We start from the raw sequence: 55152 nt of genomic DNA on the forward strand, positions 1-55152 counted from the left end.
GAACAGATGGTCTTCGCCGAGGCCACGACCGTGGTGCCGCTGATCGGGTCGGACGCCTGGCATCGCGGCGCCTGGAAGAGCCGCGAGAAGCGGCGCTGGAACAAGCTGTTCGGCCATCCCTGTTAGGCCGCGATCTGAAGGCTCGGCCCTCTCGACTCGACGCCTCAAGCAGCGCGAAGCGCGTTAGGCGCAAACAAGAAAGGCCGGCGGAGAAGTCCGCCGGCCTTTTCTTTGTTGGAACCCTCCCCCCACGGCTTCGCTTTTCCTCCTCAGCAAGGAGACGATGATGGCCGACCCCAAACTCGACACGCCCGAAGCTCTAGAAGCCGCCGCCATGGGCGAGAAGCCCGACCTGGGTCACACCCGGGATGCGCTCAAGAAGGCGCTGGAAGGCACTGACATGGGGTCGGACACCCGCGCCGGATCGCTGCGCGGCGGCTCGGCCAGCGGTTCGGAAATCGATCCGGACCAGGACACAATCAATGCGGCGCTGGCCGCCGAAGGTCGCCGCCTCAAGGCCGAAGGCGACAAACTGGCGGGTGGTCCGGCGGGCGGCCCGGCCGAGGCCCGCAAATCCACCGGCCAGCCCGGCGACGATGTTGATGCTCCAACCGGTTGAACCGTCTTGCTGCCGCCGCACGGATGGGCCACGGTGATCATCAAGTTGAACAGTCTCAAGGACGTAGGCGGGATGAAGCGTAGCGTGGCAGCCGTCGCCGTGGCCCTTTCGGTCGGTCTCGTCGGATGCGATGAGCGCAGTCAGGCTGCGCCCGAGACCAGCCTGCCCCCGCCCGCAGACGCGCCCGCCGAGATCGCGCCGGTCGCCGCTTCAGCCCCTGCCGCCGATGTCGAACCGGCGCCGGCTTCGATCGACGGCGCCCCGGCCTTCGCCGCCCTCTATCCCGGCGCTCAGACCGACGGCCCGGCCACGGTCGCCAACGGCCCGACCGGACCCGGCGGCCTGATCACCTTCACCACGGACGCCGGCCCCGACGCCGTCGTCGCCTTCTACAAACAGCGCGCCGAGGCCGCCGGCCTGGCCCCCGTCATGGCCATGAACCAGGGCGAGGCCCGCGCCTATGGCGCCGCCGCCCGCACCACCAACGGCGCCACCCTGCAGGTCGTGGCCTCGCCAGGCGAAGGAGGCCTGACCTCGGTGCAACTGACCTGGAGCGCCGGGGCCTGATGAACCGCCGGGGGGCCTTCATCATCACCATCGCCGCCGCCGGGCTCTCGGCCTGCGCGGGCACCCCCGCCGCCCTGCGCCCGCAAGCGGTTCAAGCCGCCGCGCCAGAAGCTAAGGGCTATCTGACCGGGCCTTTGATCCAGGCTCTGGCCGACGCCGTGCCGCCGCCGCCCGCGCCCGGCTCCCCGACCGATCTGGCCGACAAGGCGCGCTCCAACCAGTTCAAGACGCTGGAGGACAGCGACCGCTGGCTGCTGGCCACGGCGCACGCCGAATTGCGCCCGCCGCTGGCCCTGCAGCATTTCGACTGCGCCCTGGGAGCGCGGCTGGGATCGGCGGCGACGCCGAACCTGAACCGTCTGATGCAACGGCTGTTCGACGATTCCGACGCCGCCGCCGAACGGGTCAAGGCGCGCGGCTTCCGCGCCCGCCCGGTCGGCGACGATCCCGAGCGCCGTCCCTGCCAACGCGTCAGCGAAGCGGGGCGCAGAGGCGCCTCCTATCCCTCGGGCAGTTCGACGGTCGCCACCGTCTATGGCGAGGCCTTCGCCGCCCTGGACCCTGAACGCGCGACCGAAGCCCGCCGCATCGCCCACGAAATGGGCCTCAGCCGTTTGATCTGCGGCATGCACTACCCCAGCGACGTCGCCGCCGGCGAAACCCTTGGCAAGGCCGTGTTCGACGCCGCCGCCGCGACGCCCGGTTTCGACGCCGATCTGGCCGCCGCCCGCGCCGAACTGGCCGCCGTGCGCGCCACCGGGCTGACCAGCCCAGGCTGCGCCGCCGAGCGTCTGGCCCTGGCCGCGCCCCTGCCCTGATGTCGTCGCTTCTGGCGCTCCTGCTGCTGGGCGCCGCGCCAGACCCCTGGGCCCTGCCCGCCGCCCGTCCCTGCACGGCGGCCGAACTGGCGGAACTGACCGACGCCGCGACGACGCCCTGGCGTCTGACCTGCCGCGCCGTGCTGGCGCCCGGTCAGACCATCGTCCGTCCCATCCTGATCGAAGGCGCCGAGGCCTCCGGCGCCGGGCTGGACTGCAACGGCGGCGCGATCGGCCGCCCCGGCCTCGCCGTCACGACCCGTCAGCCCACCATCGCCGTCTGGTCGCGCCGCATCACCGCCGAGCACTGGAGCCGCCCCACCGACATCCGCGTCACCAACTGCGTCATCCACGGCGCGGTCCGGGTCTGGGGCATGGGGGCGGACGGGAGTTATGACGACCTGCGCGCCTCGTCGCGCACCGCCGCGCACACCGCGACGACGCAGGGCGCGGCGCCCAGCCATATCGAACTCGACCGCGTGACCATCGTGGGGACCGGCTCCATACCCCTCTATGTCGGGCCGGGCGTGACGCGGCTCAGCCTGACCCGTTCGACCCTGAGCGGCCGCAGCGATGCGACCGCCCTCTATCTGGACGCCGAGAGCGCCGACAACCGGATCGAGAACAACGCCATCGCCGTAGAGACAAGACGCGAGGTCATCGCCATCGACGGCTCGGCGCGCAACCGTATCACCGGCAACCGCATCGACCTGAAGGGGCGTCCCGGCGTCTTCCTGTATCGCAACTGCGGCGAGCGCGGCGTGATCCGGCACCAGACGCCGTCGGACAATCAGATCACGGACAATGTCTTTTCCGGCGCCGCTCGGCTGAGGCCGCAGTTGGTCGTCGTCGGCTCGCGCGAAGGCCGCCGGTCCTACTGCGGCGAGGATCGCGGCTATCCCTGGGGCAGCAGCGCCGATGACGGCGACCGCGCCACGAACAACGTCGTGGCGCGCAACCTTCGTCGTTAGGCCGGGCGGCCCGTCGCCAGGGCGCCGTACAGCTCCGGGCGACGATCGCGGAAGAAGCCCCAGGCGGCGCGGTACTGATCCATGAAGTCCAAGTCGAAGGTGTGGACCAGCACGCCCTCTTCGCCCGTCAGGCTCTCGACCAGATCGCCGCGATGGTCGGCGATGAAGGAGTGGCCGTAGAAGCTCTGACCGGCCTCGGTCAGGGTCTCGTGACCGATGCGGTTCGAGGCGATGACCGGCATGGCGTTGGATACCGCGTGGCCCTGCATGGCGCGCTGCCAGGGGGCGGCGGTGTCCAGGGTGGCGTCATGCGGCTCCGAGCCAATGGCGGTCGGATACATCAGGATGTCGGCGCCCTGCAGGGCCATGGCGCGGGCGGCCTCGGGGTACCACTGGTCCCAGCAGATACCGACGCCGATGCGGCCGAAGCGGGTGCTCCAGACCTTGAAGCCGGTGTCGCCGGGACGGAAATAATACTTCTCCTGATAGCCCGGTCCGTCCGGGATATGGCTCTTGCGATAGACGCCCAGGGCCTCGCCGTCGGCGTCCAGCATGACCATCGAGTTGAAGTAGTGCGGGCCCTCCTTCTCGAAGATCGAGACGGGGATGACCACGCCCAGTTCCCTGGCCACCGGCTGCAGCTGGACCACGGCCGGATGCTCGCGCCACGGATAGGCCGAGGTGAACCAGTGCTCCTCCTGCGTCACGCAGAAGTAGGGCCCTTGGAACAGCTCCGACGGCAGGATGACCTGCGCGCCCTTGGCCGCGGCCTGACGGATCAGGCCGATGGTCTTGTCGATGTTGGCCTGCATGTCCTCGCCGTAGGAGGTCTGCAGCGCGGCGACGGTGACGGTGCGGGTCATCTTTACGCGGGCTCCTGCTGGCTGATGCAGTGGAAGGATCCGCCGCCGGTCAGGACAGCGTTGGACGGCGACAGCACGATCTCGCGGTCGGGGAAGACGGTGGCCAGGGCCTCGCCCGCCAGACGGCTCGCGACCTCGTCGCCGTAGGTCGGCACCACGACGGCGCCGTTGGCGATCAGGAAGTTCATGTGGCTGGCCGGGACCGGGCGCTCGTCGGCGTCCAGCACCAGTCCGGGCGACGGGATGCGCAGCACCTTGAGCTTGCGGCCCATGGCGTCGGTCGTTTCAGACAGCAGGCGGGCGGTGTCGTCATAGACCTCGGCGTTCGGGTCCTTGCGGCCGAAGGCGATGGGGCAGGCGACGACGCCGGGTGCAACGAAGCGGGCCAGATTGTCGACATGGCCATCGGTGTGGTCGTTCAGCAGGCCGTCGCCCAGCCAGACCACCACCTTGGCGCCGACCGAGGCGGCCAGGGCGGCCTCGGCCTCGGCCTCGGTCCAGGTCTTGTTACGGTTCCTGTTCAACAGGCACTGACGCGTGGTCAGGACCGTGCCTTCGCCGTCGTGGTCCAGAGCGCCGCCTTCGAGGATGAAGTCATGACGGGTGGTCGGCACGCCGGAAAACTCGGCGATCTGATCAGCGACCTCGTCGTCGTGGGGATAGTCGTACTTGCCGCCCCAGCCGTTGACGCTGAAGGTCTGGGCCGTCTTCGAGCCCGTGTTGAAGATCGGGCCGGTGTCACGCAGCCAGATGTCGCCGAAGCGGGCGGCCACGACCTCGATCCCATCGACGCCGTCCAGACGGGCGCGGGCGCCGGGCAGAGCCTCGTCATTGCCAACCATCAGCTTGACCTGCTCGCGGCCCGGACCGGCAAGCGCCCTGACCAGGGCCTCGACCTCGTCCTGGGCCTGGGCGAAATACTCGCCCCACAGCTCGGCATGGCTGGGCCAGCCGACCCACATGGCCCGGTGCGGCGTCCATTCGGCGGGGATGGGGTAGGTCATGAGCGAAGTCGATCCGAACGGAAGAAAGGCAGACCGCGCCAGATAGGCCGAGACGCCCCCCGGTTCAATGTTTGCGGGCGATCGGCCGCAGCCGCCGAAATGGGCCCCAAGTAGCGCGAACGCGCGGCAGGCCGGCAAACAAAGAAAAGGGCGGCCCGTCGCCGGACCGCCCTCCTCATTTCTGGATCGAAGCTGAAGCTTAGAAGCTGTAGCGGATCGAAGCCATGATCGTACGCGGAGCGCCGACGCCCGCGAACGGACGGCTGTAGCCCAGCTGGCCCGGGGTCGCCGACGCGCGGGTGCCCAGGGTCGAGTAGTACTGCTCGTCCAGCAGGTTGATGACGTTCAGCTGCAGGTAGGTGCCGTCCAGACCCAGGGTCGAGAAGTCGAAGCGGGCGTCCAGATCGACGACGGTGAAGGCGTCAACCTTCAGGTCGTTGACGTCGGTGACCCAACGCTCGCCGGTGTACTTGCCTTGGACGCCAGCCGAGAAGACGTCGTTGAACTTGTACGAGGCGCGCAGCGAGAACATTTGTTCCGGCGTTTCAACCTGCTTCTTGCCCTTGGTCTGCAGTTCGGCGCCCGCCGCGTTGTAGCGGTAGTTGTCCTGCAGTTCGCTGTTGAGCAGCGAGACCGTGCCGTACAGGTTCAGCTTCTCGGTCGGTTGCCAGCCGAGCGAGGCTTCGAAGCCGAGGCTTTCCACCGAACCGACGTTGCGATCGACGAACTGACCCAGGTCTTCGTCCCAGGTGCTGACGATGCGGTTATCGAACTGGTTCTGGAACACCGAGGCCTGAGCCACGATGGTCGAGGTGGTGTAGCGATAGCCCAGGTCGATGTTCTTCGAGGTTTCCGGCTGAACCGTCGGGTTGCCGATCGAACCATCGGCGAAACGCGTGACGGCGTAGAGGCTGTCCGTACGCGGAGCCGACAGGGACTCGCTGTAGCTACCGAAGACCGAGTGGCCTTCACCGAAGCGGTAGGTGGCGCCGACGTTCGGCAGGATGTCGTCGAACTTCACTTCACGCGAGTACGGCTTGATGTACTGCGTCGTGCCGCGGCCGGCGAAGGTGACGTTGCCGTTGGCCAGGGTCGCGTTCGGCACTTCCGAGGTGCAGAGGACGTTCGACGAACCGTTCTGCGTGTAGCAGTACTGGTTCAGCTCGCGCTTGAAGAAGGGAGCACGGACACCCAGCGTGACCGTCAGGGCTTCCTGGAAGAAGCGACCGCGGTATTCGGCCGAGAACTGGTTCAGCGAGGCGATCGACTTGCGGTCGCGCGACTGCAGGGCGTAGCCGTCCAGGTTGACGACGCGGTTGTCGTGATCGTTACGGCCGCCGAAGACGTCGACGAAGCTCGGGTTCGACGGATCCGAGAAGTCGACGAAGCCGTAGTTGCCGGTCTGACGGTGACGACCCCAGTCCAGCGCATAGGCGGCGCGCAGACGGTGGTTGTCGTTCAGATCCCAGATCAGCGAGCTGTTCAGGCCGTAGCGGTGGGTGTTGGTGTTGGACGGCGACATGACGCGCACGCGGTCCAGGGTGTCGCCGTCGCCGTTCAGGTCAACGCCGCCCGTCGTCTTCGTGCCGCGCAGCAGCAGGTCGGTTTCCGACAGGACCGTTTGCTGGGTGCCGCCGTTGGCCAGGGTGTACTGGAACGAGGGGTCGACCGTCAGGACCAGGCCGTCCATCAGGGTGAAGCGCGAGTTACCGCGGATGTTGCCCGTGTCCGACGGGTTCACGCGCAGACCCCAGTAGTTGGAGCCGTTGGCGTCATTGTCGGCGACGCCGTTGCGGAAGGTCGGGGCGACGTAGGTACGGTCGAAGTCGACGCCCCAGCCGAACGGGTTCGACGGATCATTGACCTGATCGACGCAGACCTGGGTCTTGGCGACGTCGCAGAAGCCGGTGGCGGTGCCGAGGTTCGGCCCCTGGTAGTTGTTGTTGCGGTTCTCGTTGTAGTGACCCGACAGGGCCACGAAGTCGCCGTTGTCGCCGAGCGGCTGATAGATGCGAGCATTGTACTGCACCTTCTCCAGCTCGCCGATGCCCTTGAACTTGTCATAGTTCTGGTACGAGGCGGCGACCCAGGCGGTGGTGCCCCACGGGCCGAACTCGCCCGTGTTGAACAGGCCCATGACGCGGCGATAGTTGAAGTCGCCGAGCGAACCCTGGACCCAGCCGCCCATGTCGGTGGTCGGACGCAGCGTCACATAGTTGATGGTGCCGCCGGTGGCCGAGGCGGTCGGGCTGTCGACGTCGGTCGAACCGGTGTTGACCGAGGCGCGCTCGATCAGTTCCGGGTCCATCTGTTGGTTGGTGTACGACGAGTAGTTGCCGGTGTCGTTCAGCGGAATGCCGTCGAAGGTCAGCGAGACGCGGGCGCCGTCGAAGCCGCGCAGACGGATGTTGCCGCCCGACGAACCATAGGGGTCGGCGTTGGTGAAGCTCAGGCCCGGCGTCAGGTTCAGGGTCTGCAGGATGGTCTGACCAGCGGCCTGGGTGGCGATGAATTCCTGGTTGACGGTGTTGCGGGTCTTGGCGACGGTTTCAGCAACCGCCAGACCTTCCAGGTTGCGCGGGCCGCGCTGGCCGGTCACGACGACGTCGCTGACTTCCGTGGCTTCGGTGCCGGTCGATTGGGCCGAAGCGGCGCCGGCCATGAGAAGGCCGCTCATGAGGGCGGTCGTCGCCCAGAACAGCTGTTTGCGGTTGGTCATCTGTTGGTATCCCCAGTGATGAAGGCGTAGCGCCATGCGCGGCAGGCCGTGACGCCTGTCGAGATGGGCTGGGCCTTAAGGCCGCTGCGGGAAGTTTGGACGACAGTCGTGTGACAGTGATATGACAGCCGCCGGGGGTGGCTATATCGTCACACCTCTGTGGATGGTTTCATCTCCCCATCCGACAGGGCCGTCAGCCGGCGCGCACCGCGAAAGCGTCGGCGATCAGATTAGCCGTCGAGCGCATGGCGCGCGGCTCGTGATAATTGCCGTTGATCTGGCTGCGAGCGATCACGTGTGCGCGGAACGCCGTGAAAAGCTTGGCGTCGGCGGGCTTGGGCGCGCTCCAGAAATCATCCAGAGGCTGCTGGTCGGTCAGGCCTTCAAAATCGAAGAAGGCGTCACCCATCACCTTGACCGGGGTACGGAACCCCAGCGCCGACAGGGCCGCGCTGGAGTTATTGACCACCATGCCCTGTGACGCGCGGCACAGCTGGGCCAGATTGCCGCCGTCGATGAAATCGACCCGGTCATCCAGCCCGCGCTCCACCGCCAGGCAACGGGTCATGTGCTCCAGATCCGACAACCCCGGATCCAGAGGATGGTTCTTGACCACCAGCCGGCAGTCCTTGGGCGCATGGCGAGCGAAGCTGCCCATGACCTCGGCCAGGAAGGCGGTGTTGTCGGCATAGGAGGAATAGCGCAGCAGCTGGGCGTCGCCTTCCCGCTGCAGGCAGGCGATGAAGAAGGGACCGCGCGCGCGGATCACGTCGGCGTCGCAGGACTGCTTGGGACGCGTGGCCAGGCCGAAATAGCGGCGGATATGGCCGAAAAACTGTCGCCAGGGCGAAACCGTATAGGGGTGCCGATAGCGCGGGAAGGCCAGCCGCCCCAGCGGCTGCACCGCATGATAGAAGCTGATGTTGAACACGTGATGCGGCAGGATCTTGCCGACCGGGCGCGTCACCGGCAGCTCGGGGCCGGGTATGGCGTATCCCGCCGCTGAACGCGGCAGGCTGCTGGAGCCGTTGACCCCGTTCTGCTCCAGAGTGATCCAGTCGGGGCGGAAGTAGCCGTTCTCGAGCACCCAGACGCGCGCCTTCAATGCATCAGCCTGAGCCAGGACGCCCTGATTATAGGGACCGCCCTCGCCGAAGACGATGATGTCGGTGAACTGATCGGCCAGTTCCCGGACCCGGGCAGGCCAACGTCGCACATGGTCGCGGAAAGTCACGCCGCCGGAGCGCCGCCAGGTCACAAGGTCGCCGGCGTTGAAAATCATGCGGCCGACTTCGCCGCCCCTTGCGATGACAGCCTGGGCCAGAAGCCGCCCGAACCCGCCGAACGGGGCCGTGACGATCAGAAAGCGGCGGCCGCGCAAATCCGCCTGCACCAGCGGGATTGCATTCGGCTGATCAGGATCAAATGGCGCAAGCAAACGCGGGGTGTCTTTCCAAGAATCGAGCCCCTTCCTAGTGCCAAGGCCACGTCGATGACAAGGCGGTTGGACGGTCGGATCGAGTCTGCATTGTGCTGACAAGAAGGCCGCCGGCTCTGGACGAGACCGACGGCCGGACTTTTTCGACATCCAGGACATGGTTCCCGGAGCAAGACCTTTCGGTCTGCTCCGGGGACTTCATGCCTTAGAAGTTGATGTCGATGGTGGCGCGACGGTTGAGCGGCTCGCGCACGCCGTCAGCGGTGGCCTTGGCCGGGGCGGTTTCACCCTTGCCGTCGACGGCGATGACGCCGCCGTTGACGCCTTGGGCGACCAGGGCGTCGGCGACGGTGCGCGAACGACGGTTGGACAGACCCAGGTTGTAGGCCGCGTTACCCGAGGTGTCGGCGTGACCGACGACCAGGATGCGGGTCGGCGCGCCCGACTTGGCGTAGTTGGCGGCTTGCGTCACCACCGAACGGGCCTCAGCCGTCAGGTCCGAGCGATCCCAGTCGAAGTAGACCACGAACTGACGCGCAGCCGGCTTGGCCGGAGGCGGCGGCGGCGGCGGCGGGGGCGGCGGGGGCGGAGGCGGCGGGGGCGGCGGCGGGGGCGGCGGCGGCGGGGGAGCAGCCGGCTCGGCGCCGAAGGCGTAGCGCAGACCCAGGGTCACGGTGTGCGACTGGTCGTAGTCGCCGGCCATTTCGCCGAAGGCGTTGGACGCGGTGTTCGTGAAGGTCGCGAACTCGGCGTCGCCCGTCAGGTAGCGATAGGTCAGGTCGATGTTGGCGCGGTCCGAAACGGCCCAGGCCAGACCGGCGATCGCCTGAGCGGCGAACTTGGTCGAGCTGTCGTCGGCGGCGAAGGCCACGGTCGGGTTCTGACGCAGGCGGCCGACGACGTCGGTGTTGACGTGGTTGGCGCCGACGCCGAGGCCGACGAACGGACGGATGCTGCCGGCCGAGTAGCCGAAGTCATAGATGACGTTGGCCATCACGGTGGTCGAGGTGATGTCGCCGTCGGGCGAGTAGCACGGACCGGTGGCGGGCGTGATGTTGCACAGGCCTTGCGGGCCCGAGACGGCGCGCACGGTGCCGATGTCGCCCGAGCGGTAGCCGCCTTCCAGTTCAACGCGCCAGTTGGGGTTGAAGCGGTAGCCGAGGCGGGCGAAGGCGGCCCAGCCGTCGTTGACTTCCCAGTTCCAGTTGGAACCGCGGGTCGACGACTCGGTGTTGATGTCGTCGATGATGTGGTAGCCGGCGTCGACGGCGCCGTACCAGCCGTCCGGCTCAGCCGACGCAGCGCCGGCCACGCACAGCCCGGCCGCGGCGACACTGGCGAGAAGTTTGAGCTTCATAGTGTCCTCACACTCAAGTTGATCCGAAAGCCGTCGTCGATGACGTCAGCACTCAGGGGGCTTCAACGGCACGAGACCGCTCAGGTTCCGCCATCTTTCCCCGCATTGTGACAACTGTGGCGCCCTTTCAACACATCGGGCCGTTTTTTCCCTCAATCGAGCCTGCTAGGACCATTTTGAAACACAACGGAGGCAAGGCATGACGATCAGGTTCGACGGCCAGGTGGCGATCGTGACGGGTGCGGGCGGCGGTCTGGGCCGCGAACACGCCCTGGCTCTGGCGGCGCGGGGAGCCAAGGTGGTGGTCAACGACCTGGGCGGCGCCCGCGACGGCTCGGGCGGGTCGGCCACGGCGGCCGAGGCCGTGGTCGCCGAGATCGAGGCCGCAGGCGGCGAGGCCATGGCCAATGCGGCCTCGGTCACCGACGCGGCGGCGGTCGAGGCCATGGTCGCCGAGGTCATGGCCCGCTGGGGCCGCATCGACATTCTGGTGAACAACGCCGGCATCCTGCGCGACAAGAGCTTCGCCAAGATGGAGTTGGCCGATTTTCGCGTGGTGATGGAGGTCCACCTGATGGGCGCGGTCCACTGCACCAAGGCGGTCTGGGACATCATGCGCGCCCAGAACTACGGCCGCATCGTCATGACCACCTCGTCGTCAGGCCTGTTCGGCAACTTCGGCCAGGCCAACTACGGCGCGGCCAAGATGGCCCTGGTCGGCCTGATGCAGACCCTGGCCATCGAGGGGGCCAAGAACGACATCCGCGTCAACGCCCTGGCCCCGACGGCCCACACCCGCATGACCGAGGACTTGCAGGGCCTGCCTCTGGAAGCCCTGGGGCCGGAGCTGGTGACGCCGGGCCTGCTGCATCTGGTCAGCCGCGACGCCCCGACCCGCGCCATCCTGGCCGCCGGCGCCGGCGGCTTCGAGCGGGCCTATGTGACCCTGACGCAAGGCGACTTCGCCGTCGGTTCGGACGCTCCCGAACAAGTCGCCGCCCGCTTCGACGCCATCTCGGATCGCAGCAACGAGATCGTGCCGGACATGGGCGCCGCCCAGGGCATGATCGAGCTGACGAAAGCCCAGACGCATCACTCATCTTAAGAGGCCTATGCTCGCGACGCGGTCGCTCGCGGCTTGAGGCCATTTGGCGCCTCCCTGCCTGAGGCCCGCGTGCATTCTACGAAGGCGCCTTGCGTTGACGTGACGTGAGGCGCCTATCTTCTCTCTGTTAGGCAGGAAACGCGCTTCCCGCAGCGCGCGTCCGCATCGCGGCGACAGCGCCCTCTCACGCGCTCAAGCAGCGAGGCGCCACGCGCCGAGCGATAGCGCCCAAAAAGAGAGAGATCTTCTCTATGCGTGAAGCCGTCATCGTCTCCACCGCCCGCACCCCGATCGGCCGGGCCTATCGCGGGGCCTTCAACGACACCCAGGCGCAGCAACTGGGCGCCCACGCCGTGAAGCACGCGGTCGCCCGCGCCGGCGTCGATCCCGCCGAGATCGAAGACGTCATCATGGGCGCGGCCCTGCAACAGGGCTCGACCGGGACCAACGTGGCGCGCCAGGTGGCGCTGGCGGCGGGCCTTCCCTCCTCCGTGCCCGGCATGAGCCTGGATCGTCAGTGCGCCTCGGGCCTGATGGGGATCGCCACGGCGGCCAAGCAGGTCGTCTTCGACAACCAGAAGATGGCGGTCGGCGGCGGGCTGGAGAGCATCTCTCTGGTCCAGAACCAGCACATGAACCTGTATCGGATGAAGGACGAGGCGCTGCTGACGCTGTCGCCCCACATCTATATGTCGATGCTGGAGACCGCCGAGGTCGTCGCCCGCCGCTACAACATCAGCCGCGACGCCCAGGACGAATACGCCCTGCAGTCGCAGCAACGCACGGCGGCCGCCCAGGCCGAGGGGCGCTTCGACGCCGAGATCGTGCCGATGACCACCTCCATGCTGGTCGTGGACAAGGCCACCGGCGAGACCTCGTCGAAAGAGGTGACCCTGTCGAAGGACGAAGGCAATCGCCCCGACACCACCCTGGAGGGCCTGCAATCGCTGAAGCCCGTCTTCGGCGGGGGCGAGGAAATCCAGCAGGGCGAGTTCATCACCGCCGGCAACGCGTCCCAGCTGTCGGACGGGGCTTCGGCCTGCGTCGTCATGGAGGCCGGCGAAGCGGTGAAGCGCAACCTGCAACCGCTCGGCGCCTATCGCGGCATGGCGGTGGCGGGCTGCGAACCCGACGAGATGGGCATCGGCCCCGTCTTCGCCGTGCCCAGGCTGCTGAAACGCCACGGTCTGACCATGGACGACATCGGTATCTGGGAGCTGAACGAGGCCTTCGCTGTGCAGGTGCTCTATTGCCGCGACAAGCTGGGCATCCCCAACGACCGGCTGAACGTCTCGGGCGGCGCCGTCTCCATCGGCCACCCCTATGGCATGTCGGGCGCCCGGATGACCGGCCACGTCTTAATCGAGGGCAAGCGGCGCGGCGCCAAATACGGCGTCGTCACCATGTGCATCGGCGGCGGCATGGGGGCTGCGGGCCTGTTCGAGATCTATTGAGGCCCGCACTGGGCGGCCCGTCGCGCCTCCATCGCTGCGAACCAGCGTTGGCGCAGGACGGCGGGTCGGCCGGGATAGCGGTCGTCCAGGAACTCGGCGTCGACCACCCGGTCGGCGCGGAAGCTGCGGAAGTCCTCGCGCGTCTCGCACCAGGCCAGAAGCAAACGCGCCCGCTCGTGATAGCCGATCAGGAAGGGCCAGATGACCCGCGTCGTCTCGCGCCCCTGCTCGTCGGCGTAGTGCAGCCGCAGCTTGCGCCCGGCGTGGATCCAGGCCCGCACCTGGGCCAGGTCCACGGTCTCGATCTTCTGCTCCCACGGCGGGGGCGTGGCCACCGACGGCTCCAGCACCACCGGACGCAGACGTTCCGGCACGATGGCGGCGATCTTGGCGGTCAGGTCGCGCGCGGCGCGCGCCAGGGCCGGATCGCCGCGCGCCGCCACCCATTGCGCCCCCAGAACCGCCGCCTCGATCTCGTCCGAGGTCAGCATCAACGGGGGCAGGTCGAAGCCCCCGTCCAGCACATAGCCCAACCCCGCCTCGCCCCGGATCGGCACCCGCTGGCCGAGCAGGGCGGCGATGTCGCGATAGATGGTGCGTTTGGAGGTCTCCAGCTCGGCCGCGATGGCGTCGGCCGTCACCGGGCGCGAGGCCCGGCGCAGCACCTGGATGATCTGGAACAGTCGGTCGGCGCGTCTCATGTCTCCACCCTGGCCGAAGACTGCTGACAGCATGGTGGCAGCAGGGTGGCAGTAGTCAAGACGAACCGCCGCCGACGCCCCGTCGCGGCGCGATATCTGGGAGGATTATCGATGCTGACCCTGTTCCACGCCCCCTGGTCCCGTTCCTCGCGCCTGGTCTGGCTGGTCGAGGAGCTGGGGGCCGACTGCCGCATCGAATATTGCGACATCCGCCGCATGGACGGCGCGGGCGCCGCCGATCCGAAGAACCCGCACCCCGACGGCAAGGTCCCGGCCCTGCTGCACGACGGCGCCCTGATCACAGAGTCCGCGGCGGTGGCCCTCTACCTGACCGGGCTACATCCCCAGGCGGGTCTGGGCTTCCCCCCGAGCTCGCCGCAGCGCGGGCCGCTGCTGACCTGGATGTTCTGGGCCTCGGGCGAGTTCGAACCCTCTTTGTGGAACAAGATCACGGGCGCGGTGGATGCCGATCCCTACGCCCGCGCCCGCTACGACGCCGCCGTGACCCGTTTGCTGGAGGCCCTGTGGGAAGGCCCCTGGCTGATGGGCGACCGCTTCACCGTGGCCGACGTCCTGATCGGCAGCTCCGTGGCCTGGGCGCGCGAGCATCTGCCGGAAAGCCCCCTGCTGGACGCCTATGTCGAACGGCTGGCGGCGCGTCCCGCCCATGCCCGCGCCATCGCCCGCGACGGGGCGCCGCCGCAGTATGCACAAGCGAGCTAGTCGGCTTCAGGCCGCGCCGACGATGCTCTCGTCGTCGGCGCGACGCTCAACCTTCATCAGCGCCTTCACATAGCTGTCGCGCCAAATCCCGACATCCGTGTCGCGCACCACCTGCATCAGGGCCTCCCACTTCCGGATGCGCTCCTTCAGGGGCATGGTCAGGGCCTTCTTGATGGCCTCCGACAGCTCCTCGCGGCTGAAGGGATTGACCAGCAGGGCCTCGCCCATCTGCTCGGCGGCGCCGGCGAAGCGCGACAGGATCAGCACGCCGGGGTCCTCGGGGTTCTGGGCCGCGACATATTCCTTGGCCACCAGGTTCATGCCGTCGCGCAGGGGCGTGACCAGACCCACCTTGGCCGCGCGATAAAGGCCCGCCAGTTGATCCCGGCGGAAGGTGCGGTTCAGATAGCGGATCGGCTGCCAGTCCATGTCGGCATAGGCGCCGTTGATGCGCCCGGCCAGGGCGTCCAGCCGTCCGCGAATATCCTGATAAGTGTCCACGTCATCTCGAGAGATGGGCGTCACCTGCAACAGGAAAACCTCGCCGTGCATGGCGGGATTGTCCTCAAGGAACTGCTCGAAACCCAGCAGACGCTGCTCCAACCCCTTGGAATAATCGAGCCGGTCCACGCCGACGATCATCGAGCGAAAAGCCGCCGACGCCGCCATGCGGTCATAGGTCTTGCCGCCCAGAACCGAGTCGCGGGCGGTCAGGAAGCCGTCGACGTCGATGCCGATGGGAAAGACCCCGCCCTGGACCCGGCGTCCGAAGGCCTCGATCACATGTTCCGGCGACACCCGCCCCCGCGCCTCGACCTCGACGTAGCGCTCGAACAGGCCCAGCCATTCCTGCGTGTGGAAGCCGATCAGGTCGAAGTAGAACATCGACTCCACCAGCCGCCGATGATGCGGCAGGGTCACCAGCAGCTGACGCGCCGGCCACGGCGTGTGCAGGAAGAAGCCGATGCGATTCTTGACCCCCAGGCGGCGCAGGTCCCGCGCCATGGGGATCATGTGATAGTCGTGGATCCAGATGATGTCGTCGGGCTGGATCAGCGGCTGCAGCACCTCGGCGAAGCGGCGGTTGGTGCGCTCATAACCCTCGCCGTAGGACCGCTCATAGGCCGTCAGGTCGACCCGGTGATGAAAGAGCGGCCACAGGGTCTTGTTGGCGTAGCCGTTGTAATATTCGTCGACGTCCTGCGGCTCCAGATCGACGGTGGCGACGGTGACGCCCGCGCGGTCCTCGATGTTCAGTTCACCGGTGAACTGCTCGACCGTCTCGCCGGACCAGCCGAACCACAGGCCGTCGTATTTGCGCAGAGCTGCCGACAGGGCCATGGCCAGGCCGCCGACCGAGCCCGAGGCCGGGTCCTTGGGCGCCGAGACGCGGTTCGAAACGACAATAAGACGGCTCATCGTGCGTCCTGCCACGAACGACTGAGCAGAACCGCGCAGTTGATGATCCCGACCAGGGAATAGGTCTGCGGATAGTTGCCCCACAGTTCGCCGTCCTGAAGCGCGATGTCCTCGCTGAGCAGGCCCGCGTGGGTCCGCCGGCTCAGCATCTCGTCGAAGATCGCCCTCGCCTCCTCGGTCCGGCCGTTCAGGTGCAGGGCCTCGATGAACCAGAAGGTGCAGAAGTTGAAGGCCGTCTCCGGCTCGCCGAAGTCGTCAGGGTGAATGTAGCGGAACAGATAGGGGCCGCGCTTCAGGTCGCGCTCGACCGCCTCGAAGGTCTTCACCTGACGCGGGTCGCGGGCGTCGAGGAAGCCCAGATCGGTCATCTGCAAGAGGGACGCGTCCAGCTCGGTCCCGCCGAAGCTGGCGGCGAAGCGACCCTCGTCGGGCAGATAGGCCTCGGCCTCGATGCGCGCCCGGATCAGACGGGCCCGCTCGTCCCACAGCTCGCCGCGCTCGCTCAGGCCCAGATGCCGCGCCGCCTTGGCCAGCCGGTCGCAGGCGGCCCAGCACATGACCGAGGAATAGGTGTGGACCCGGGCGATGGTGCGGAACTCCCACAGACCGGCGTCCGTCTGGTCGTGCATGGAGAAGGCGCGGTCGCCGACCTTCTCGAGCGCGTGGAAGTCCTCGATCGTGCCGGGCCTCAACATCCGCTCGTCAAAGAAGGCCTGGACCAGGGGCAGGACGATCTGGCCATAGACGTCGTGTTGTAGATGCTCGTGCGCCTGATTGCCGACGCGCACCGGCTTCATGCCGCGATAGCCCGCGACGCTCTCGACTACGCGCTCGCCGATGCCCGCCTCAAGGCCCACGCCATAGACGGGCTGGACATGGCCGCCCTTGGCGTCGTCCACCAGGTTGCGCAGATAGCCGAGGTAGTTCTCGAGGATGTCCACCGCCCCCAGCCGGTTCAGCGCCCGCACCGTGTAGTAGGCGTCGCGCACCCAGCAGAAACGATAGTCCCAGTTGCGCCCGCTCTCGGGGAACTCGGGCACGGAGGTGGTCATGGCCGCGACGATGGCCCCGGTCTCTTCATAGACACAGAGCTTCAGGGTGATGGCGGCGCGGATCACCGCCTCTTGCCAGTCCAGCGGCACATAGAGGGTCCGGGTCCATAGCTTCCAGTGCTGGATGGTCTGATCCAGGGCCGCCGAAACCCCCGCCACGACCGATTGGTCATAGCCCTCGTCCGGGCCAAGGAAGAAGGCCAGCTCGCCCTCGAGACGGAAGGTCCGCTCGTTCTGGACATGGGTCACCGGGCAGTTGGTAGTCAGCCGCAGCGTCAGGTCGGTGCACAGATAGCGGATGTGGTTGGAGCCCGAGGTCTGTTCCGCTCGGCGTGCGCCCCATTCCGCCGAGGGTCGCAGCCGCACGGTGATGCGCGGAGCCCCCGACAGCGGCCGCACCACGCGCGCGAAGGCGATGGGCCGATAGATGCGCGAGTGCTTCAGATGGCGCGGCGCGAAATCGAGAATCTCGACCGAGGCCCCGCGTTCGTCGGTCATCACCGTGCGCAGGACGGCGGTGTTGCGCACATAGGCCTGCTCGATCGAAACCATGTCCGCCAGTTCGATGGCCCAGAAGCCGTGTTCGGGATCATCGCCGTCCATCAAGGCGGAAAAGACCGGGTCACCATCCACGCGCGGAGCGCAGGCCCAGACGAACCGGCCGCTCCGGTCGATCAGGGCGCTGACCGAGCAGTTGCCGATCGGGGCGAGGTCGAGGTTGGGACGACTCATGCGGCGCCTCCTTCAATCTGATCCAGCCAGTCGAGCACGGCGGCGACGTCCTCCAGCCGATAGCGGGCCGCCGTCGGCCGCTCAGGCCCCACCAGAACGCCGAATCCGCCCAGCGCCTCGGCCGCTTCAAAGCCGTGTTCGTCGGTCAGGTCGTCGCCGACCATGATGGGCAGCGCCCCTGTAAACGGCGCCTCGGCCATGAAGGCGGTCAGGGCCGCGCCCTTGTCCGTGCCGGGGGTCTTCAGCTCCAGGACCATGGAGCCGGGCTGCAGCGCCAGGCCGGTCTCCTCAGCTAATGACGCGGCCAGAGCGAGCGCCTCTTCCGAGACGCCCGGCGCCTGGCGGTAATGCAGACCCGCCGCCAAGGTCTTGTCCTCGACGATGACGCCGGGGCGGTCTGCGGCGAAGGCGTCGAAGGCTGCCACCGCCCGGCGCACGGCGGGGTCGGGCGCTCTATTGGCGAAGGATCCGTCGCCGCGACGCCTTTGCAGGCCGTGCACGCCGGACGCCGCCCGCGCCGCGCCGTCGCTGATGCGGTCGATTTCGCCCAGGGTTCGCCCACTGACGATGGCGACCCGGCCCTCCATCCGATCGGTCAGTCGGCTCAGCACCTCGGTGCGCCGGGCGTCCGGCCCCACCGCGTCCGGCGTCGGCGCCAGGGGCGCCAGCACCCCGTCGAGATCCAGAAAGAGCGCGGGCTTCCTCAGTACGAGAGGCGGCTTGGGCAGGCATGAGGCGATCGCCCCGGAGGCAGACGACATAAGGTCCGGACTCGTTTCGATGCTGTTGTCGAGACAGTTGGGAACGCGCCGGGACCGGGAAGGTTGTCCGCCAAGGTGACAATTCCGTCGCAGCCCCGCCATTGTGCGAACAATCCAGATGGGGCAATTCGCGGATGCGCCATGAAGAACCGCCGCAGCGGTCCGGCGTCTCAGGAGCCGATGCCCATGCCCAACACGCTTCACTCGTCGCCCGAGCAGATTGCTGCGATGACGGACCGAGCGCGCGAGGTCGTGCGTCTGAACATCGAGGCCCTGGAGGCGCTGGAGCGCTCTATCGACGTCTCGATCGCTCGCGCCTGCGACATCATCCTGTCGCGTCCCGGCTATCTGGTTGTGACAGGCATGGGCAAGTCGGGCCACATCGGCGGCAAGATCGCCGCCACCCTGGCCTCGACCGGCACCAACTCCTTCTTCGTCCACCCGGCGGAGATGAGCCACGGCGACCTGGGCATGCTGCGCCCCGACACCACGCTGCTTGCCATCTCCAACTCGGGCGAGAGCCGCGAACTGCGTGATCCCCTGCTTTACTGCCAGCGCAACGACATTCCGGTCATCGGCATCACCCAGCGCGCCGGCAGCTTCCTGGGCCGCCACTCAGCGGTCAGCCTGACCATGCCCAAGGTGGCCGAGGCCTGCCCCAACGGCCTGGCGCCGACCACCTCGACCCTGATGACCCTGGCCATCGGCGACGCCCTGGCCATGGTGCTGATGGACCGCCGCGGTTTCACAAGGGAAGACTTCGGCCTGCACCACCCTGGCGGCGCCCTGGGCATGAGCCTGCAGAGCGTGCGTGAATGGATGGGCGACAACGCCGCCACCCCGGCCAGCGTGCCGATGGACGCCGACTTCAGCGCCGTGGTCTCGGCCGTGTCGGCCGGCCGCAAGGGCGCCGTTGCGGTCCTGCATTCCGACGGCAGCCTGGCGGGCATGATCACCGACGGCGACATCCGCCGCGCCTTCACCAGCGACATCTCGGCCCTGCGCGCCGAGGACATCATGAGCCGCACCCCCATCACGGTAGATCCCGACGCCCGCATGAGCGACGTGGTCGACCTGCTGAGCGCCAACAAGATCGCCAACCTGTTCGTGGTCGAGAACGAACGGCCCGTCGCCATCATCCATATCGCCGAGCTGATGCAGGCCGGCTACGTTTCCTGATGACACAGGACATTCTTTTCGACGCCAGCCGCCTGCTGAGCCGCACGGACCGAAGCGCGCCGACAGGCGTGGACCGCGTCTGCCTGGCCTATGCTGAATGGCTGGTCGATCATCCTGACTACCGCATGGTGCCGGTCCGGTCTCGCCACGATCAACTGGCTGCGGTGGACGACGCCTGGTTCCGGGATTGCATGGTCGAACTGCGTCAACGCTGGACCGGCGGCTCCGACGCCCGCGCCCTTAACACCAACGAGCGCCGGTTGTTCGCCGCCCTTGAAGCGGACCGCCCGACCGCCTCGGTGATCGGCGAAGCCCCCGACCCGCACCAGCCCAAGGCGAAAAAGAAGACCCGCGTCTGGAAGCAGTATTTCCGCTCGCGCCGCATCACCGCCCCGCCACCGGCCAAGCTCTATTTCAATGTCGGCCACACCAGTCTGAACACGCCGGACATCCTCGCCAGCCTGGGAAGCCAGGGGATCGATCGCGTCGTCATGCTGCACGACCTGATTCCGATCACCCATCCCGAGTTCTGCCGGCCCGGCGACGGGGCGAAGCATCGCCGCCGGGTCCTGACGGCCCTGCGCCACGCCTCGCGGATCGTGGTCAACTCCCACTATACGGCGCATGAACTGCTGGCCTTCGCCGACCGGGAGAAGCTGGCTGCTCCGCCGATCGACGTCGCGCACCTGGGCCTGGAGCCCGTCTTCATGAAGGCCGAGCCGAGCGGTGCGCGGCGTCCCTACTTCGTCCACGTCGGCACCATCGAAGCGCGCAAGAATCTGGCCTTCCTGCTGACCATCTGGCGACGCCTGCAGGAAAAGATGGGCGATGAGGCCCCCCGCCTGGTGCTGATCGGCCGCTACGGCTGGGAGAATGAAGCCGTGCTGGATCACCTGCAGCGCTCGCCCAATCTGCAGGGTCTGGTGCATCAGGTCGAAAACCTGCCCGACACTGCCCTGGCCGACCTCATGAGCGGCGCCCAAGCCGTGCTGGCTCCCTCGTCCGTCGAGGGCTTCGACCTGCCGGCAGTGGAAGCCTGCGCCCTCGGCGTGCCGCTGATCGCCTCCGACATTCCGGCCCACCGCGAACTGGTGGCCCAGGCGACCCTGATCGACCCGCTGGATGGTTTGGGTTGGCTGGCGGCGCTCGAGACGGCGACGCTGAAACGTCCGATCGCGACCGCCTACGCCCCGCCGACCTGGCCTGGCCACTTCGCGACGGTTGAAGCACGACTGGGCCTGGACCAGAGCATGGATGTTTGTCTCGCCAGTCCGGCATGAGAACGGATCAAGGGTCAGAACGCATCCCTCTGGTCCGCAGCCGCAAAGCCAAGTAATCACGGTGTTGAACCGCCTGATCTTCGGAGCCGCCATGAAGCGATCCCTTCTGCCCCTGATGGCCCTCGCCCTTGTCGGCGGCTGCTCGACCCTGCCCGGCGACGGCCCGTCCGGGCGCACGGTCGCCGACAACGCCGGTCACGACCTGAAAGCCGTCAACTACGCCATGGTCGACGTCGACTTCACGGTCGGCGAGGTCATCAAGGCCGTGCCGCCGCGCTTCGGCGGCAGCCTGGCCGCGGGCGGCGCGGATAGCCCGGTGGACGTCCTCGGCATCGGCGACGCTCTGGCCGTCTCCATCTACGAGCCGAGCGGCGCCCTGTTCGGCACGCGCAACATGTCGCGCGACATTCAGACGGGCACCCAGGCGCTGCCGCCTCTGGTGGTCGACCGCTCCGGTGCGGTCAACGTGCCCTTCGCTGGCCGCGTTCAGGTCAACGGCCTGACGGCCCCCGAGGCCGCCGACGCTATCAAGCATGCCCTGCGCGGCAAGGTCGGCAATCCGCAGGTCGTCGCCTATATCGCCCAGAATCCCTCGAACTCAATCACCGTTCTGGGCGACGTGCGCAACCCCGGTCGCGCCGCCCTGTCGGTCAACACCGACCGAATTCTAGACGTCATCGCCGCCGCCGGGGGGCCGACGCGGCCGGCCGAAGACCTGATCGTCAATGTTCGTCGCGGCAACGAGACCTTTTCGGCTCCGCTGACGCTGGTGTCCACGGAGTTCGGCGAGAACGTCCGTCTGCGCCGCGGCGACCAGGTCAACCTGACCTACAAGCCTCGTCGTTTCACCGCCTTCGGCGCGGTCGGCGCGGTCAGCGAACAGGACATGGGCCAAGGCCCGCTCAGCCTGACCGCCGCCCTGGCGCGGACGCGCGGTCTGGACACCCAGTCCGCCAATCACCGCACCGTCATGGTGTTCCGCTTCGAACGCCCCGAAGTCGCTCAGGCGCTCGGCCTGACCCAGGCCCCCACGCCGCGCGGCGTGCCTGTGGTCTATCGCGTGAACCTGGCTGAAGGTCAGGGCTTCTTCGTCGCCAACAACTTCATGATCCAGCCTGACGACGTGCTCTATGCGCCGCGTTCGGACTCGGCGGAAGCGCGCAAGTTCTTCGAGTTCGTTCAGTCGATCACCCGTGTGATCTACGACGTCTCGGTCACGAGCGCCCTGAACGTCGACTAGGGCCATGTTCGGTCGTCTGGGGCGTCGTCGGTCAGAAACCCTGTCGGCGCGCGCGGACGACCAGACCGAGCGCAAGGCCGCCGAAGACGATGTGCTCTGCTTGCTGCGGGCGATCGAGACGGCGGCGGCCGAGGTCTATGGCCGCCATGGCCTGCCGCAGAGCCCAGGCCACTATCGACGCCCTGCGGACAGCGACGCCTGGGAACCCCTGGGCGACGCACTCTCGCCAGCAGAAAAATGGGCCCTGATCAACGGCGCGCCCGAAGGGGCGCGCTGGCGCTACGCGGCCCATGAAGCCCTGGGCGCCCACTCCGATTTTCCCGCCGTGCGTCAGGCCTCAGCCTTGCTGGCGGCCTGCCGCGGCCTGCGCCAGCGTCTGACCCAAAGAGCCGCCATCACGCCGCAGGATCTGGCTGACTCCATTCGCCTGGGTGAAGCCTGGCGACGCCTGGTCGAGGACGCAATCTATGACCAAGCGACGCTTGAACCGCTTCACTTCCTTCCGCCGGACGAAAGCTGAGCCTCAGACCTGACCGGCCGCCTGGGCGAGGAGTTCGATCGAACGCACCCGCGCCGCAGGATCCCAGATCTGACTGGTGGCCATCAGTTCGTCCGCGCCCGTCCGAGCGATAAAGGCGTCCATGGCCGCCCGCACGGTCTGGGGCGCGCCGACCGCCGAACAGGCCAGGGCGGCGTCGATCATGCCACGCGCGGCGCCATCCAGACGCTCATAATAGCCTTCGGCCGGAGCGGGCAGCTTGCCAGGGCGGCCGGTCCTCAGATTAACGAAGGCCTGCTGGACCGAGGTGAACAGCAGGCGCGCGGCCTCGTCCGTCTCGGCGGCGAAGACATTGAAGCCCAGCATGGCATAGGGCTGGTCCAGGCGCTCGGACGGCCGGAAGGTCTGGCGATAGACGTCCAGCGCCCGCATCATCTCGCCCGGCGCGAAATGGCTGGCGAAGGCGTAGGGCAGGCCCAGATGGGCCGCCAGCTGCGCCCCGTAGGTCGACGACCCCAGAATCCAGATCGGCACGGCCTGCCCCTCGCCGGGATTGGCGATGATGCGCTGGTCGGGCGTGGCGGGGGCGAACCACTGCATCAACTCCATCACGTCCTGCGGGAAGGCGTCCACGTCGCCCTGAAGCGTGCGGCGCAGCGCCCGCGCCGTGGCCTGATCCGAACCTGGCGCGCGGCCCAGGCCCAGATCGATGCGGCCGGGGTGCAGGGCGTTCAGGGTGCCGAACTGCTCGGCGATGACCAAGGGGGCGTGATTGGGCAGCATGACCCCGCCCGCGCCCACGCGGATGGTCTTGGTCGCCGCCGCCACAGCACCGATGACCACGGAGGTCGCGGCGCTGGCGATGCCGGGCATGTTGTGGTGCTCGGCCAGCCAGTAACGCCTGTAGCCCAAACGCTCGGCATGGCGAGCCAGGTCGAGGGTGTTGGCCAGAGACTGCGAGACGTCGGAACCCTCGGGCACCGGCGCGAGATCGAGAATGGAAAGCGGGATCATCCGAGCGATATGGGGCCGCAAGTCAGCGGCGCCATAGGCGGGACGACGATCAGTCCAGCGTCACGCCCGTGGTGCGCATGATCTCGGCGCGCAGTTCGGGGATGCCGAAGCCCTTCTCGGACGACGTCACCAGCACCGCCGGATAGGCGGCCGGACGCTTGGAGATGGCCTTCAGCGTCGCCGCCTGGACCTTCTCGGCCTCGCCCTTCTTCAGCTTGTCGGCCTTGGTCAGGACGATCTGATAGCTGACGGCGGCCAGATCCAGGGCGTCCAGCGCCTCGTCATCGACCTTCTTGAGGCCGTGGCGGGCGTCGATCAGCAGATAGACCCGCTTCAGCGTCACCCGGCCGCGCAGATAGTCGCGGCCCAGGTCCTGGAACTTCTTGACCGTGGTCTTGGACGCCTTGGCCCAGCCGTAGCCGGGCAGGTCGACCAGACGCATCCGGCCGTCCAGATCGAAGAAGTTCACCTCGCGCGTGCGGCCCGGCTCGTTCGAGGCGCGGGCCAGCTTGTGCATGCCGACCAGGGCGTTGATCAGGCTGGACTTGCCGACGTTCGAACGACCGGCGAAGGAGATTTCCGGCAGGTCGGGATCAGGCAGTTGCTCGATCTTGGCGCAACCCAGAACGAAGGTGGCCTGACGCGCAAACAGCACGCGGGCCGCCTCGATCTCGGCGTCCGAATATTCTCCGACCTTGGGCTCGTCCGACGGTTGGTCCAAGGGATCAGGCTTTCTTGAAACGCGCGAGGAAGGTGTCGATCGGGTTCTCGGCCTTGAAGCGGTGCATGATGACGTACTGCTGCGCGATCGAGAGGATGTTGTTCCAGGCCCAGTAGATCAGCAGGCCAGCCGCGAACGGGGCCATGATGAAGGTGAAGATGAAGGGCAGGAAGGCGAAAATCTGACGCTGCATCGGATCCTGGGCCGGCGGGTTCATCGACTGCTGCAGCCACATGGTCAGGCCATAGACGATCGGCAGGACGCCGAGGTGCAGCGGTCCGTTCAGGATGCTGCCCAGCAGCGGCAGGGTAGCCGGGTCCCAGGGAACGGCGCCGAACAGGTTCCAGATCGTCGACGGGTCGCGCGCCGACAGGTCGCGGATCCAGCCGAAGAAGGGCGCGTGGCGCATTTCGATGGTGACGAACAGCACCTTGTACAGGGCGTAGAAGACCGGGATCTGCACCAGAATGGGCAGGCAGCCCGCCAGGGGATTGATCTTCTCCCGCTGATACAGGGCCATCATCTCCTGCTGCTGCTTCTGCGGATCGGAGCCGTGCTTCTTCTTGATCTCCTCCATCTTGGGCTGGAGGGTCCGCATCTTGGACAGGCTCTCGTAGGACTTGTTGGCCAGCGGGAACATGATCAGCTTGACCACGACGGTCAGGGCCAGGATGGCCAGACCGAAGTTGCCCAGCAGGCCGTAGAAGAACTCCACGACCATGAAGATCGGCCGCGTCAGGAACCAGAACATGCCCCAGTCGATGGCGTAGACAAAGCGCGGCAGGTCCTGGCTCTTTTCATAGCCGGCCAGGATCTCGTTGCGCTTGGCGCCGGCGAACAGACGCTGGGTCTCCTCGATCTGGCGGCCCGGCTGGATGGTGCGGGTCGCGCCCAGCATGGCGGCTTCGTGGACGTTCAGGCCGGTGGCGTCGCGGACGGCGAAGCGACCCTCGATGGTTTCCTTCTGGTCCGGGATGAGGGCGGCCATCCAGTATTTGTCGGTGATGCCCAGCCAGCCGCCGGTCGACTGGTTCTCGATGCGCGGCTTCTTGGCCCAATCCTTGTACTTGACCTGTTCGGTGGCGAACTTGCCGTCGGCGCCGAAGACCCCGATGGCGCCTTCATGCAGGATCATCTGCTTGCCCAGATCGGCCGGCACGCCCTGGCGCTCGACGCGGCCATAGGGAGCGATGGTGATGGGCTGGCCGCTCAGGTTGGCGACGGTGTCGGTGACGGTGAAGAGGTACTGGGCGTCGATGGCGATGACGCGCGTGAAGCGCAGGCCGGCCCCGTTGTCCCAGGTCAGCTCGACCGGAGTGGTCGGCGTCAGGGTCGCGCCCTTGGTCAGGGTCCAGGGCGTGTTCGGGCCGGGGACGCCGCCGGGGACATTGGGGCCGCTCCAGCCGAACTGGGCGAAGTAGGCGTGCTCCATGCCCTGCGGGCGGAACAGCTCGACCGGCGGCGAATTCCTGTCCAGCGTTTCCTTGTAGTCCGTCAGGTACAGGTCGTCGATGCGCGCGCCCTGCAGCGACAGCGAGCCCTTGAGCTTGGGCGTCTGGATCGGCACGCGCGCCGCCGTGCCCAGGGCCTGGGCGCGGTCGGCGACGAAGGCGGTCGGAGCGGCCGAGCCCGGCGTCAGACCGGCGTCGGTCGCCGTGGCGGCCTTCTCCTCGGCGGCGGCGACCTGCTGCTGGCGGCGCATCTCGGCCTGCGGGCGCATCACCATGAAGTAGTACACGCCCATGATCAGGGCCGCGCACACGAAGAAGATGATGGTGTTGCGCGAATTCTCGTTCTGCATCGGGGTCAGCGGTCCTGGCCGGAGGGGCGCGAATCGTCAGAGGCGCGGGCGGGCGTTTTCGCCGCATCTCCCATATCGGGAGCCGCACGCGGGGTTGCGAGCCTTGTAAGGGCCGATTTCACATCGTCAAGCAGACGGTCCCAGTCACGGTCCGCCGTGCCCATGCGGGCGATGAACACATAGTCGCAGCCGGGACGCCCGTGCAGGGGCGCCAGAAGGCGCGCAGCCTCGCGCAGGCGGCGTTTGCAGCGGTTGCGCACCACCGCTCCGCCCACCTTGCGAGTGGCGGTGAATCCCAGGCGGATCGTAGCCAGTCCGTCCTGACGGTCCAACTGCTGGACCACCACGGCGCCACGGGCCTGAGAAACACCTTTGGCGGCCGCCAGAAACTGGGGCCGCCGTGTCAGGCGATCGATTTTCATCGGATCGGTCATGCGCCCGCCCAAAGGGTAATGGGCGCGTGACGTTAGGCCGTCAGGCGCTTACGGCCTTTGGCGCGGCGACGCGCAACAATCTTTTGACCGTTCTTGGTGGCCATCCGCGAACGGAAGCCGTGACGGCGCTTGCGCACGAGTCGCGACGGCTGATAGGTCCGCTTCACGTTCGGCTCCAGGGCTACAAGGTTGCACAACGGACAACAGTCATCCGCTGCAGGAGGCGGGCGTATAAGCGGCGACGACGGACGAGTCAACGCCGACAAGCGATCCGACGCGTTGCAAACGGCCTGAAACTGCTAGGGAAGCTGGACAGCGTCGGTTACGGAGCAGGAATGAACCGGGTCAAACGATTTCTGCCCCTCGCCGTCCTGCTGGCGGCGATCGCCCTGATCTTCGGCATGGGCTGGAACCGCTACCTGTCGCTGGACACCCTGCGCGAGCACGGCGCGGCGTTTCAGGCCCTGGCCGACGAGCATTATATCCTTACCCTGCTCGCCCTGATGCTGGTCTTCGCCCTGCTCACGGCCAGCGTGGTGCCGGGCGTGGTCTTCATCACCGTGACGGCCGGCTATCTGTTCGGCCCCTGGGTCGGCGGCCTGGCCACGGCCTTCGCCGCCACCATCGGCGCCCTGGCCGTTTATTATGTGGGCCGCACGGCCCTGGGCGAATCCCTGCGTCGTCGCGCGGCCCAGGACACCGGCCTGCTGAGAAAAGTCTGCGAGGGCGTGGACCGCAACACCTTCTGGTACGTCCTGGTGGCGCGGCTGGTGGTCTCGGTGCCCTTCCACCTCATCAATGTGGCGGCGGGCGTCATGGCGGCCCCCCTGCGGCCCTATATGATCGCCACCTTCATCGGCCTGCTGCCCGCCCACATCATCTATTGCTGGATCGGGGCCGGGCTGAACGACATTCTGGTCGATGATCCCAACCCGAACCTGCAGAGCCTGTTCGCCGAGTTCATGTGGCCGCTGCTGGGCGTCGCCTTCCTGTCGATGCTGCTGCCCCTGGCGCTCAAATTGGTGCAGAAATGGCGGGCTCGGCACGGCATGGACGCCGCATGACGGAACGGAACGCGATCGAGACTCGACTGCCTACGCGCCCCCGCGACGAGACGGGGCTGATGGCGCGCCTGCGGACGGCGCGACTACCGGGACGCCTGCCTGAAGTCTGGCGCGAGCGCCTGACGCCGCGCGCGCCGGACGGCCTGTCCAGCCGCCTGCTGCTGCTGACCGTGGCCTTCACCCTGGCGGTCGCCGCCCTGATCATCGTGCCCAGCGCCGCCTCCTTCCAGGAGCGCTGGCTGATGGACCGGCTGCAGGCCGCCGAACTGGCCTCGGTCGGGGTCGAGGCTCTGCCCTATTCCGCCGTCGAGGATTCCACCGCCGAACAGCTGCTGAGCATCGGCGGCGTCCAGTCCGTAGTCGTCGGCGAACAGGGCGTGCGTCGCCTGCTGCTGCAGGCCCCGAACCTGCCGCGCGCGCCCGACCTGATCGACCTGCGCCAGCGCAATGTCGGCGCCCGGCTTCTGGACCCGTGGAAGACCCTGTTCGGCCACCCCGACCGCTCGCTGCGTGTCCAGGCCAAGCCGCGTTATCGCTCGGGCGACTTCATCGAAATCCTGGCCCCGGCCCAGCCGCTGAAGGTCGAGCTCAAAACCTTCCTGCTGAACAGCCTGACCATGTCGCTGCTGATCGCCGTGGTCGCCGGCGGCCTGCTCTACGCCGCCCTCTCCTTCCTGGTGCTGGCCCCGCTGCGCCGCGTGACGCGCTCTATCGAGCGTTTCGCCGCCGATCCTGAAAGCCCCGCCGAGACGCCCTCGGACCGCAAGGACGAGATCGGCCGGGTCGAGCGCGAACTGGCGCGGATGCAGGAGGAGGTGCGCCAGTCCCTGCGTTCGCGCGCCCGCCTGGTGGCCCTGGGCGAGGCGGTGGCCAAGATCAACCACGATCTGCGCAACATGCTGACCTCGGCCCAGATGGCGTCCGAGCGCCTGTCCAGCTCGTCCGACCCGCTGGTGGCCAAGGCCCTGCCCCGGCTGGAGCGGGCGCTCGGCCGCGCCGCCGCCCTGGCCCGCAACGTGCTGGAATACGGCAAGTCCGAAGAAGCCGCGCCGCAACTGCAGAAGATGCTGCTGGCCCGCGTGGTCGCCGTCGCCGCCGAGGACGCAGGACTGGAAGAAGACAGGGTGCGCCTGATCCGCGATCTGCCCGCCCGCCTGACCGTCAGGGCCGACAGCGACCAGTTGCACCGCATTCTGGTCAACCTGATGCGCAACGCCCGTCAGGCCATCGAAAGCGATCCCGCCCGCGACCGGAAGGGCCGCATCACCGTCCGCGCCGAGACCCGCGACGGCGTCGTCGCCATCCGCATCACCGACGACGGACCGGGCATTCCCGAGCGTCTGGCCGGACGACTGTTCGAGCCCTTTGTCAGCGGTCGCGCCTCTGAGGGCACCGGCCTGGGCCTTACCATCTCGCGCGAGCTGGCGGCCAACCATGGCGGCGAACTGCGCCTGCTGGACACCGGGCCTGACGGCACGACCTTCGAGCTGCGCCTGCCCGCCTGAGCCTTGCCCAATGAAGGTTATGCTACTGGCCGCCCTGCTCGCCCAGACGCGCGCTCCGCCCGCCGACGCATGCGGAGCCGAGCGCGGTCGGACGCGTAGGAGTTGCAACCATAGGCCGTCTGGAAGCCTTGGTGTAATCAACACCCGAAGGTAACGCCTTCATCACGCCTCGAGGACGCCGCCATGAGTCACCGCCTGCTTCGCCCCGCCATCGCGGCCCTGGCCGTCGCCCTGGTCGCGCCCGCCGCCCTGGCCCAAACGCCCGCCAGGCAGCCCGCCAAGCCGGCGGTTTCCGCCTCAGCCGCGCCGAACGACCCCGTCGGCGATCTGCTGCGTCGTCAGGGCGAGCGCTATCATCGCGCGCCGGACGCGGCCCAGAATCCCGAGGAACTGCGCCGCACCCAGGCCTTGAACGACGAAATCGTCGCCCAGAATGATCTGGCGGAAAACGAGGACCGCGCCAACGCCGCCGCCCATGCCAAGGCTCAGGCCCAGTATCAGGCCGAACTGGAGCAGGCCGACGCCGCCGCCCGCGCTGCGCGCGACCGCCATGAAGCCGACCTGCGCGCCGCCGCTGAGGCCCAGGCCGACTATGAGCGGCAGATGGCCGACTGGCGCGCAACAGTCGCCGCCTGCGAGCGCGGCGATCGGGCGCGCTGCAACGCCGGTCGGCAGTCGCCCAACTGACCCCTGAATGCGAAAAGGGCGCCGCCGACCTGTGTCGGGACGCCCTTCCTACGGCCTTCCTGAGGCCGGATCAGTCCTCGGCGGTCTCGCGGCGCTTCATCATGGCGTCGAAGCTGTCCCAGACGCCGTCGGCGCCGTGCCACGAGCCTTGGGTCGCCGCCTTGGAGTATTCGGTGGCGCGGGCCTCGAAGAAGTTGGCGTGCTCGACGCCCGACAGCAGCGACTGCAGCCAGGGCAGCGGGTTTTCCGTCACGCCGTAAACCTCCGGCAGTTGCAGTTGCCGCAGACGCCAATCGGCGATGAAGCGAATGTACTGCTTGATGTCGTCCGGCGTCATGCCGTTCACCGGGCCCATTTCGAAGGCTAGGTCGATGAACTTGTCTTCCATCTCGACCACCGTCCTGCAGCAGTCGACGATGTCGTCGGCGACCGCCTTGGTGACGGCGCCCGTCTCCTTGTTGAAGGCGTGGTAGAGCTTGATGATGCCTTCGCAGTGCAGGCTCTCGTCGCGCACCGACCAGCTGACGATCTGGCCCATGCCCTTCATCTTCGACTGGCGCGGGAAGTTCATCAGCATGGCGAAGCTGGCGAACAGCTGCAGACCCTCGGAGAAGCCGCCGAACATGGCCAGGGTGCGGCAGATGTCGGCGTCGGTCTCGACCCCGAACTGGCCCATGAAGTCATGCTTGTCGCGCATGGCCTCGTATTCCATGAAGGCGCCGAACTCGCTCTCGGGCATGCCGATGGTTTCGAGCAGCAAGGCGTAAGCCGCGATATGGATCGTCTCCATATTGGCGAACGAGGCCAGCATCATCTTCACTTCGGTCGGTTTGAACACCCGGCCGTAGCGCTCCATGTAGTTGTCCTGGACCTCGATGTCGGCCTGGGTGAAGAAGCGGAAGATCTGCGTCAGCAGGTTGCGCTCGCTGTCGGTCAGGCTGGTGGCCCAGTCCTTGACGTCCTCGCCCAGCGGCACCTCCTCGGGCATCCAGTGGACCTGCTGCTGCTTCTTCCACATGTCGAAGGCCCACGGATAGCGGAAGGGCTTGTAGGCGGCCGAGGGCGTCAGCAGTCCGGCCGTTCCGGGACGGATGATCGAGGAGTGGGCGTTCATCAAAATGACCTGAAGCGAATCCGGGAGAAGCGGGTTTCACCATGCGTCCCGATGCGCGCGGCGCCAAGTCGGAATACGCCTATCTTGCGATCACATTTTCACCTGACCGCTAGATATGGTGGTCTGCGGACAATCAGATGGGGAGAAGCCTGGGGATGACGTATACGCTATACGGCGCCGCCGGTTCGGGATCGGTCCCGGTCGAGGCCGCCATGACCCTGATGGGGCTGGACTGTCGCGTGATCGAGGCCGTGACCTGGGAGGGCGAAGCGGAGCGCGACAAGGTCGCCGTCGTAAATCCCATGCGCCAGATCCCGGCCATGATCACGCCCGAAGGCGAGACGATCACCGAAAGCGCGGCCATCCTGATCTGGCTGGCCGACAGCCATCCCGAGGCGCGGCTTGGGCCGGGGCTGGACGATCCGCGACGGGCGCAGTTCCTGCGCTGGATGACCTTCATCTCCGCCGCCGTCTATTCGATGTTCTGGGTGCGGGACGTGCCGTCACGGCTGGTCGGCGACAACGCAGCGGCGCAGGAGGAGGTGCGGCTGCGTACAGCCGAGCGGATAGCCAAGTGCTGGGGTCTCATGGACAGCCAGATCACGCCGGGGCGCTTCCTCCTGGGCGAAGACCTCAGCGTGCTCGACCTCTACGTCGCCGTCGCCAGCCGCTGGACGCCGCGTCGAACCCGTTTTTACGCCGAGGCCCCGCGCATGGCCGAGGTGATGCGCCGGGTCGACGCCTTGCCGGAACTGCAGCCCTTCTGGAGCAAGCGTTTTCCGTTCACCGACGACGCCTAGGCGGCGTGGACCTGCTCGCGATCAGCGGCGGCGCGGAAGGTCTGATCGATGGCGGCGTAGAGCCGCTCATAGGTGACCGGCTTGGCCAGGTGAGCGTCCATCCCCGCCGCCAGGCAACGCGCGGCGTCCTCGGGCATGGCGTCGGCCGTCACCGCCAGGATGGGCGTTTCGCTCGCCGTTGACGTCAGGGCCCGGATGCGCCGCGTGGCCTCCAGCCCGTCCAGCCGCGGCATGCGCACATCCATCAAAACCAGATCAAACGTCTCGGCCTGCACCTTTTCCAGCGCCTCAAGGCCGTCGGTCGCCTCAACCGCCGCACACCCCGCCGCCTCAATCATCAGCCGCAACATCTGCCGATTGACGGCATGGTCGTCGACGATCAGGGCGCGCAGGACTGACGGGTCGGCAGGCACGTCGGCGACCGTCGGCTCCAGCGCCTCCAGGCGCGCCGTCAGAATGAAGACCGAGCCGGCAGACGAGGTCGAACCCAGCACCACGTCGCCGCCCAGGCGGCGCGCATGACGCTTCGCCGCGGGCAGCCCCACCCCTGCTCCGCCGTGACGCCGACGCAGGGAATCGTCGCTCTGGGCGAAGGGTTCGAAAAGACGCGGAATAAAGGCCTCGGCCACGCCGCAGCCCGTATCCGACACTTCGACCTTCAGCGTGTCGCCGACGTGGGTCGCGCGAACCCGCACCTCGCCCTGGTCGGTGAACTTCACGGCGTTGGACGCCAGGTGTCGCAAGGCCCCGCGCAGACGCCGTCCGTCGCCGACCACGCGGCCGCCCGGCTGCAAGTCCAGCTCGACGTGAAAACCCACCCCCTTGGCGCGCGCCGCATCGGCCTCCAGCGCCACCGCGTCATGAATGAGCGCGACCAGATCGAACGGCTCCTGACACAGGGGCTCGTCGCCGCGCGACAGATCCAGAACATCGTCTATGAGGGTCAGCATGGACTCGCCGGAGGACCGTATGGCTGCGACCTGGATCTTCGCCTCAGGCGAAAGGTCGCCCCGACGAGACAGCAGGTCGGCGTAGCCGCTGACCCCGTTCAGCGGGGTGCGCATCTCGTGGCTCATCAGGGCGAGGAAGCGGGACTTGACCGCATCGGCCGCCTCGGCGCGCCGCCGCTGCTCCAGGGCGATCGCCGTGCGACGCGCCAAACGAGCGATGAAGGAGCGGCGCTCAGCGATCATGGCGCTGATCGGCAGGGCCGTCATCGCCGCTACCAGCAGGAAGCCGTAATAAAGCGGCATCTGCCGCATCCTCTGCGAGAGACCGGCCAGTTCGTTCACATAGGGTACGGACGAAGCACTGATCGGCCCATGACCGGTCAGGGTCAGCAAACCGCTGATCGCCGTCGTCAGGATCAGGGCGACGGCCATCCATGGCGGCGACAGACGGAAGGCCGCCAGCATCAGAGGCGGAAACATCAGGAAGAGGAAGGGCGCGGACTGGGTGAAAATCCAGAGCGCCGTGACGGTCACCAGCCCAAGCACGGCGGCGATCTCCACCGGCGACTGCGACGCCTGACGGAATCGATGCGCCCGGGCCAGCAGCAATAGACTGGGCGTGACGATGACGAGTCCCAGCAATTCCATGGCGAACAGATGGCGCCAGGCGAAGACGGCCCGGACCAGGGAATAGTCCCGTACGGTCAAGGCCACGACGACGCCGATGGTGGAGGTCAGGGCCACGGCCGGCGCCGCAGCGCCCAGTACGAACAGCACGACCCGCCGGGGCCGCCGCATATCCAGCGCCGCGCCGCACAGGCGTCGCGCCAGAACGCCCGCTGTCAGGACTTGAACCAGGTTCAGCAGCGGATTCATCCAGACGAAGGGCGCAACGTCGCCGCGCACCGCCGCGCTGATCAGGTTCAGTCCGAAACAGAGGGCCAGGACCAGCGCCGCGCGTCGTCGCGGCAGCTGCAGAAAGGCCGCCAGCATCACCCCGTTGGCGGGCCAGGCGATCACCGCCTGGAAGGTGGTCGCGCTCCAGTGGCCCAACAGCAGACAAAGCGCGAACAGAAGGACATAGACAGCGGAATGGGGTCCGGCCTCTTGGCCCGCCTCATGACGAAAGGCTCGCCAGCGTCCGCTCATTCCCCCCGCCTCCCCTCGTGGTTCACCTCAACCCTGCGGTGCAAGTGTAAACAAATCCTGCCCGTGAGATTACGTCGGTTTCCCTAGATTCAGATCAACCCCATCGCCTGAGCCTCGGCCTCCAGCCCCTCGCGGAACTGCGGAGCGGCCAGACCGATCAGGGCCCGCGCGCGCTGATCGACGGTCAGGCCACGCAGATTGACCCAACCATGCTCGGTGACGACGATCTGGGTGTCGTTGCGCGGCGTGGTCACCGGACCGTCCAGTCGGGCGACGATGCGCGAAGCCGTCCCCCTGGCCGCCGTTGAGTGACAGGCGATGATGGATTGGCCGCCCTGGGACGCCGAGGCGCCGCGCACGAAGTCCAGCTGACCGCCCGCCGCCGTGTATTGCCGACCGTTCAGATATTCCGAGCAGCAGGCCCCGAAGAGGTCGATCTGCAGAGTGGCGTTGACCGAGACCATCCTGTCGTTGCGAGCGATGACGGCGGGGTCGTTCACATAGTCGACCGGGCGGGCCTCCAGCGCCGGGTTCTCGTTCAGGAATTCATAGGTCGAACGGTCGCCCATGGCGAAGGTGAAGACCGTCTTGCCCGGATGCAGGGTCTTCCGCGCATTGGTCACGACCCCGGCGCGCATCAGTTCGACCAGGCCCGGCGTCAGCAGCTCGGTGTGGATGCCCAGGTCGACATGGTCATGCAGGGCGGCGCAGACCGCGTCCGGCAAGGCGCCGATGCCCATCTGCAGCGTCGAGCCGTTCTCGATCAGGCCGGCGATGAGGCCGCCGATGACCAGGTCCTGCGGCTGCTGCGGGGCCTTGCCGGCCTCCAGCAGGGGCGCGGCGTGCTCCACCAGGGCAGTCACCTGGGAGACATGGACCCGGCAGTCGCCGAAGACCCTCGGCATGTGGGGATTGACCTCCAGGATCACCCGCGCTGCCGTCTTCGACGCCGCCAGGGCGTAGTCGGTGTTGGTGCCGAAGCTGAAATAACCCTCGGCGTCCATGGGCGAGACCGTGGCCAGCAGGGTATCGATCCCGATCTCGCGCGTCAGCACCCGGGGCGTCTGCTGAAATCCGGTCGGCACGAACCAGACGGCTTGCCGCCCTTCCTCCACCCCGCGCGCCTCCAGCTTCCGCTCGATGGCGCCGTGGAACAGGCTGTGGGGGCGCAGGCGGTCGGTCAGTTCGTAGCGCAGCACCGTCTCGCCCGCGATGGCGGTGGACAGCAGGTAGTAGATGTTGACGTCGCCGACCTCTCTCGCCTCGGCCCGGTCGGCCAGGGCCTTCAACAGGGCCGGCGGCTGGCCGACGCCAAGCGCCATGGCCACCTTGGCCCCGGAAGGAATCAGGGCGGCGGCGGCGGCAGGCGTGGTCAGGCGCTGGGCGTAGTGCGTAGCGTGATCGGTCATGGCGCTTCCTCGAACGGCCGTTCGGCTCTCTTCGATCCGTTATCCGGCGCCCGGCGCGTCCCGACCGCTAGACATTGGTCGAAGGCGCGTCCTGCAACGGAGCATGGTGCAGCCGCTGGCGGCGTTCGACCGCATAGGCGGCGAGCCACAGCGTCATGGCCCAGGCCGCGCCCACGCTCCATCCGGCGAAGACGTCCGAGGCCCAGTGCGCGCCCAGATAGATCCGTGTCAGACCGATCAGCAGGGCGATCAGCACCGCGCATCCCAGGACATAGGCCTTGAGCCGCTTTCGGGGGAAGGCGCGGGTCAGCATGACCCCGAGCGTCAGATAGAAGACGGTCGACAGCAGGGCGTGACCCGAGGGGAAGCTGGCGTTCAGGGTTTCAACCGCCTGAAACTCCAGCGGCGGACGTTCGCGCTCGAACAGGGCCTTGAGACCTTCGCTCAGCGCCACCCCGCCCGCCAGGCCGAAGACCAGCAGCAGGGCCGACAGCCGCTTGCCCTGAATCAGCAGGAAGCCCAGGGCGACCAAGGCGAACAGGGTCAGAACCGAAATCCCGCCCAGAGAGGTCAGGTCCGCCGCCGCCTCGTGCAGCCACCACGGGCCCCAGGGGCGGCCCGGATCGTCGGCGAAGGGGCGCACCGCCTGCAGCACCGCCTGGTCGAAGACCTGACCGTCGGCCTCGCGCATGTCGTCGGCCACTTCGATGAAGGTGAGCGTGCCCAGGGCGAGCACCAACAGGGCGGCGACGGCGGCGATTTCGGTGCGGGCCACGCGCAGCGCGCGGGTCAGGAAGGCGGTCGGATGGGGGGCCATGAGACCGCTAACGGTCAAGCTGTACGCCCGTTCCCGCGAACCTGACATCACGCGTTTGTGATCGCGCGAGCCGAGCGGCTTGACGGTTGTCTTTTCCGACTTTTCCACAGGGCGCGCCCGGTGAATCTGTGGACCCCACATCGCCCGACCAAGATCAAGTCTTTACCTGGCATTAGCGATATGCGCCCATACATCTAGCCGAGCACGGGAATAGAGACACCATATCTAGTGTTTCAAACCGGCACGGTCTTCATACGATTTTGATCGGGGCAAGGATCAACATGGCTGGCGGCGAAGCTCTGCAGACGACGGAATTCACGACGGTTTCTGCGCCGCCGCTCGAGGGCAAGCCGCAGCTGAAGGTGGTCTCGGGCCTGAAACTGGACCGTTCGCGCGACGCCGTTCTGACCGACTTCGGCAAGAAGACTCTCGAAGATCGCTACCTGCTGGCGGGCGAGAGCTATCAGGACATGTTCGCCCGCGTCTCGACGGCCTACGCCGACGACGCCGAGCACGCCCAGCGCATCTACGACTACATGTCCAAGCTGTGGTTCATGCCTGCCACGCCGGTCCTGTCGAACGGCGGCGCCGACCGCGGCCTGCCGATCAGCTGCTTCCTGAACGCCGTGGGCGACAGCCTGGACGGCATCCAGAACGTCTGGAACGAAAACGTGGCCCTGGCCTCGAACGGCGGCGGCATCGGCACCTACTGGGGGGGCGTTCGCTCCATCGGCGAGAAGGTCAAGGGCGCCGGCAAGACCAGCGGCATCATCCCCTTCATCCGCGTGATGGACTCCATGACCCTGGCGATCTCGCAGGGTTCGCTGCGCCGCGGATCGGCCGCCGTCTATCTGGACATCCACCACCCCGAGATCGAGGAGTTCCTCGAGATCCGCAAACCCTCGGGCGACTTCAACCGCAAGTCCCTGAACCTGCACCACGGGATCAACATCACCGACGAGTTCATGGAGGCGGTGAAGACCGGCTCCACCTTCGACCTGAAGTCGCCGAAGAACGGCGAGGTCATGAAGACCGTCGACGCCCGTTCGCTGTGGACCAAGCTGCTCGACATCCGCATGCAGACGGGCGAGCCCTATCTGATCTTCTCGGACACGGTGAACCGCCAGATGGCCCCGCACCAGCGCGAGCTGGGCCTGAAGGTCAAGCAGTCGAACCTGTGCGCCGAAATCATGCTGCACACCGGTCGCGACCACCTGGGCGCCGAGCGCACCGCCGTCTGCTGCCTGTCGTCGGTGAACGCCGAAACCTTCCTGGAATGGCGCGAAGAGCCTAAGTTCATCGAAGACATCATGCGCTTCCTGGACAATGTCCTGGAGGACTTCATCCACCGCGCCCCGCCCGCCATGGCGGCGGCCGTCTACTCGGCCAAGCGTGAGCGGTCGGTGGGTCTGGGCCTGATGGGCTTCCACTCCTTCCTGCAATCGCAGGGCGTGGCTTTCGAGTCGGCCATGGCCAAGTCGTGGAACATGCGCCTGTTCAAGCATCTGCGCCGCGAGGCCGACAAGGCCAGCCGCCTGCTGGCCGAGGAAAAGGGCGCTTGCCTCGACGCCGCCGAGCGCGGGGTCATGGAGCGTTTCTCGCACAAGCTGGCCATCGCCCCGACGGCCTCGATCTCGATCATCTGCGGCGGCACCTCGGCGGGCATCGAGCCGATCCCCGCCAACATCTATACGCACAAGACCCTGTCGGGCTCTTTCGCGGTCAAGAACCCCTATCTGAAGAAGCTTCTGGGCGAGAAGGGCATCGACACCGAGGCGGTGTGGAACTCGATCCTCGAACACGAAGGTTCGGTTCAGCACCTCGACGCCCTGTCGGACGATGAAAAGGGCGTCTTCAAGACCGCCTTCGAGCTGGACCAGCGCTGGGTGGTCGAACTGGCCGCCGACCGCGCTCCGGAAATCTGCCAGGCCCAGTCGCTGAACCTCTTCATCCCCGGCGACGTGAACAAGTGGGACCTGCACATGCTGCATTGGTCCGCCTGGGAGCGCGGCGTGAAGTCGCTGTACTATCTGCGCTCCAAGTCGGTGCAGCGCGCCGCCTTCGCCGGCGCCGAGGACAAGAAGGAAGAAGAGATCGACCCGAACCAGCCGGACCTCTTCTCGGCGGCTCGCACCGACTATGACGAGTGCCTGGCCTGCCAATAGCCGCCCGTCGCATCTCGAACTGCTGATCTCACCGCCCGGAGGAACCGTCTTCCGGGCGGTTTCGTTTGAACGGAACAGGATTGTGGCTTGAAAGAGTCCGTTGCAGTTCCCCCGCGTTAGTGCAGAGTGAGACTGTTAACGGCTTTGGGAGGGACCGTTGGTGCGTGCGGAGGCTTGCCTCGCTGGGGTTTTGATCATTGTGGGCCTGCCCATGACGGCGAGCGCGCAAGCGAACGGCGCGTTCACCGGAGCTGTGGCCGTACGCAACAGCGACGCCGTCCAGTTCGAGGACGCCGCCGCCCGGCTGGGCGACGAGATCGCCGTCACCGCCGTGGACACGCCCTTCGGCGCGCCCCTGGCCCTGTCCGGCTCGCCTGCGGGACGGGACGTCTTCACCACCGCCCGCAGCGAGGCCTGGTTCAACGGCGATGGCTTCACCGACCGGCTGCAGGTCACGACGCGAGGCGAACCTCGCCGCGCAGACGGCGCCCCGGTGCCCCCCCGAGCCCTGGACGCCCGCGCCTTTGACGGGGAAGGCTACGACGTCACCTATACGCGCGGCTGGGTCGCGGCCCAGGGCCGCACGGCCTCGGGCCTGGAAGTCTCGCTGACGCCCCACGCGGGGGTGGGCTTCGGCAGCGACGGCACGAGCGCCGAGGCCGGCGCCACCCTGAAGATCGGCGAGGGACTGGACCGCCTGGCCCCCGACGGCGACGAAGCCTTCGGCGAACGCGCGCGCTGGTACGTCTATGCGGCCGGGTCCAAGCGGGCGGTCGGCTACAACTTCGCCCGCACCCGCGACGGCGACTTCGCGCGCTCGGGCATGAGCCACGACGAAGGCGCCTTCCTGGGCGACGCCTCGGTGGGCGTGGCCTATCGCCGAGGGGCGGTGCAGAGCTCGTTCGGCATCGTCTACCGCGAGATCGAAGCCAACGGCATCCGCGCCTACAACGGCATCAAGACCGACGTGTCGGAAGGCCTGGTGGCCTTCCAACTGACGATCCGCCCCCGCGAATAGCCCCTACTGGGTCCGGGCGACGCCCTCGCGGCGCGTATCCGCCGCTCCGTCCCATCGACCATCGCGCCACAGCCCGCCATGAAGGCCCGAGGTCTCGGTGGTGTTGGGCCGCAGTACCACCCCGCGCGCCGCCATGCCGTCGCGCACGGCGGTGGGGAAGCCCTCGGTGTCCGCGCCGAAGCCGTCGCCCTTGGCTACCAGGTTCGGCAGATCGAAGGCCTCCTGCAGCGGCAGGCCCCACCCCAGGGCGCCGATCAGGGCCTTGGCGTTATAGGCCAGGATGGACGAGCCGCCGGGCGAGCCCAAAGCCCCGACCAGTCGCCCCTCGCGATCCAGCACGATGACCGGCGACATGGACGAGCGCGGGCGCTTGCCTGCCGCCACGGCATTGGCCGCCGGCGTTCCGTCAGCCGCCGTCGGGACCAGGGAGAAATCGGTCAGCTGATTATTGAGGAAGAAGCCCCCCGCCATCCGACCCGAGCCGAACAGGCTCTCGACCGTCGTGGTCATGCTGACGGCGTTGCCCCTCGCGTCCACCACGACGAAATGCGAAGTGCCGGCCGGCTCCTGCGTGGCGTCGGCGCCCAGGCGCGGGGCGCCCGCCGGGGTCCCGAACGGCGCGGCTCCGCGCAGGGCTGGGGCCAGGGCCGCGCGTTCGGCGGCATAGGCCGGATCCAGCAAACCGGCGACCGGCACCGACACAAAGGCCGGATCGCCGAAGTAGCGGTCGCGATCAGCGTACATCAGCCGCTGCAGCTGACCGAAGGCGGCCCAGGCCTCGGGGCTCTTTGCCCCCTTGTCGAGGTCCGGCGTCGTTTCGCCCATGGCCAGCAGCTGCAAAATGGAGGCGCCGCTGGACGGCGGCGGCGGCACGCACACGACATAGACCTTGTAGGAACCGCAAACGGCCTCACGCACGACGGGGCGATAGGCGGCGATGTCGGCGGTCGTCAGTCCGCCCGGACGCGGCCCTTCGGCCACGGCGGCGGCGATGGCCTCGGCCAGAGGCCCGGTCTGCAAGCCCGCCGCGCCTTCGCGCGCCAGAGTCCGCACCGTCTCGGCATAGGCCGGGTTCTTCAGCACATCGCCAGCGACATAGCGCGCGCCGTCCGGCTTGGTGAAATAGGCGCTCGCCCAGGGCGTCTTCGCCTGGGGCGCATTGCTGTTGATCATGCCCGCCAGTCGGGGGCTGACGACAAAGCCGTCCTGCGCCAGCTTTTCGGCGTCGCCGAACAGCTCGGACCAGGGCAGCGCCCCGTGCTGCTTCTGCGCCAGGGCCAGCATCGGCACGGCGCCCGGCGCGCCGGTCGAACGCCCGCTCAGCACTGCATCGACGAAGGGCAGCGGCTTTCCATTTTCATAGAAGAGCTCGGGCGTGGCCGAGGCCGGGGCCGTTTCGCGCCCGTCATAGACAGTGATGGCCTCGGTGTCGGCGTCGTAGAACATCATAAATGCGCCGCCGCCCAGACCCGACGACTGCGGCTCGACCAGGCCCAGAACCGCCTGAACGGCGACCGCCGCATCCACCGCCGACCCGCCGCGCGCCAGAACCTTCATCCCCGCGTCGACCGCCAGAGGATTGGCGGCCGAGACGAAGGGCCCACGCGCGGGCGCTTGCGCCGCCTCCGCGACCGACGCCGATTCGTGTCCTTGCGCGACCGGCGTCGTGACGCAGCCCGCCAGCATAAATGCGCCGAGAGCCGCTCCGGCCAGAATGAGCGAATTCTTGCGCCGGGACGTCGACGAAGGGATGGAATGGGCGCGCACCAAGGGGCTCCTGCAGGGTTCAGGGAGAGGTTCATGCCTAGTGCGCCGGGCCCCAGAGTCCAAGCCTGCATTTTCTATCGGCATTTTCAGAAAAGCCGCTTGCCAGCCCCCGGCCCACCCGCTAGATAGCCGCCCTGCCCGCGAGGCAGTGCGCACCCGTAGCTCAGCTGGATAGAGCACCAGACTACGAATCTGGGGGTCAGGAGTTCGAATCTCTTCGGGTGCGCCACTTCTCCCACCATCGTTCAAAACGCTGCGGACCTATGTTCGCGCTGCCGTCTCGGCGCCGATGTCTGGCAGCCTTCTCTTGAACAAGGCATGCACCTCCGTCAGGCCATGTAGCCCTTGCCGGATTGGTCATGATGGCCCGAGACGAGCACCTCGCCGCGCGTTTCCCGACAGCCTCCGCGGCTGCGACTCTCGCCGCCTTCATCCCACAGCGGGTCCTTGTCCAAACCGGCCCGGCTACAGAGCCGCGATAGGCGAGGTCCACATGCCTTGGTCTTTATGCACACCCGCCTCGGCACCAGGCTGACCGGGTCGCGAGCCATCGCGCCATGCCCCTTTGATCGGCTTGCATGCGGATGAACAAGAAAAAGGGCGGCGGACCGAAGTCCGCCGCCCTCTCCGCTTGAGCCGTAAGGCTTAGAACGGGCGGTAGTTGAGGCTCAGGAAGAACCGACGACCGAACAGGTCGAAGTTGTCGGCCGTCGTGTTGCCCAGCCAACGCGCCGGCTCTGCGTCGAAGGCGTTCACGACGCCGGCGCGGACCGTCAGGTTGTCGCGAGCGGCCCAGCGCACCGAGAAGTCGTGCTGCGAGAAGTCGCCCGTTTCCAGGTACTTGGCGGTTTCATACAGGTCGGGGTTGGCGACCAGGTTATCCACGTCGAGGATTTCCTGGCTGGCCTGCCAATCCCAGTCCCAGGTGAAGGCCAGGGTGTCGATCGGCGCCCAGGTGACGGTCGACAGGAAGCGCACGCGCGGCATGCCGACGGTGTCTTCAAAGTCGCTGGAGTCCGACGGATCGGCGATGTTGACGAAGTCGTGCTGCTCGATCAGCCAGTTGCCGCGGATCGAGTGGCTGAACGAGCCCCAGTTGCGGCCGAAGAACTCGGGCAGGTCGGTGCGATAGCTGGCCGTGAAGTCCACGCCCTTGGCCGTCAGCGCCGCATAGTTCAGCGAGCCCTGGATGAAGCTCGTAACCTGGAAGCTCGACGGATCGCGGGTTTGGGTGGCGCAGGCGCCGACGTTGACTGAGTCGCCGTTGACGCACTGGTTGGCGGCGCTTTGGGCGGTCACGGAGGCGATCGCGTCGTTGATCTCGATGTCATAGTAATCCATGACCAGCGAGAAGTTGGGCAGCAGGTAGTCCGGCGTCCAGACGCCGCCGACGGTGAAGCTTTCCGAGGTTTCCGGCTTCAGGAAGGGGTTGCCGCCGGCCAGGCCCGACACCGAGCCGCTGCCGTAGTTGGGCAGGTAGGCGTTGGAGGCCGAGGCATCGGCGAAGTTCAGGTTCAGGCCCGCAGCCTTGGCCAGAGCGCCGCAGTTGGCGATGCGGTTGTTGGCGATCGAACGGTCGGCCAGGTTGTTGATGACCGTAGCCGAGCAGGGGTCGCTGAAACCGTTGGCGAAGGTCTGGCCATAGGGCTCGCTGGTTTCGCCCAGGTTCGGCACGCGGATCGCCGTGGCGGTCGTGGCGCGGAACATGAACTGGTCGACCGGGCGCCACTGGAACTGGGCGCTGTAGGTCTCTTGCTGGCCGACATGCGAGTAGTCCGAGAAGCGGTAGGCGCCGCTGATCTCGGCCGACTGGCCCAGGAAGCTGTCGCGGAACAGCGGGATGCTGACCTCAGCGAAGACGTCGTTGGTGTCGTAGCTGGCTTCTTCGAAGTCCGGGCCGGCGTTCAGGAACAGGAAGCGGCCGGCGGTGTCGCGGTCGCGGCCCGTGCCGCTGGTGATTTCCTTGCGGTACTCATAGCCGATCGACGCGCCGATCGGGCCGGCGCCCCAGAAGTCCCACAGCTTGCCCGAGGTATAGGCCATGAAGTCGTGCTGTTTGTTCTGGTCGGTCACCGTGACGGCGGCCTGCAGGTAGTCCAGGCCTTCCTGGGTGAAGCCGTTCGGACCGAAGACGCGGACCGGCGAGCAGTCGTCGATGACGGCGCCCTGACGCGAGTAGGTGGTTCCGCCGATCACGGCGTCCGGCACGGGGACGCCGTTGGCCTTCATCAGCTGGATGCGGCAGACGACTTCGCCCGGCTTGCCGTTGACCTTGCCCGCGACGTCAATGACGGCGTCGGCCGCAGCCTGGTAACGGACCACGTCCACGCCCAGTTCGCGGTTCGAGTTGTTCATCTCGCCGTAGGTGTAGCCGGCTTCCCAGTTGACGTCCTTGACGAAGGCCACGTCGCCCAGGTCGCCGCGCAGGCCGACGACGTAGCGTTGCAGGTCGCGGTTGTTCAGCTGGTTGCGCGCCGGGCCGTACAGCTTGTGCTGGGCGCGGGCGTCGGCCACCGTGCTGGTGACGGCGCCGGCCGAGTTGAAGATGTCGCGGCGGTTGTTCTGGATCGCCAGACGCACGTCCGACGGCAGGTAGGCGTTGTCCAGGCCGATCTCGAAGGCTGAGGTGGCCGTGATGGCGCCGACGGTGTTGGGCGCCAGGGCGCGGATATTGAAATCGTGGAAGACGCGTTGACCGGCGTCGTAGGTTTCTTCCTCCACGTACTTGGCTTCGGCGAACAGGCTGACATTGTCGGTGATGTCGAAGTTCAGGCCAGTCTGGAAGCGATAGTTGGTCGATTCCGGCAGGCGGCTGGCCTGGCCTTGTTCGGTGTTGGAATTCTGACCTTCACCGCCGTTGCTGGTGGTGCGGCTGAAGCCCGTGCCCTGGCGGATCGAACCGAAGGTGACCGGTCGCGACACGCCCTTGTCATCATAGAGGTAGGCGTTGTCCAGGCGGTTCGACGGGGCCAGCGAGAAGCAGTTGGCCGAGAAGGTCGTGGCCGAGCAGGTCTGGAACGGAACGTCGGGGTCGTTGGCCGCGCTGGGCTTGACGCCCGTCGACAGGATGGTCACGCCGCCGAAGTTGGTGCCGCGGATATAGGTGCGGGCGTCGCGGATCAGGATCTGGTCCGGCACGCCGTCCGAGGGGGCGCTGGACGGGTCGGCGTCGTTGCCGATCAGGGCCCAGCCCTCGCGGCGCCAATCAACGTCGGCATCCAGGACTTCGTCGTTGCGCTGGAATTCACCCGACACATAGTAGTTCAGGCGGCCGTCCATCAGGTTCTGGCCCCACAGGACCGAGAGGCGTTCGCTCAGCTGATGGTCCTGGTTGATCTCGGCGATCGAGGCATCGATCTCCAGGCCGTCGAAGTCCTTGCGCATGATGAAGTTGACCACGCCCGAGACGGCGTCAGCGCCGTACACGGCGGCGGCGCCGCCGGTGATCACTTCGGTGTTGGCGACGAGCAGGCGCGGGATGGTGTCGACGTCCACCGACAGCGAACCGGGGCTCGAGCCGACGTGGCGACGACCGTCCACCAGCACCAGGGTGCGCACGGCGCCCAGGGCGCGCAGGCTCAGCAGCGACAGGCCCCCGTCGTTCAGGTTCGAACCCGTGGTGTCTTCCGGCACCTGCGAGGTGGACAGGGCCGGGATGTCGGCCAGGAAATCGATGACGTTGACTTCGCCTGACTGCAGCAGTTCTTCCTGACCGATCTGGATCAGGGGCGTCGGCGAGTTGGTCGGGTTGCGGCGGATGCGCGAACCGGTGACGACGACTTCACCGAGGTTGGTAGCCTGGTCTTCCTGAGCAGCAGCGGCGCCAGGGGCGACGCTGATCATGGCGGCGGCCGTCAGGCCGGCGATCAGCGTGGAGCCCATGAGCTGAGATTTCTTCATGTTCATTGGTCTATTCCCCCCCAAACGTTCAGGAGTGAACGGTTGGTTAGGCCGCTTCATCGTCGCTCTTGGATCGAGCGGCAATATTTTTGACGAGAGAACGCCTCATTTGTCGTTCAGGCGCGCCTTTTTCGCTACAGTTTCGTCACATTTCGCCAGTCCGTGAAATTGCCCCTGCCGTGATCGTGGTCGCCGTTGTTTGACGCCGACGGCGCAGCGGTCGATGAAGGGGCGTGAGCGACGCCCCTCCTCCCGTTCGACGTCCGCGCAGAGGCCGCCTGCCCGCGCCGCCTCCCGGCCTCGGGAGGATCCAGGGGTTTTCCGACATCCGTCTGAGCGTTGAGCAGGCCGAGGCCTCGCTGGAGGCGGCCGCGGACCGCCTGTCGTTGCCGCGTTCCGGCTGGGCGTCCGGGCGGTTCGACATGCTGGCCATTTCCGGCGGCGCAGCGGGCGGGGCTTATGGAGCGGGGGCCCTGGTCGGGCTGACCGAGGCCGGAGCGCGCCCCGCGTTCGCCCTGGTCACCGGGGTCAGCACCGGCGCCCTGATCGCGCCCTTCGCCTTCCTGGGACCGGCCTGGGACGAGCGCCTGGCCGACGCCTATGTCGGCGGGCACGCCGCAGACCTGCTGAGCCTGCGCCGGCTGGCTTCGACCTTCACCGGCGGGCTGTTCCGGGGCGAGGCCCTGGACGCCCTGATCCACCCCTTTGTGGACGATGCCATGATCGACGCCGTGGCGGTCGAGCACGCGCGGGGGCGACGGTTGCTGGTGGCGACCACAGACCTGGACAGCCAGCGCGCCTGCATCTGGGACATGGGGGCCATCGCCTCGCATGGCGGGGAGCCGGCGGTGGACCTGTTCCGCGAGGTGCTGGCCGCCTCGGCCAGCCTGCCGGGCCTGTTTCCGCCGCGCCGCATTCGCTGCGAGGTCGATGGCGAGAGCTTCGAGGAGATGCACGTCGACGGCGGCGTCGCCGCTCCTCTGTTCCTAATGCCCGAGGGCCTGCTGCGCTGGAACCGGCTGGGCCGGCGGCTGCACGGCGGCCGGGCCTATGTCCTGGTCAACACCGTGCTGGAGCCCGAGCCGCGCACCACCGCGCCGAACATGGCCGCCATCCTGACCCGCAGCTTTGACGCCATGCTGCGGTTTTCCTATCGGCAGGCCCTGGGGACGGCGACGACCTTCTGCGCGGCCCAGGGCCTGCCGATCAGCGTCGCCTCCATCCCCGATGCGCCGGATCAGGGCGGGATGCTGAGCTTCGATACGGCGACGATGAAGCGTTTGTTCGACGCTGCCCGCGCACGGGCGCGGACCGGGGAGCTGTGGCGCTCGCCGGTGGCCGAACGGCACGGACTGCAGGGGCTGCTGGATCGGCTGCGACCGCGCGGATAGAGGCCTTGATGCGGTCCAACGCGAGGCGCATGGAGAAGTCCTCCCCGAGACTTTCAAGGCCCCGCTCGTGACCGACGCCGAACAGACCCCCGTCCTCCTGCCCGAAGGCCAGCCCGTCGGCCGCGTCATCGCCATGCCCGCCGACACCAACCCCGAGGGCGACATCTTCGGCGGCTGGCTGCTGGCCCAGATGGACCTCGCCGGCGCCACCCCGGCCTTCGAGCGCGCCAACGGCCGCTGCGCCACCGTGGCCCTGGACGGCATGGTCTTTCACCAGCCGGTTTCGGTCGGCGACGAGGTCTCGACCTACGCCAAGGTGATCCACACCGGCCGCACCTCGATCCGCGTCCATGTCGAGGTCTGGAAACGCTCTCGCGGCGAGGCCGAGGCCCGCTCGGTGCGCGTGACCGAGGGCGTCTTCACCTATGTGGCCATCGACGCGGACCGCAAGCCGCGTCCGCTGCCGCCGGTGCTGGACAGCCAGGCCTAAGCGTAACAATGTTCAGCCAGCGCCTCGGGCGAGGCTGGGAGGCTGAACATGTGGACCTTGGCGGGTATCGGCGCCTTTGTCGGCGGGCTGTTCCTGATGTTGCGGGAACTTCTGCCGTTGCTCAAGGCGCGCCAGACCGGCGTGATCCGCAGCAAGGGACACGCCGCGCGCCGTATCGAGCGCGCGGTCGATCCTGAGCGGTTCGAAGGCCTGTGCCGGGCGCGGCTGAAGGCGGCCGGCGCGGGGGGTCTGCTTGCGATCGGCGGGGCGGTCTGGACGATCATGCAGGTCGCCGGGATCGCGGCGGCCTCGGCCGGCTGAGCCCTCTCGTCCGTCGCAAGACCAAGCGCCGCACTCGGAAATTCTTGACGTTGGGCCGCCCGCATCCTACCTGCGGGCCATGGCTATTCGTCGCATCCTGACCATCGATAACGCCGCCGACCTGGCGATCCTCAAGGCCGTCTCCCCGCCCGTCGAGGGCGGCGTGACCGACGACCTGCGCGCCCTCATGGACGACATGCTGGAGACCATGTACGCCGCGCCGGGCATCGGTCTGGCCGCCGCCCAGATCGGCGAGCTGAAACGCGTCGTGGTGATGGACCTGGGCGACAAGGTCGTCGAGGGGCAGCCGGACGAACCGGAAACCGAGGAAGACGCCCTGGCGCGCCGCAACCCCCGTTACTTCGTCAACCCCGAAGTGATCTGGGCCTCGGACGAGCTCTTCTCCTACGAGGAAGGCTGCCTCTCGGTGCCGGAATATTTCGACGCCGTCGAACGCCCCGCTCGCATCCGCGTCCGCTACCTGAACTATGCCGGCGAGCAGATCGAGGAAGAGATCGAAGGTCTCTACGCCGTCTGCTTCCAGCACGAACTGGATCACCTGAACGGCGTCCTGTTCATCGACCACCTGTCGCGCCTGCGCCGCGAACGGGCCGTCGCCAAGGTCAAGAAGAACGCAAGGCTCGCCGCCTGATGGCCCGCAAGACCACGATCATCGACCCGCGCGGTCGTCGCCGCATGACCCGCAATCAGAAGGTCGGCGCCGCCAGCCTGGCCACCATCGTCGCCGTCGCCGCCGTCGGCGTGGTGGCGGGCCTGCTGCTGGACCGCCTGCTCGATTTCGACGACGCGCTCGACGCGGGCGGCGAATGGGACGAGGGCGGCGGCGTCTATACGCGCTGGATGTAATCCGCCCCACGGTCTAAAGGCGTGGCCATGCGCCTAGCCTTCATGGGAACCCCCGACTTCGCCGTGCCGTCGCTGGCCGAGCTGATCGCCTCGGGACACGAAATCGTCGCCGTCTATTCGCAGCCGCCGCGCCCCAAGGGCCGGGGCCAGAAGCTGACGCCGTCGCCGGTTCACGCCTTCGCCGAGGCCATGGGCCTGCCGGTCTTCACGCCCGAGAGCATGAAGGCGGCCGAGGCCATCGACACCTTCCGCAGTCTGGATCTCGACGCCGCCTGCGTCGTCGCCTACGGTCAGATCCTCAAGCCTGAGGTGCTGGAGGCCCCGCGTCTGGGCTGCTTCAACCTGCACGGCTCGCTGCTGCCGCGCTGGCGCGGGGCCGCCCCGATCCAACGCGCCATCATGGCCGGCGACCGTCAGACCGGCGCCCAGATCATGCGGATGAGCGAGGGCCTGGACGAGGGCGCCATCATCCTGTCCGAGGTCATGGACATCCATGCCGACGACACGGCCGCCAGCCTGACCGAGCGCATGGCCCACCTGGGCGCCGCCCTGTGGCCGCGGGCGCTCGCCGCCATTGAGCGCGGCGGCTTCACCGAGACCGAACAGGTCGGCGAAGCGACCTACGCCAAGAAGATCACGCCCGCCGAGGCCCGCATCGACTGGACCCGTCCCGCCGCCGAGGTGGACGCCCATATTCGCGGCCTGTCGCCCTTCCCCGGCGCCTGGTTCGAGGTCGAGGCGGACGGCGAGCCGGTGCGCATCAAGGCCCTGATGTCGGCTCTGACCGAGGGTGAGGGCGTGCCGGGCCAGGTGCTGGACGACGCCCTGACGGTGGCCTGCGGAACCGGCGCGGTGCGCCTGAGCCGCGTGCAGCGCCCCGGCAAGGCGGCGCAGTCGGCGGAAGAGATGCTGCGCGGTTTCGCGGTTCCCGCCGGGGTGGTTTTGGGCTGATGCCCCGCTACCGTTTTACCGTCGAGTACGACGGCTCGGCCTACAACGGCTTTCAGGCCCAGGCCGGTCAGCCGACGGTGCAGGGCGCCATCGAGACGGCGGTGACGGCCTTCAGCGGTCAAACCGTGCGCATCGCCGCCGCCGGGCGCACCGACACGGGCGTCCACGCCACGGGCCAGACCTGTCATGTCGATCTGGACAAGGACTGGCCGGCGCGGACGGTGATGAACGCGCTCAACGCCCACCTGATGCATGAGGCGGTGGCGGTGCTCGACTGCGCCCCTGTCAGCGACGACTGGCACGCCCGCTTCACCGCCAACGGGCGCAAATACCTCTACCGCATCCTCAACCGGCCGGGTCGTCCCGCTCTGGACCGAGGCCGGGTCTGGCACGTCAAGAAGCCGCTGGACGCAGAGGCCATGCACGCGGCGGCGCAAGGCCTGATCGGCCTGCACGACTTCACCACCTTCCGCGACGCCCAGTGCCAGTCGGCCAGCCCGGTCAAGACTCTGGACGTCGCCCGCGTCGCTCGCGTCGGCGAAGAAGTGCATCTGGTGTTCGAGGCGCGCAGCTTCCTGCATCGTCAGGTGCGCTCGATGGCCGGCAGCCTGGCCGAGGTCGGTCTGGGCCGCTGGGCCGTAGCCGATCTGGCCGATGCGCTTGAGACCAAGGACCGCGCGCGCTGCGGCCCGGTGGCGCCGTCAGACGGTCTCTATCTGACGGGCGTCACCTATGAGGCCGAGGCCTAGGTCTAGCGTTTGAACAGGCCGCCCAGGGCGTCGCCAAGGCCGCCCGGCAGGTTGTTCAACAGGCCGCCCAGCAGGTCGTCGGCGCCCTCGGCCGAGCCGTTCGGCGTCAAGCGATCGACGGCTTCCGGCAACAGGCCCGCCAGGGTCTCGCCGGCCTGTTCCGGGGAGACGCCCAGCCTGGCGGCGAAATCGGCGATGGGCCCCGAGCCGAGCACAGAAGCGATCTGCTCCGGTGAGATCGCGGCGTTGCCGCCCTTGCCGATCCACGAGGCCGCCACGTCGCCGAGACCGTTCTGACCGAATTTCTCGGCCAGGCCGGCGACGCCGCCCTGACCCTTGAGCAGGTCCGACAGCCCGCCTGCGGCGTCGTCGCCGAGGCCGCCCAGCACGTTATCCAGAAGTCCCATGGTCGTCCTCCGATTGAAGTCGGCAGTCTGAGGGAGGGAGGCTACGCTTTTGTGGCGGCATCGCAAACGATCGTAACGCCGCCGCCGGGGAGCCGGCCCTAGTTGCGGGCCGAGTTGGAGCTCGAGGTCACGGCCTGGCCGGCGGCTTCCAGATCACGGCCGACGCCGGCGACGGTGTTGCAGGCGGCGGTGGTCAAGGCGGCGGCGATGACGCCGAGAACGATGAGCTTGCGCATGATGATTTCCCCGAAGATGAGACGAATGAGCGCTTCAACGTGAAGCTTGGCCATAAGGTTGCATGGCCAATTCATCCTTCAATCTGCTAACGGCGAAACCATGACGCAAGCTCTCGACACCACCGCCCGCCGTCTGGTCGACACCCTCGTGATGAACGGGATCGACAAGGTTTTCTGCGTGCCGGGCGAAAGCTATCTGGCCGTGCTCGACGCCCTGGCCGACGTGCGGGATCAGATCGAGGTCATCGTCTGCCGTCACGAGGCCGGCGCCGCCAACATGGCCGAGGCCTATGGCAAGCTGACCGGCAAGCTGGGCGTCTGCATGGTCACGCGCGGACCCGGCGCGACCCACGCCTCGATCGGCGTGCATACGGCGCATCAGGATTCCACGCCGATGATCCTCTTCGTCGGCCAGATCGCCCTGACCGACCGCGGCCGCGGCGCCTTCCAGGAGGTCGACTACCGCGAGGTCTTCGGCGGCCTGGCCAAGTGGGCGACCGAGATTGAAAGCCCCGAACGCACCGTCGAGGTGGTCGAGCGCGCCTTCACCACCGCCCTGCAAGGCCGCATGGGTCCGGTGGTCGTGGCCCTGCCCGAGAACATTTTGCACGACCACGGCGGCCCGGCCCCGGTGCGCCCCGTCGTCCCCGCCAAGGCGGCACTGGACCCGGCCTTCGTCGAGCAGGTGCGTGAACGCCTGTCGCGGGCTGAACGCCCCTTGCTGATCCTCGGCGGTTCGGGTTGGACCGACGCCGCCACCGACGCGATTTCGAGCTGGGCCGAGCGTCTGGGCCTGCCCGTCGCCCTGTCCTTCCGTCGCAAGGATCTGATCCGCAACGACCATCCGGGCTATGCGGGCGACCTCGGCCTGGGCCCGAACCCCAAGCTGGTCGCGCGGGTCAAAGCGGCCGACCTGCTGCTGGTGATCGGCGCCCGCATGGGCGAAAATCCGACCCAAGGCTACACCCTGCTGGACCGGACGAAGACGGTCGACACCCTGATCCATATCCATCCGGGGGCAGAGGAACTCGGCCGCGTCTGGGCGCCGGCCCTGTCGGCCGCCTCTGACAATTCGCTGTCGGCCCTGGCCCTGTCGACCATCGATCCGGGCCGGACCTGGAGCGAACAGGGCGCCGCCGCCCACACCGACTTCATGACCTTCTCTTCGCCCATCGAGGTGAAGAGCGCGGTGAACATGAGCGAGGTCATCGCCCATCTGGCCGAAGTCCTGCCGGAAGACGCCATCCTGACCAATGGGGCGGGGAACTTCGCCGCCTGGCTGCACCGCTTCCACCGCCATCAGGCACGTCGCACCCAGTTGGCCCCGACCTCGGGCGCCATGGGTTACGGCTATCATGCGGCCCTGGGCGCCAAGGCGACACAGCCCTCGCGCGAGGTGGTCTGCATCGCGGGCGACGGCGACTTCATGATGAGCGCCAATGAGATGGCCACCGCCGCCCAGTACGGCCTCGGCGTCATCGTGGTGGTCGTGGACAACGGCACCTTCGGCACCATCCGCATGCACCAGGAGCGGGAGTATCCCGCCCGCGTCATCGCTACCGACCTGAAGAACCCGGACTTCGTGAAGTATGCCGAGGCCTTCGGCGCCTTCGCCGTGCGTTGCGAGGCGACCGCGGACTTCCCGGCGGCCCTGGCGGCGGCGCGCGAAGCGGCGGCGGGCGGCCGTCCGGCCTTGGTCCACCTGATCACTGACGCCGAGCAGATCGCGCCGGGTCGGACGATCACGGACCTGCGCGGCGGCTGACCGATAAACTTGCGTCGCTTCCCCATTGCGGGAACAGTGCCGCCTCGTCGTTTCGAGGGGGTTTCATGCGTCGTTTTCTGATCTCATCCGCCGCCGTTCTGGCGTTTTGCGCCGTGGCGCCCGCCGTCATGGCCCAAACGGCGGCGCCCGCTGCGGCTTCGTTACAGGCCCAGAGCGAGGACGCCCGCCTCAACGCCTTCTTTGATCAGGCCTTCCAGGAACGCATCGCGCTCAGCCCGCAGCAGATGACCGGCCTGGGCCTGAAGACCGACTACGACAAGCTGGACGATGTCTCAGACGCTGCCTCGGCCCGCGCGCTGGCCCTGCAAGAATCTCAACTGGCGCGCATGAAGGCCGAGTTCGATCCGGCCAAGCTGAACGCGCAGAGCAAGATGTCCTGGCGTCTGTTCGAATACGGCGTGCAGCAGGCGCGCCTGTCGAACCAGTGGCGTGACTGGGGCTTCCAGTTCGCCGCCAACGGCAATCCGACGACGGGCCTGCCGGTCTTCCTGATCAACAACCACCGCATCAGCAGCGTCTCGGACGCCGAGGCCTATGTCTCGCGCATCACCGAGGCCGAGCGCTACATGGGGCAGGTGGCGACGACGCTGAAGGCCCGCGCCGCCGAGGGCGTGGTCTCGCCGCGCTTCGTCTTCGAACCTTCGATCGCCAACACCCGCGCGGTGATCACCGGCGCCCCCTTCGACAGCGGCGCTGACAATCCGGTCTGGGCCGATTTCCAGAAGAAGGTCGCCGCCTTGGACGCCGATCAGGCGACCAAGGACCGGCTGCTGGCCTCGGCCCGCGCCGCCCTGACCGGCCCCTACAAACGCGGCTTCGACACCGTCCTGACGGCCCTGGCCGAGGTCCGGCCGATGGCCGACAGCGACGCGGGCGTCTGGCGGCTGCCGAACGGCGAGGCCTATTACAACGCCCGCCTGCAGCTCTCCACCACGACCGACCTGACCGCCGATCAGATCCATCAGATCGGTCTGGACGAGGTGGCCCGCATCCAGCGCGAGATGGAGGTTATCAAGGCCAAGGTTGGCTTTGACGGCTCCTTGCAGGACTTCTTCGTCTTCCTGAAGACCGATCCGCGCTTCCAGTATCCGAACACGGCGGAGGGCAAGGAGCAGTATCTGACCGACGCCCGCGCCTTCATCGCCCAGGTCATGGCGGTGGCGCCGCAGTGGTTCTCCAACCTGCCCAAGGCGGCGCTGGAGGTCCGCGCCGTCGAGCCGTTCCGCGAGGCCACGGCCTCGATCGCCTTCTACAATGCGCCTGCGCCCGACGGCTCGCGCCCCGGCATCTACTACGTCAACCTGTCGGACATGACCCAGGTGCTGAAGCCCCAGATCGAGGGCATCAGCTATCACGAGGGCGCGCCGGGCCATCACTTCCAGATCGCCTATGCGCAGGAGATCGAGGGCCTGCCGCGCTTCCGCCGCTTCGGCGGCTACGGCGCCTACGCCGAGGGCTGGGGGCTATACGCTGAACAGTTGGGCAAGGAGATGGGCTTCTATCAGGATCCCTATTCCGACTTCGGCCGTCTCTCGACCGAGCTGTGGCGCGCGGTGCGTCTGGTCACCGACACCGGCCTGCACGCCAAGCGCTGGAGCCGCGAGCAGGCGATGGACTACTTCCGTCAGAACTCCCTGCTGTCGGAGCGCGACATCCAGAAAGAGGTCGAGCGCTACATCACCAACCCGGGCCAGGCGACCAGCTACAAGATCGGCGAGTTGAAGATCGAGGAACTGCGCCACAAGGCGGAGGCCACGCTGGGCGCCAAGTTCGACATCAAGGACTTCCACGCGGTGGTCCTCGGCTCCGGCTCGGTGCCGCTGGACGTGCTGGCGGACCAGGTCGACGCCTGGATCGCAGCGGGCGGCGGGGCGCCGAACTAGGATCCTATACTCGTCGTCACGGACACGGGCGTGGCAGGGGCGGCAGCGTAAATGGCGGTTGATACACAGCGATAAGTGGTGTCGCCCCTCTCAGGGGCATGTCGGGATCTGCTGCGGCGACTGCGACGCGATTGGCGGCGAACAACTGTTCCCAGCGGGAGGGCGATTGAAGATCGATGACGGCTTCATGCCAGTATCGGCCTTCGTCGTCCTCCAGGGCTATTTTGAAACGGCCGCCTTTTTTCAGAGCTTCAAGCAGTCCGGGCGTGGCTACAGCGCCAGCATCGTTGGTGCTGGCGTAGCCGGTGGACCAATCCTGACCTCTGTCCAAACCGGCAGGTACGAAGACGCGCCACCCCGGCCAAGCCTGACCATTCGGCCCGATCAGAACCGATTGAACCCAACTGGGGCGGTCGCGGCAGTAGTCGCCGAACTTTACGGTCCATCCTACCGAATGCGGCTGGCCCAGACGTTCGCCATCGCTGTCGAACCGGAGGGTGAACGAGAACGGATCGCCCTTGCTGTCCCCTCCCGCGCGCAGTGCGACGTCGCCCATACGCGGCGCCTGACCTTCGGCGCGCCTGACCTCCAGCGGCATTCGTGCCTCGTAGACCTTGGAGGGCGCGGCACAGGCGGAAGCGCTCAGCAGAGCAAGGAGGGAAACAAGGGCGCGCATGGAGTCTCGCAGATTCCTGAATTCTGAGTTGGGGCGCGTCGAACGAGTAAGTCAACCAGCCCTGGCGTTGCTCCATCGCGATGCACCGGCTCGCCGGATTGCCGGGTTTCCTGTATGAGCCGCCGCCATGCCCTTCACCGCCACCGTCCTGACCATGTTCCCCGAAGCCTTTCCCGGGCCGCTCGGCGTGTCGCTGATCGGCACCGCCTGGCGTGAGAAGGGGCTGTGGGATCTGCAGACGCTGGACATTCGGGCGTTTTCCGAAGATAAGCGCGGCTTCCTGGACGACACCCCTGCGGGTGGCGGCCCTGGGGCCGTGTTGAAAGCGGACGTGGTGGCCCGGGCGCTCGATAGCCTGGAAGGCCCGCCCCGGCCGCTTTTGTACATGAGCGCACGCGGTCGACCCCTGACGCAGGCGCGAGTGAAGGAATGGGCCAAGGCCGACGGGATCGTCGTGCTTTGCGGTCGTTTCGAGGGGGTGGACCAGCGGGTGCTCGACGCCCGCGGGTTCGAGGAGATTTCCGTCGGAAACGCGGTCCTCGCCGGTGGCGAGGCGGCGGCCATGGTGGCGATCGAGGC

51 protein-coding genes and 1 tRNA gene (2 of these 52 running past the window's edge) are annotated in these 55152 nt (G+C 67.6%); 29 read left to right on the forward strand and 23 right to left on the reverse strand.

The window, feature by feature from the left end; translation table 11 throughout:
- From ACI2KI_RS14615 to ACI2KI_RS14635, 5 genes are all read left to right on the forward strand, one after another.
- Positions 1-126 carry the 3' portion of a 1,9-bis(guanidino)-5-aza-nonane synthase gene (locus ACI2KI_RS14615; RefSeq protein ID WP_292082315.1) on the forward strand. The gene continues 933 nt to the left of window position 1, outside the view, so the window shows 126 of its 1059 coding nt (coding positions 934-1059); its start codon lies beyond the left edge, outside the window; it ends in the stop codon at positions 124-126.
- Positions 127-286: 160 nt separating this feature from the next.
- Positions 287-619: a ribonuclease gene (locus tag ACI2KI_RS14620; protein WP_404621217.1), complete on the forward strand. Its 333-nt coding sequence runs from the start codon at positions 287-289 to the stop codon at positions 617-619.
- A 72-nt stretch (positions 620-691) separates the two neighbouring features.
- The gene (locus ACI2KI_RS14625) at positions 692-1186 is read left to right on the forward strand and encodes a hypothetical protein (protein ID WP_390182387.1); all 495 of its coding nucleotides are present in this window, start codon (positions 692-694) and stop codon (positions 1184-1186) included.
- Complete coding sequence (locus tag ACI2KI_RS14630) at positions 1186-2004, forward strand: phosphatase PAP2 family protein (protein ID WP_404621219.1); 819 nt, start codon at positions 1186-1188, stop codon at positions 2002-2004. Before ACI2KI_RS14625 ends, ACI2KI_RS14630 begins: the two co-directional genes overlap by 1 nt.
- Positions 2004-2975 (forward strand): right-handed parallel beta-helix repeat-containing protein, encoded by a 972-nt coding sequence (locus ACI2KI_RS14635; RefSeq protein ID WP_404621221.1) that lies wholly within the window; start codon positions 2004-2006, stop codon positions 2973-2975. Before ACI2KI_RS14630 ends, ACI2KI_RS14635 begins: the two co-directional genes overlap by 1 nt.
- On the opposite strand, the gene aguB is transcribed toward ACI2KI_RS14635, so the two are convergent.
- The 5 genes from aguB to ACI2KI_RS14660 form a co-directional block, all read right to left on the reverse strand.
- Complete coding sequence (gene aguB / locus ACI2KI_RS14640; protein ID WP_404621223.1) at positions 2972-3838, reverse strand: N-carbamoylputrescine amidase; 867 nt, start codon at positions 3836-3838, stop codon at positions 2972-2974. The two genes, ACI2KI_RS14635 and aguB, sit on opposite strands and share 4 nt — an antisense overlap.
- Before the next feature lie 2 nt (positions 3839-3840).
- Positions 3841-4842, reverse strand: a complete 1002-nt coding sequence (locus ACI2KI_RS14645; protein ID WP_404621225.1) for an agmatine deiminase family protein — start codon at positions 4840-4842, stop codon at positions 3841-3843.
- A gap of 199 nt (positions 4843-5041) precedes the next feature.
- Complete coding sequence (locus ACI2KI_RS14650; protein WP_404621227.1) at positions 5042-7561, reverse strand: TonB-dependent receptor; 2520 nt, start codon at positions 7559-7561, stop codon at positions 5042-5044.
- Positions 7562-7754: 193 nt separating this feature from the next.
- Complete coding sequence (locus ACI2KI_RS14655) at positions 7755-8942, reverse strand: capsular biosynthesis protein (protein WP_404621229.1); 1188 nt, start codon at positions 8940-8942, stop codon at positions 7755-7757.
- 262 nt (positions 8943-9204) lie between these two features.
- On the reverse strand, positions 9205-10356 hold the full coding sequence (locus tag ACI2KI_RS14660; protein ID WP_390182380.1) for an outer membrane beta-barrel protein: 1152 nt from the start codon (positions 10354-10356) through the stop codon (positions 9205-9207).
- Between the two features lie 199 nt (positions 10357-10555).
- On the opposite strand from ACI2KI_RS14660, the gene ACI2KI_RS14665 reads away from it, so the two are divergent.
- Both ACI2KI_RS14665 and ACI2KI_RS14670 read left to right on the forward strand, forming a co-directional pair.
- Positions 10556-11461 (forward strand): SDR family NAD(P)-dependent oxidoreductase, encoded by a 906-nt coding sequence (locus tag ACI2KI_RS14665; RefSeq protein WP_404621231.1) that lies wholly within the window; start codon positions 10556-10558, stop codon positions 11459-11461.
- A gap of 251 nt (positions 11462-11712) precedes the next feature.
- A complete protein-coding gene (locus ACI2KI_RS14670) occupies positions 11713-12915 on the forward strand; it encodes an acetyl-CoA C-acyltransferase (RefSeq protein WP_404621233.1) in 1203 nt (400 codons plus the stop codon).
- On the opposite strand, the gene ACI2KI_RS14675 is transcribed toward ACI2KI_RS14670, so the two are convergent.
- Entirely contained in the window at positions 12909-13616 is a 708-nt protein-coding gene (locus ACI2KI_RS14675) for a helix-turn-helix transcriptional regulator (RefSeq protein ID WP_404621235.1), read from the reverse strand. The two genes, ACI2KI_RS14670 and ACI2KI_RS14675, sit on opposite strands and share 7 nt — an antisense overlap.
- Positions 13617-13727: 111 nt before the next feature.
- On the opposite strand from ACI2KI_RS14675, the gene ACI2KI_RS14680 reads away from it, so the two are divergent.
- Positions 13728-14339 (forward strand): glutathione S-transferase family protein, encoded by a 612-nt coding sequence (locus tag ACI2KI_RS14680; RefSeq protein ID WP_404621237.1) that lies wholly within the window; start codon positions 13728-13730, stop codon positions 14337-14339.
- 6 nt (positions 14340-14345) lie between these two features.
- Here the strand turns inward: ACI2KI_RS14680 and ACI2KI_RS14685 are convergent, their stop codons facing one another.
- The 3 genes from ACI2KI_RS14685 to otsB are packed head-to-tail and all read right to left on the reverse strand — an operon-like array spanning position 14346 to position 18303.
- The gene (locus tag ACI2KI_RS14685; RefSeq protein ID WP_404621239.1) at positions 14346-15758 is read right to left on the reverse strand and encodes a trehalose-6-phosphate synthase; all 1413 of its coding nucleotides are present in this window, start codon (positions 15756-15758) and stop codon (positions 14346-14348) included.
- Positions 15755-17542 (reverse strand): glycoside hydrolase family 15 protein, encoded by a 1788-nt coding sequence (locus ACI2KI_RS14690; RefSeq protein WP_404621241.1) that lies wholly within the window; start codon positions 17540-17542, stop codon positions 15755-15757. The genes ACI2KI_RS14685 and ACI2KI_RS14690 overlap by 4 nt, the downstream gene beginning before the upstream one ends.
- Positions 17539-18303 carry a trehalose-phosphatase gene (otsB, locus tag ACI2KI_RS14695; RefSeq protein ID WP_404621243.1) on the reverse strand — a complete coding sequence of 255 codons (765 nt, stop codon included), beginning with the start codon at positions 18301-18303 and terminating at the stop codon, positions 17539-17541. Before otsB ends, ACI2KI_RS14690 begins: the two co-directional genes overlap by 4 nt.
- A gap of 186 nt (positions 18304-18489) precedes the next feature.
- On the opposite strand from otsB, the gene ACI2KI_RS14700 reads away from it, so the two are divergent.
- From ACI2KI_RS14700 to ACI2KI_RS14715, 4 genes are all read left to right on the forward strand, one after another.
- Complete coding sequence (locus ACI2KI_RS14700) at positions 18490-19482, forward strand: KpsF/GutQ family sugar-phosphate isomerase (protein WP_312064604.1); 993 nt, start codon at positions 18490-18492, stop codon at positions 19480-19482.
- Positions 19482-20762, forward strand: coding sequence for a glycosyltransferase family 4 protein (locus ACI2KI_RS14705; RefSeq protein ID WP_404621246.1), 1281 nt, complete (start codon positions 19482-19484; stop codon positions 20760-20762). The genes ACI2KI_RS14700 and ACI2KI_RS14705 overlap by 1 nt, the downstream gene beginning before the upstream one ends.
- Before the next feature lie 91 nt (positions 20763-20853).
- A complete protein-coding gene (locus ACI2KI_RS14710) occupies positions 20854-22002 on the forward strand; it encodes a polysaccharide biosynthesis/export family protein (protein ID WP_390182371.1) in 1149 nt (382 codons plus the stop codon).
- Positions 22003-22006: 4 nt separating this feature from the next.
- A complete protein-coding gene (locus ACI2KI_RS14715; RefSeq protein WP_390182370.1) occupies positions 22007-22522 on the forward strand; it encodes a hypothetical protein in 516 nt (171 codons plus the stop codon).
- 3 nt (positions 22523-22525) lie between these two features.
- Here the strand turns inward: ACI2KI_RS14715 and ACI2KI_RS14720 are convergent, their stop codons facing one another.
- The 5 genes from ACI2KI_RS14720 to rpmH are packed head-to-tail and all read right to left on the reverse strand — an operon-like array spanning position 22526 to position 26638.
- Positions 22526-23515, reverse strand: a complete 990-nt coding sequence (locus tag ACI2KI_RS14720) for an LLM class flavin-dependent oxidoreductase (protein WP_404621248.1) — start codon at positions 23513-23515, stop codon at positions 22526-22528.
- Positions 23516-23564: 49 nt separating this feature from the next.
- The gene (yihA, locus tag ACI2KI_RS14725; protein WP_312064594.1) at positions 23565-24236 is read right to left on the reverse strand and encodes a ribosome biogenesis GTP-binding protein YihA/YsxC; all 672 of its coding nucleotides are present in this window, start codon (positions 24234-24236) and stop codon (positions 23565-23567) included.
- Between the two features lie 4 nt (positions 24237-24240).
- The gene (gene yidC, locus ACI2KI_RS14730) at positions 24241-26037 is read right to left on the reverse strand and encodes a membrane protein insertase YidC (protein WP_312064593.1); all 1797 of its coding nucleotides are present in this window, start codon (positions 26035-26037) and stop codon (positions 24241-24243) included.
- Positions 26038-26042: 5 nt separating this feature from the next.
- Positions 26043-26471 carry a ribonuclease P protein component gene (rnpA, locus tag ACI2KI_RS14735; RefSeq protein WP_404621251.1) on the reverse strand — a complete coding sequence of 143 codons (429 nt, stop codon included), beginning with the start codon at positions 26469-26471 and terminating at the stop codon, positions 26043-26045.
- Between the two features lie 32 nt (positions 26472-26503).
- Complete coding sequence (rpmH, locus tag ACI2KI_RS14740) at positions 26504-26638, reverse strand: 50S ribosomal protein L34 (protein WP_003164000.1); 135 nt, start codon at positions 26636-26638, stop codon at positions 26504-26506.
- 168 nt (positions 26639-26806) lie between these two features.
- Between rpmH and ACI2KI_RS14745 the strand changes: the two genes are divergently transcribed.
- The 3 genes from ACI2KI_RS14745 (at position 26807) to ACI2KI_RS14755 (ending at position 29727) form a co-directional block, all read left to right on the forward strand.
- Positions 26807-27535 (forward strand): TVP38/TMEM64 family protein, encoded by a 729-nt coding sequence (locus ACI2KI_RS14745; protein WP_404621253.1) that lies wholly within the window; start codon positions 26807-26809, stop codon positions 27533-27535.
- The gene (locus tag ACI2KI_RS14750) at positions 27532-29040 is read left to right on the forward strand and encodes a sensor histidine kinase (RefSeq protein ID WP_404621255.1); all 1509 of its coding nucleotides are present in this window, start codon (positions 27532-27534) and stop codon (positions 29038-29040) included. Before ACI2KI_RS14745 ends, ACI2KI_RS14750 begins: the two co-directional genes overlap by 4 nt.
- A gap of 183 nt (positions 29041-29223) precedes the next feature.
- The gene (locus ACI2KI_RS14755; protein ID WP_404621257.1) at positions 29224-29727 is read left to right on the forward strand and encodes a cell wall hydrolase; all 504 of its coding nucleotides are present in this window, start codon (positions 29224-29226) and stop codon (positions 29725-29727) included.
- Between the two features lie 70 nt (positions 29728-29797).
- Here ACI2KI_RS14755 and ACI2KI_RS14760 read toward each other — a convergent pair whose 3' ends face one another.
- Positions 29798-30841: a ribonucleotide-diphosphate reductase subunit beta gene (locus tag ACI2KI_RS14760; protein WP_292084526.1), complete on the reverse strand. Its 1044-nt coding sequence runs from the start codon at positions 30839-30841 to the stop codon at positions 29798-29800.
- A 155-nt stretch (positions 30842-30996) separates the two neighbouring features.
- On the opposite strand from ACI2KI_RS14760, the gene ACI2KI_RS14765 reads away from it, so the two are divergent.
- Positions 30997-31641: a glutathione S-transferase family protein gene (locus ACI2KI_RS14765; RefSeq protein WP_404621259.1), complete on the forward strand. Its 645-nt coding sequence runs from the start codon at positions 30997-30999 to the stop codon at positions 31639-31641.
- On the opposite strand, the gene ACI2KI_RS14770 is transcribed toward ACI2KI_RS14765, so the two are convergent.
- The 3 genes from ACI2KI_RS14770 to ACI2KI_RS14780 all read right to left on the reverse strand — a co-directional run bounded on the left by ACI2KI_RS14770 (position 31638) and on the right by ACI2KI_RS14780 (position 35966).
- Positions 31638-33740, reverse strand: coding sequence for a response regulator (locus ACI2KI_RS14770; RefSeq protein WP_404621261.1), 2103 nt, complete (start codon positions 33738-33740; stop codon positions 31638-31640). The two genes, ACI2KI_RS14765 and ACI2KI_RS14770, sit on opposite strands and share 4 nt — an antisense overlap.
- 89 nt (positions 33741-33829) lie before the next feature.
- Positions 33830-35149 (reverse strand): acetyl-CoA hydrolase/transferase family protein, encoded by a 1320-nt coding sequence (locus ACI2KI_RS14775; protein WP_404621263.1) that lies wholly within the window; start codon positions 35147-35149, stop codon positions 33830-33832.
- Between the two features lie 67 nt (positions 35150-35216).
- Positions 35217-35966: a phosphatase PAP2 family protein gene (locus ACI2KI_RS14780; RefSeq protein ID WP_404621265.1), complete on the reverse strand. Its 750-nt coding sequence runs from the start codon at positions 35964-35966 to the stop codon at positions 35217-35219.
- A 275-nt stretch (positions 35967-36241) separates the two neighbouring features.
- Here ACI2KI_RS14780 and ACI2KI_RS14785 point away from each other — a divergent pair, with 275 nt between their 5' ends.
- Together ACI2KI_RS14785 and ACI2KI_RS14790 are read left to right on the forward strand one after the other, a co-directional pair.
- Positions 36242-38131: a ribonucleoside-diphosphate reductase subunit alpha gene (locus ACI2KI_RS14785; RefSeq protein WP_404621314.1), complete on the forward strand. Its 1890-nt coding sequence runs from the start codon at positions 36242-36244 to the stop codon at positions 38129-38131.
- A 253-nt stretch (positions 38132-38384) separates the two neighbouring features.
- Complete coding sequence (locus tag ACI2KI_RS14790; protein ID WP_404621267.1) at positions 38385-39149, forward strand: lipid A-modifier LpxR family protein; 765 nt, start codon at positions 38385-38387, stop codon at positions 39147-39149.
- 3 nt (positions 39150-39152) lie between these two features.
- Here ACI2KI_RS14790 and ACI2KI_RS14795 read toward each other — a convergent pair whose 3' ends face one another.
- Positions 39153-40916 carry a gamma-glutamyltransferase family protein gene (locus ACI2KI_RS14795; protein WP_404621269.1) on the reverse strand — a complete coding sequence of 588 codons (1764 nt, stop codon included), beginning with the start codon at positions 40914-40916 and terminating at the stop codon, positions 39153-39155.
- A 152-nt stretch (positions 40917-41068) separates the two neighbouring features.
- On the opposite strand from ACI2KI_RS14795, the gene ACI2KI_RS14800 reads away from it, so the two are divergent.
- Positions 41069-41145 (forward strand) — tRNA-Arg (locus ACI2KI_RS14800).
- A 416-nt stretch (positions 41146-41561) separates the two neighbouring features.
- On the opposite strand, the gene ACI2KI_RS14805 is transcribed toward ACI2KI_RS14800, so the two are convergent.
- The gene (locus tag ACI2KI_RS14805; protein WP_404621271.1) at positions 41562-44816 is read right to left on the reverse strand and encodes a TonB-dependent receptor domain-containing protein; all 3255 of its coding nucleotides are present in this window, start codon (positions 44814-44816) and stop codon (positions 41562-41564) included.
- A gap of 233 nt (positions 44817-45049) precedes the next feature.
- Here ACI2KI_RS14805 and ACI2KI_RS14810 point away from each other — a divergent pair, with 233 nt between their 5' ends.
- The 7 genes from ACI2KI_RS14810 (at position 45050) to truA (ending at position 49585) form a co-directional block, all read left to right on the forward strand.
- On the forward strand, positions 45050-46207 hold the full coding sequence (locus tag ACI2KI_RS14810) for a patatin-like phospholipase family protein (protein ID WP_404621273.1): 1158 nt from the start codon (positions 45050-45052) through the stop codon (positions 46205-46207).
- Positions 46208-46340: 133 nt separating this feature from the next.
- Complete coding sequence (locus ACI2KI_RS14815; RefSeq protein ID WP_390182866.1) at positions 46341-46697, forward strand: acyl-CoA thioesterase; 357 nt, start codon at positions 46341-46343, stop codon at positions 46695-46697.
- A 48-nt stretch (positions 46698-46745) separates the two neighbouring features.
- Positions 46746-47018, forward strand: coding sequence for a hypothetical protein (locus ACI2KI_RS14820; RefSeq protein ID WP_390182356.1), 273 nt, complete (start codon positions 46746-46748; stop codon positions 47016-47018).
- A 79-nt stretch (positions 47019-47097) separates the two neighbouring features.
- Complete coding sequence (def, locus tag ACI2KI_RS14825) at positions 47098-47670, forward strand: peptide deformylase (RefSeq protein WP_313472996.1); 573 nt, start codon at positions 47098-47100, stop codon at positions 47668-47670.
- Positions 47670-47885: a hypothetical protein gene (locus ACI2KI_RS14830; RefSeq protein WP_292083856.1), complete on the forward strand. Its 216-nt coding sequence runs from the start codon at positions 47670-47672 to the stop codon at positions 47883-47885. The genes def and ACI2KI_RS14830 overlap by 1 nt, the downstream gene beginning before the upstream one ends.
- Before the next feature lie 27 nt (positions 47886-47912).
- Positions 47913-48836, forward strand: coding sequence for a methionyl-tRNA formyltransferase (fmt, locus tag ACI2KI_RS14835; protein WP_404621276.1), 924 nt, complete (start codon positions 47913-47915; stop codon positions 48834-48836).
- Positions 48836-49585, forward strand: a complete 750-nt coding sequence (truA, locus tag ACI2KI_RS14840) for a tRNA pseudouridine(38-40) synthase TruA (RefSeq protein ID WP_404621278.1) — start codon at positions 48836-48838, stop codon at positions 49583-49585. The genes fmt and truA overlap by 1 nt, the downstream gene beginning before the upstream one ends.
- Positions 49586-49587: 2 nt before the next feature.
- Here truA and ACI2KI_RS14845 read toward each other — a convergent pair whose 3' ends face one another.
- Positions 49588-49992: a YidB family protein gene (locus ACI2KI_RS14845; RefSeq protein ID WP_312064796.1), complete on the reverse strand. Its 405-nt coding sequence runs from the start codon at positions 49990-49992 to the stop codon at positions 49588-49590.
- Positions 49993-50090: 98 nt separating this feature from the next.
- Complete coding sequence (locus tag ACI2KI_RS14850; RefSeq protein WP_105563734.1) at positions 50091-50228, reverse strand: entericidin A/B family lipoprotein; 138 nt, start codon at positions 50226-50228, stop codon at positions 50091-50093.
- A gap of 100 nt (positions 50229-50328) precedes the next feature.
- Between ACI2KI_RS14850 and ACI2KI_RS14855 the strand changes: the two genes are divergently transcribed.
- Complete coding sequence (locus tag ACI2KI_RS14855) at positions 50329-51993, forward strand: thiamine pyrophosphate-binding protein (RefSeq protein ID WP_404621281.1); 1665 nt, start codon at positions 50329-50331, stop codon at positions 51991-51993.
- A 65-nt stretch (positions 51994-52058) separates the two neighbouring features.
- Positions 52059-53897, forward strand: coding sequence for a DUF885 domain-containing protein (locus ACI2KI_RS14860; RefSeq protein WP_404621283.1), 1839 nt, complete (start codon positions 52059-52061; stop codon positions 53895-53897).
- A 16-nt stretch (positions 53898-53913) separates the two neighbouring features.
- Here ACI2KI_RS14860 and ACI2KI_RS14865 read toward each other — a convergent pair whose 3' ends face one another.
- Entirely contained in the window at positions 53914-54573 is a 660-nt protein-coding gene (locus ACI2KI_RS14865) for a hypothetical protein (protein WP_404621285.1), read from the reverse strand.
- Positions 54574-54700: 127 nt separating this feature from the next.
- Here ACI2KI_RS14865 and trmD point away from each other — a divergent pair, with 127 nt between their 5' ends.
- A protein-coding gene (gene trmD, locus ACI2KI_RS14870) for a tRNA (guanosine(37)-N1)-methyltransferase TrmD (protein WP_404621287.1) crosses the window boundary here: on the forward strand, positions 54701-55152 show its 5' portion. The gene runs 301 nt beyond the window's last position; 452 of the gene's 753 nt are visible here — the first part of the coding sequence; it begins with the start codon at positions 54701-54703; its stop codon lies beyond the right edge, outside the window.

The organism is Brevundimonas sp. NPDC046655 (genome assembly GCF_044901625.1).
GTDB lineage: Bacteria > Pseudomonadota > Alphaproteobacteria > Caulobacterales > Caulobacteraceae > Brevundimonas.

Excerpts from the sequence above, each read along its gene's own strand:
- ACI2KI_RS14665 (WP_404621231.1), top strand. The coding sequence starts at position 10,556 with ATGACGATCAGGTTCGACGGCCAGGTGGCGATCGTGACGGGTGCGGGC.
- ACI2KI_RS14710 (WP_390182371.1), top strand. The coding sequence starts at position 20,854 with ATGAAGCGATCCCTTCTGCCCCTGATGGCCCTCGCCCTTGTCGGCGGC.
- ACI2KI_RS14675 (WP_404621235.1), bottom strand. The coding sequence starts at position 13,616 with ATGAGACGCGCCGACCGACTGTTCCAGATCATCCAGGTGCTGCGCCGG.
- ACI2KI_RS14720 (WP_404621248.1), bottom strand. The coding sequence starts at position 23,515 with ATGATCCCGCTTTCCATTCTCGATCTCGCGCCGGTGCCCGAGGGTTCC.
- ACI2KI_RS14770 (WP_404621261.1), bottom strand. The coding sequence starts at position 33,740 with ATGAGCGGACGCTGGCGAGCCTTTCGTCATGAGGCGGGCCAAGAGGCC.
- ACI2KI_RS14685 (WP_404621239.1), bottom strand. The coding sequence starts at position 15,758 with ATGAGCCGTCTTATTGTCGTTTCGAACCGCGTCTCGGCGCCCAAGGAC.
- otsB (WP_404621243.1), bottom strand. The coding sequence starts at position 18,303 with ATGTCGTCTGCCTCCGGGGCGATCGCCTCATGCCTGCCCAAGCCGCCT.
- ACI2KI_RS14635 (WP_404621221.1), top strand. The coding sequence starts at position 2,004 with ATGTCGTCGCTTCTGGCGCTCCTGCTGCTGGGCGCCGCGCCAGACCCC.
- yidC (WP_312064593.1), bottom strand. The coding sequence starts at position 26,037 with ATGCAGAACGAGAATTCGCGCAACACCATCATCTTCTTCGTGTGCGCG.
- ACI2KI_RS14820 (WP_390182356.1), top strand. The coding sequence starts at position 46,746 with ATGTGGACCTTGGCGGGTATCGGCGCCTTTGTCGGCGGGCTGTTCCTG.
- ACI2KI_RS14625 (WP_390182387.1), top strand. The coding sequence starts at position 692 with ATGAAGCGTAGCGTGGCAGCCGTCGCCGTGGCCCTTTCGGTCGGTCTC.
- ACI2KI_RS14845 (WP_312064796.1), bottom strand. The coding sequence starts at position 49,992 with ATGGGACTTCTGGATAACGTGCTGGGCGGCCTCGGCGACGACGCCGCA.
- ACI2KI_RS14700 (WP_312064604.1), top strand. The coding sequence starts at position 18,490 with ATGCCCAACACGCTTCACTCGTCGCCCGAGCAGATTGCTGCGATGACG.
- ACI2KI_RS14705 (WP_404621246.1), top strand. The coding sequence starts at position 19,482 with ATGACACAGGACATTCTTTTCGACGCCAGCCGCCTGCTGAGCCGCACG.
- ACI2KI_RS14850 (WP_105563734.1), bottom strand. The coding sequence starts at position 50,228 with ATGCGCAAGCTCATCGTTCTCGGCGTCATCGCCGCCGCCTTGACCACC.
- ACI2KI_RS14650 (WP_404621227.1), bottom strand. The coding sequence starts at position 7,561 with ATGACCAACCGCAAACAGCTGTTCTGGGCGACGACCGCCCTCATGAGC.
- fmt (WP_404621276.1), top strand. The coding sequence starts at position 47,913 with ATGCGCCTAGCCTTCATGGGAACCCCCGACTTCGCCGTGCCGTCGCTG.
- ACI2KI_RS14630 (WP_404621219.1), top strand. The coding sequence starts at position 1,186 with ATGAACCGCCGGGGGGCCTTCATCATCACCATCGCCGCCGCCGGGCTC.
- rnpA (WP_404621251.1), bottom strand. The coding sequence starts at position 26,471 with ATGACCGATCCGATGAAAATCGATCGCCTGACACGGCGGCCCCAGTTT.
- ACI2KI_RS14660 (WP_390182380.1), bottom strand. The coding sequence starts at position 10,356 with ATGAAGCTCAAACTTCTCGCCAGTGTCGCCGCGGCCGGGCTGTGCGTG.
- def (WP_313472996.1), top strand. The coding sequence starts at position 47,098 with ATGGCTATTCGTCGCATCCTGACCATCGATAACGCCGCCGACCTGGCG.
- ACI2KI_RS14745 (WP_404621253.1), top strand. The coding sequence starts at position 26,807 with ATGAACCGGGTCAAACGATTTCTGCCCCTCGCCGTCCTGCTGGCGGCG.
- ACI2KI_RS14620 (WP_404621217.1), top strand. The coding sequence starts at position 287 with ATGGCCGACCCCAAACTCGACACGCCCGAAGCTCTAGAAGCCGCCGCC.
- ACI2KI_RS14830 (WP_292083856.1), top strand. The coding sequence starts at position 47,670 with ATGGCCCGCAAGACCACGATCATCGACCCGCGCGGTCGTCGCCGCATG.
- truA (WP_404621278.1), top strand. The coding sequence starts at position 48,836 with ATGCCCCGCTACCGTTTTACCGTCGAGTACGACGGCTCGGCCTACAAC.
- ACI2KI_RS14765 (WP_404621259.1), top strand. The coding sequence starts at position 30,997 with ATGACGTATACGCTATACGGCGCCGCCGGTTCGGGATCGGTCCCGGTC.
- aguB (WP_404621223.1), bottom strand. The coding sequence starts at position 3,838 with ATGACCCGCACCGTCACCGTCGCCGCGCTGCAGACCTCCTACGGCGAG.
- ACI2KI_RS14680 (WP_404621237.1), top strand. The coding sequence starts at position 13,728 with ATGCTGACCCTGTTCCACGCCCCCTGGTCCCGTTCCTCGCGCCTGGTC.
- ACI2KI_RS14775 (WP_404621263.1), bottom strand. The coding sequence starts at position 35,149 with ATGACCGATCACGCTACGCACTACGCCCAGCGCCTGACCACGCCTGCC.
- ACI2KI_RS14865 (WP_404621285.1), bottom strand. The coding sequence starts at position 54,573 with ATGCGCGCCCTTGTTTCCCTCCTTGCTCTGCTGAGCGCTTCCGCCTGT.
- ACI2KI_RS14670 (WP_404621233.1), top strand. The coding sequence starts at position 11,713 with ATGCGTGAAGCCGTCATCGTCTCCACCGCCCGCACCCCGATCGGCCGG.
- ACI2KI_RS14855 (WP_404621281.1), top strand. The coding sequence starts at position 50,329 with ATGACGCAAGCTCTCGACACCACCGCCCGCCGTCTGGTCGACACCCTC.
- ACI2KI_RS14815 (WP_390182866.1), top strand. The coding sequence starts at position 46,341 with ATGCCCGCCGACACCAACCCCGAGGGCGACATCTTCGGCGGCTGGCTG.
- ACI2KI_RS14780 (WP_404621265.1), bottom strand. The coding sequence starts at position 35,966 with ATGGCCCCCCATCCGACCGCCTTCCTGACCCGCGCGCTGCGCGTGGCC.
- ACI2KI_RS14805 (WP_404621271.1), bottom strand. The coding sequence starts at position 44,816 with ATGAAGAAATCTCAGCTCATGGGCTCCACGCTGATCGCCGGCCTGACG.
- ACI2KI_RS14690 (WP_404621241.1), bottom strand. The coding sequence starts at position 17,542 with ATGAGTCGTCCCAACCTCGACCTCGCCCCGATCGGCAACTGCTCGGTC.
- ACI2KI_RS14860 (WP_404621283.1), top strand. The coding sequence starts at position 52,059 with ATGCGTCGTTTTCTGATCTCATCCGCCGCCGTTCTGGCGTTTTGCGCC.
- ACI2KI_RS14645 (WP_404621225.1), bottom strand. The coding sequence starts at position 4,842 with ATGACCTACCCCATCCCCGCCGAATGGACGCCGCACCGGGCCATGTGG.
- ACI2KI_RS14755 (WP_404621257.1), top strand. The coding sequence starts at position 29,224 with ATGAGTCACCGCCTGCTTCGCCCCGCCATCGCGGCCCTGGCCGTCGCC.
- ACI2KI_RS14760 (WP_292084526.1), bottom strand. The coding sequence starts at position 30,841 with ATGAACGCCCACTCCTCGATCATCCGTCCCGGAACGGCCGGACTGCTG.
- ACI2KI_RS14750 (WP_404621255.1), top strand. The coding sequence starts at position 27,532 with ATGACGGAACGGAACGCGATCGAGACTCGACTGCCTACGCGCCCCCGC.
- ACI2KI_RS14715 (WP_390182370.1), top strand. The coding sequence starts at position 22,007 with ATGTTCGGTCGTCTGGGGCGTCGTCGGTCAGAAACCCTGTCGGCGCGC.